The following is a 57,671-nucleotide window of genomic DNA, read 5'->3' on the forward strand; positions in this document are numbered from 1 at the left end:
TATCCAACCAGCTGAATATGCTAAGATCGGGATCATCATTTATTTGGCATCCGTCTTTTCGAAGAAACAGGATTACATATCGGATTTCAAGACTGGTGTAGTCCCGCCATTAATTGTTTTATCACTTGTCTGCTCGCTCGTCTTCATTCAACCGGATCTAGGTGGTATGTTGGTCATTGCGATGTCTGCTGCAGTGATCCTTTTATGTTCCGGAATGAAATGGACACATTTATCGATGATGGCAGGCAGCCTTGGGTTATTAGGGTTTATCGGGTATAAATTTTTATTGACACAAGAACAATTATCACGATTTGCTGCTGCTTACCGGCCCTTTGATGATCCATCAGGTGATGGTATGCAGTTGATCAATGGATACCTGGCATTGGGTACTGGTGGTTTGTTTGGTAAAGGATTGGGTCAAAGCATCCAGAAATATGGCTTCCTGCCCCATCCGCATACTGACTTCATCATTGCCATCATTGCTGAAGAATTAGGCTTTATCGGAGTATTGGTTATCATTTTGATGATCATGTTCCTCGTTTTTAAAGGGATATATGTTGGATTGCATTGTAAAGATGCATTCGGCAGCCTTTTGGCGATCGGGATATCCGGCATGATCGGAATCCAGACCATTGTCAATCTTGGAGCAGCTTCAGGGACACTTCCGCTTACTGGTGTAACATTACCATTCATCAGTTATGGAGGTTCCTCACTTATATTACTTATGATCAGTATGGGAATACTTGTGAACATATCGATGTTTGTAAAATATCGTAAACAGCAAAATCCTCCTGCTGATCAATCCCACCCTATGCCACAGCAACGTACCAAGTTGAAAGTCGTTTCACAGCAACGTTAACCACAAACTAGGGAGGAATATCAAAATGCAAAAGATCAACAAAATTCTTGTCGCGAACCGTGGAGAAATTGCCATTCGAATCTTTCGTGCTTGTACAGAACTGGATATACGTACAGTAGCGGTCTACTCTAAGGAAGACTCTGGGTCTTTCCATCGATACAAAGCAGATGAAGCTTATTTGATCGGAGAAGGTAAAAAGCCGATTGATGCGTACCTTGATATCGAAGGCATTATTGAAGTGGCGAAACGTTATGACGTGGATGCCATCCATCCAGGTTATGGATTCCTTTCAGAAAATACTCATTTCGCCAAAAGATGCGAAGAAGAGGGGATCATCTTCATTGGTCCGAATACTGAACATTTGGATATGTTCGGTGACAAAGTTAAAGCAAGGGAACAAGCGATCAAGGCTGATATTCCTGTTATACCGGGTAGTGATGGTCCGGTCGAAACCCTTGATGATGTAAGAAGTTTTGCGAAAGAGCATGGTTTTCCAATCATCATTAAAGCGACCCTTGGCGGTGGCGGAAGAGGAATGAGAATCGTCCGGAATATGGCTTCACTTGCTGATGCCTATGATCGGGCAAAATCAGAAGCAAAAGCTGCTTTTGGTAAAGACGAAATCTATGTTGAGAAGTTTGTTGAAAATCCGAAGCATATTGAAGTTCAAATCCTGGCTGATAACCACGGGAATGTCGTTCATTTGTATGACCGGGATTGCTCTGTCCAGCGTCGTCACCAGAAAGTCGTTGAAGTAGCACCGAGTGTTTCATTGACTCAGGAACAACGAGATGAGATCTGTGAGGCAGCTGTAAAATTGATGGACAATATCGGTTATGTGAACGCTGGTACAGTCGAATTCCTTGTTTCAGAAAATGGTTCATTCTACTTTATTGAAGTGAATCCACGAGTCCAAGTCGAACACACGATCACTGAAATGATCACTGGTATTGATATTGTACAATCACAAATCATGATTGCTGAGGGGTATCAGTTACATGAGAAACCTCTAGGGATACCGATGCAAGACAAGATTGATTGCCATGGCTTTGCGATACAATGCCGTGTAACGACTGAAGACCCAGCGAATAATTTCATGCCTGATACTGGAAAGATCATGGCTTATCGTACTGGAGGGGGATTTGGGGTTCGTCTTGATGCAGGAAACGGATTCCAGGGTGCTGTGATTACGCCTCACTATGATTCCTTGCTCGTCAAAGTCTCTACATGGGCATTGTCATTTGAACAGGCAGCTTCCAAAATGGTCCGTAACTTAAGAGAGTTCCGAATCCGTGGCATCAAGACGAACATATCGTTCCTTGAAAATGTAATCAAGCATGAGAAGTTCGTTTCTGCTGAATACAATACGTCATTCATTGATACAACACCGGAATTGTTCGTGTTTCCGAAAAGGAAAGACCGCGGGACGAAAATGCTTTCTTATATCGCAAATGTCACAGTCAATGGTTTCCCAGGATTAGGTGTGCAAAAGAAGCCAGCGTTCAGTAAACCGAGAATTCCTTATGTAAACTATTCGAAACCTTTACTTGATGGAACGAAACAAATTTTGGATGTACACGGTGTCGAAGGACTAACGGAATGGATTAAATCCCGTGAGGAAGTGCTGCTGACAGACACAACTTTCAGGGATGCTCATCAATCTCTGCTGGCAACACGAGTAAGAACTCATGATCTGCTTCAAATCGCAGAACCGACTTCCCGCCAAGTTCCAGAGCTCTTTTCTCTGGAAATGTGGGGAGGAGCTACATTTGATGTTTCTTATCGCTTTCTGAATGAAGATCCCTGGGAACGATTGATCCAACTTAGGAAAAAGTCTCCGAATGTTTTATTCCAAATGCTTTTGAGAGCTTCAAATGCCGTTGGTTATAAAAATTATCCGGATAACGTCATACGTGAATTCGTAAGTAAATCTGCAGCAGCAGGGATTGATGTGTTCCGGATTTTTGATAGCTTGAATTGGCTTGATGGAATGAAGGTTGCAATTGATGCGGTAAGGGAAACTGGGAAAGTTGCAGAAGCATCTATTTGTTATACAGGGGATATTCTAGACCCCAAAAGGCCGAAGTATAATTTGGATTATTATGTGAATATGGCAAAAGAGCTTGAGCAAGCAGGCGCACATATCCTTGGTATAAAAGATATGGCTGGTTTGTTGAAACCTCAAGCAGCATACGAGTTGATCTCTGCTTTAAAAGCATCCGTGAACATACCGATCCATCTCCATACTCATGACACGAGCGGAAACGGAATCATGACTTATGCCAAAGCCGTAGATGCTGGCGTCGATATTGTGGATGTGGCAATCAGTTCAATGGCAGGTATGACCTCCCAGCCGAGTGCGAATTCCCTTTATTACGCACTTGAAGGAAGTAGAAGACAGCCGAAAGTATCGATCCATGATCTTGAAGAGCTCTCTCACTATTGGGAAGATGTCCGAAAATATTATCAAGGATTCGAAAGCGGTCTGATCGCACCACATACAGAGGTTTATGACCACGAGATGCCAGGTGGACAATATAGTAACCTACAACAGCAGGCAAAAGCTGTCGGTCTCGGTGATCGTTGGGATGAAGTTAAAAGCATGTACCGCCGGGTGAATGACATGTTCGGAGATATAGTCAAAGTTACACCATCATCAAAGGTGGTTGGTGATATGGCCCTTTATATGGTACAAAATGATCTGACTGAAGATGACATTTTCGAAAAAGGTCAATCACTCGATTTTCCTGATTCAGTTGTCGAAATGTTCCAGGGATATTTGGGACAGCCGTATCAAGGTTTTCCAAGAGAGTTGCAGCAACTCATTCTGAAAGGAAGAGAACCGCTTGACGCTAGACCAGGTGAAATGCTGGAACCAGTAGATTTCAAAGAATTGCAAGATATACTCTACCATAAATTGAATCGACCGGTTACAAGTCATGATCTTATTTCTTATGCTCTTTATCCGAAGGTTTATCTTGATCGAGAGCAAATGATCGCTCAGTTTGGTGATATCAGTGTTCTTGATACACCTACATTCTTATACGGTATGAGGCTTGGTGAAGAAGTCGAAGTTGAAATTGAGCAAGGTAAGACATTGATTTTAAAACTGGTCTCAATTGGAGAGCCACAATTAGATGGTACGAGAACTGTTTATTTCGAGTTAAATGGACAACCTCGTGAAGTAGTTGTAAAAGACGAGAATGTAAAAGCTGAAGTGGTTGCTAAACCGAAAGCAGATAAGAACAACGAGAAACATATAGGGGCCTCGATGCCTGGAACTGTAATAAAAGTACTTGTTGAAAAAGCTGAAAAGGTTAAAAAAGGTGATCATCTGATGATTACAGAAGCGATGAAAATGGAGACCACGATTCAAGCTCCATACGACGCCGAAGTTAAAGACCTGTTCGTATCGAACGGGACGACCATACAACCTGGTGATCTATTGATTGAATTAGCATAATTGTGGCGACGGTTCTCATGCTTCCTGAGCATGAGAACCGTTTTCCATTTTGGCTCTTTTCTAAAAGATTGTTGCTTTTGAGTCATTTAAAAAAAACACCTTGTGCAAGTGGATTGGAGAGCAAGGTGCGAGACTCCTCGAAAATGAAAATCGCATTTTCTTCGTGCGATGTAACGCTCCCGAAGCTTTCCTTGTCCTGCGGGATCAGTGTGCCTACTACCTGAATAATCTCCTCGTAAGGCATAAGGAAGCTCGCTTCGACAGCACTTTCTTGTAGACACTGGAGCACAAATGCTTCCTTGAAAAGGAGACTCCCGAGGTCGCAAGGCGACAAGTGGACTCACCGCACGCCCCGTGGAAAGGGAGCATCCTGGAGCGGAAACCAATGACTTTTAAAGAAAACTTGGCGAGACCAAGCCTTTTGTAGGTCGAGCCTTAGTTGCCCTTATACTTTCTTTAAGTGCAAGAGCAACAAAGTTTCCGAAAACAGCATTTATTTTAGAATTTTATCAAATATTATCGTGTAGGCGAATTCTGTTTTAAAATCACCAAAATAGAGCTGATCCAATTCATCCTTACGATGATCGGAGTCAGCTCTTTCAAATATCTATACATTCATACCGTCAGTCTTTCCGTAACGCCACCATTACCAGATAACTGAGTGTTGCAAACAATAGGGAAACGAACAGTCCGTGCATTAAGCCGATGAAGAGATTCAATTTGGTGAAAATGATCAATGCTCCAGTAGTGACCTGCAAGGATACGAGAATCAACAGCAATAAAAATGTATGGTATAAGATTTTCATGTTTCTATAATAGGATCTGATTTGGATAAAACTCAACAAGATCCAGATAAACAATAGACCTGCCATGAAGCGATGAGTATAATGGATCAGTTCTAATTCATTCGTCGGAGGCATGAGCTGTCCGTTACATAACGGCCAACCTGAGCATGCCAGACTTGCTTTTGTGTGTCTTACTAATGCTCCTGTGTATACAAGTGTATATAGATAGATGAATAGCAGATAAATATTCAACTTGAAATTTTTATTGATCTTCAGAGTTGCTCGGCCGTTTCCGTTCTCAAAGATGACAACGGCCAATAACACAACACTCGCAAAAGATATTAATGAAAAACCGAAGTGAAGTGCCAGTACAAAGGACGATTGTCCCCAAATCACTGCGGCAGCTCCTAATAAACCTTGAAAAACGATGAAAAATACAGATAAAAATGCAAGCCATTTCACTTCTCGGATTTGCTTGAATTTCCACCATGACCAAATTGCTAGTATGACAACCATCAAACCAAGAGTCGCAGAAACAATTCTGTGACTATACTCAATCATTGTTTCTACTTTTGGTTGGGAAGGGAGTACTTCGCCGTAACATAATGGCCATGAGTTTCCGCAGCCTTCACCAGAGCCAGTAGTGGTTACAATGGCACCCATCAATAAGACTAAAAGCATACCTAGACTTGTCAGGATCGCATAGAATTTTAAATATCGATTCATTCCGACACCTTCTCTATAATAATTAAGAAAAAGTAACTATTTGTTCTATAATAATTACAAGTTTGGTGAACCTTACCATTAAGAATAAGTCTAAAGCAATCGACCACCTTCACACAATTCAAAATGAAACAGACAATCTGAATCAACTGGATCAAGGACTACGTGTGTCGATTGAACACTAGGGCAAGTATACAAAACTATTGAATTCGTTTATAATGTTAAAGGACAATTTCAATCGACAATATCGTATCACATGTGTCGGGTAGAAATCATTGTAATTGTGAACAAGCATAGACAATTTACAAAAAGTTATTTTCAGAAACCCTTTTTACTGATAAATTAGAATAGGTGTTTTACTCACACTTATGTTTAAATGTAAGGGTTGGAGTAAAGAGCATTTAGAAGGAGGTGGAAGCATGAGCAAAATGAATACGACAACATATGAAGCATCAAGCAGAGTTATGGAGCCTGGACCATTGTCTGAATCAAAACCTACAGGTACTTGGAAAGATTTCCTGACACTTGCCAAGATGGGGATCGTAATGTCGAACCTCATTACGACGTTCGCAGGATTTTGGATCGCATTGAAAGTTACAGATGCAAGTTTTATTGCGAATATTCCTACGGCATTGCTGACTCTTTTAGGTGCAGCACTAGTCATAGCAGGAGGATGCTCCTTAAACAATTATATCGATCGTGATATCGATCATTTGATGGAAAGAACATATGAAAGACCGACAGTTACAGGGAAAATTGATGCAAACCAAGTACTCTGGGTTGGAATCATACTTTCTGCTCTCGGGACACTGTTGTTGATGTTTGCCTCCTTGATGGCAGCACTTCTAGGTGTGGTTGGACTTTTTGTCTATGTCATTGTCTATACGATGTGGTTGAAAAGGACCCATTCTATCAATACTGTAGTTGGTGGGATTTCAGGTGCGATACCTCCACTCATCGGTTGGGCAGCTGTCGATCCTGATTTGCATATGACAGCATGGCACTTGTTCTTGATTATGTTTTTATGGCAACCGCCTCACTTTTTGGCTTTAGCTATGAAACGATGTGAAGAATACCGAAAAGCAGGAATTCCAATGCTTCCTGTTGTTTCAGGTTTCAATATGACAAAACGACAGATGGTCGTTTATGTTGCCGCATTGCTTCCGGTGAGTTTATACCTTTATCATTTTGGAATGGTATACTTTACTGTTGCGGCTGTACTTGGTTTAGGATGGCTTGCTCTTGGCATAGCCGGATTCTTCATGAAAAACGACATCAAATGGGCAAGGATGATGTTCGTCTACTCATTGAATTATTTGACCATCATGTTCGTTGTAATGATCATCGTCAATCGCTAAAGGGATTTTCGATTTTTCCCTTAAGCGGTTACATATTAAAAATTGTTTTTAGTACAACAGAGAAAGCGGGGTTTGATGTAGTAATGAAACGATGGCTACGACTCGGGCGTCTTGTTCCGTTATTCGGAATTATGATGCTTGGTTTAATCGGATGCGGTAATGAACAAATATCCGCACTTCAACCACAAGGTAAAGGAGCTAGTGCTCTTTTTGATCTCATGGTCTTAAGTCTTGCAATTATGGTTGTCGTACTTGTAGTTGTTTTTATTCTTTTTGGTTATGTATTAGTGAAATTCCGACATCGTAAAGGGGACGATTCAATCCCTGAACAAGTTGAAGGGAACCATATGTTAGAGGTTCTTTGGACTGCGATTCCGATCGTGCTCCTTTTGGTGCTTGCGGTGCCGACAGTAATGACCACGTTCGACCTTGCAGTCAGCGAAAAGAGTGCTGAAGCAACTGAAGATGGTGGAGAGGAAGAAAAGAAAGGTCCGATGACGATTAAAGTCACTGGACACCAATATTGGTGGGAGTTTGAGTATCCTGATCAAGAAGTTGTCACTGCACAAGAACTTTATCTTCCTGTAGATGAAAGAGTGAACATCGAGTTGAGCTCTGCTGATGTTATCCATTCATTCTGGATTCCTAGTATTGCAGGAAAAATGGATACGAATCCTGGAGATAAATTGACGAATAAAATGTGGCTTCATCCTGAGAAAACTGGAACTTTCCAAGGTGCATGTGCCGAACTTTGTGGTGATTCCCATGCCTTGATGTATTTCAAAGTGAAAGTTGTCGAGCGTGATGAGTTTGACGCGTGGATCGAAAGTATGAAAAATACAAAATTCGATGATGCTCCTTCTGAAGTAGCGCAAGGGCAAAAGATTTTTGAACAGAACTGTCTCCAATGTCATGCTGTCGGAGATAAGGGTGGTAATGTAGGTCCTGCGTTGACTGGATTCGCCGACAATGAAAAGGTTGCGGGTATTGCAGACCATAATAAAGAAAACATCAAGGACTGGATCAATGACCCACAAAAAATGAAACCTGGTAACAACATGCCGGATTTCAATTTCAATGAAGAACAATTAGATGCACTAGCAGACTACTTAATGGAACTTGAAACCGCTGAATAAGCAAAGTTTCAATCGCTTTAAAAAGGAGGTACTATCGTGAGTAACGCACATGCAGCGAAAAAAAGCGTGCTATGGGATTGGCTGACTACAGTCGATCATAAGAAAATTGGAATTCTATACCTCGTTTCCGGCGGGTTCTTCTTCTTAGTCGGGGGGTTAGAAGCAGTATTAATCCGTATTCAATTAATGAGTCCTGAAATGGCTTTTTTAACAGGAAATCTATATAACCAAGTACTTACCATGCATGGTACAACAATGATCTTTCTGGCAGCCATGCCGATCATATTCGGCTTTATGAACGCGGTCGTACCATTACAGATAGGAGCCCGTGACGTAGCCTTTCCTTTTGTGAACTCGTTAGGATTCTGGTTATTCTTCTTCGGAGGAGTCCTACTGAACCTTAGTTGGTTCTTAGGAGGAGCTCCTGATGCTGGGTGGACAGCTTACGCACCACTCTCGACCACATCAAGCGGGCACGGCGTCGATTTTTATGTATTAGGTTTACAGATTGCCGGTGCGGGTACGTTGATGGGGGGAATCAACTTCCTCGTAACGATCATCAATATGAGAGCGCCTGGAATGACATTCATGCGTATGCCTTTGTTCACATGGACAGCATTCGTAACATCAGGTCTTATCCTTTTTGCTTTCCCTGCGTTGACAATCGGATTTTTCCTACTTATGTTTGACCGGGTATTTGAAGCTAATTTCTTTGATGCGAATATGGGTGGAAACGCAATCATCTGGGAACATATTTTCTGGATCTTCGGGCACCCTGAAGTATATATTCTGATCTTACCAGCATTCGGTATCATTTCAGAAGTAGTAGCAACATTCTCGAAAAAACGCCTGTTCGGATACAGTGCGATGGTATTTGCGACTGTATTGATCGGATTCTTAGGTTTCATGGTTTGGGCCCACCACATGTTCACAGTTGGACTAGGACCGGTTGCAAACTCGATTTTTGCTGTCGCTACCATGGCAATCGCCATTCCTACTGGGGTAAAGATCTTCAACTGGGTCTTTACAATGTGGGGAGGAAAAATAAGCTTTACCTCAGCTAACCTATTTGCAGTTGGATTCATTCCAACGTTCGTTATGGGTGGGGTAACAGGTGTCATGCTTGCTGCAGCACCTGCCGATTATCAATACCATGACAGTTATTTCGTCGTAGCCCACTTCCACTATGTTATCGTAGGTGGATTGATTCTGGGACTATTTGCTGGATTATACTACTGGTATCCACGTATGTTCGGATTGATGTTGAATGAAGCCCTTGGAAAATGGAATTTTTGGACTTTCTTCATTGGATTCCATTTGACATTCTTCCCTCAACATTTCCTTGGACTGATGGGTATGCCTCGTCGTTACTTTACGTATCCTGAAGAATTCGGACTTGGTTCGATGAACTTCATCAGTACGATCGGTGCGTTTTTGATGGCAGTAGGAACAATCGTTTTCATCATTAATGTAATTGCTACACATGCTAAAGGTAAAAAAGTGAGTGGGGATCCTTGGGATGGACGTACACTAGAATGGGCAATTCCAAACCCGACTCCTCATTATAACTTCTTGCAGACACCTTTAGTTCGTGGATTGGATGCGCTTTGGATTGAGAAGATGGCAGGGAACAAGAAGATGACACCTGCAGAGCCTGTTGGGGATATCCATATGCCTAACAACTCTATTCTTCCACTTGTCATGTCACTAGGATTCTTCATCGCAGGATTTGGATTCATTTATTTCAATTCTGCAGGAACACCAGCATTGATTGCGATCATCGCTGGACTTGGGATCGGTTTGGCATGTATGTTCTTAAGATCTTGGATTGATGATCACGGACATCATCTCCATAAAGAGGATTTACTGAAAGAGGATAAGGGGGTTGACGTATAATGGATGTAGGTGAACGCTTAACCGATCAAAACTTCCCTGAATCCCCTGAAAAAGCTACGCTGGAAGGTAAAAACAAGTTTTTAGGATTCTGGTTGTTTTTAGGTGGAGAAACTGTATTATTCGCAACATTATTCGGAACATATCTCGGATTACGTAATTCTTTTGGAAAAGGACCTGAAGCATCAGAAATTTTCCAACTTCCGATGGTTTTTGCAGCAACCATCATCCTACTAACAAGTAGTTTGACAAGTGTGTACGCTGTCTTGGCTTTAAAAGAAAACAAGGTCAAACAGATGCGCAGATGGTTATTCATAACCTTACTGCTTGGGTTATCATTTTTAGGTTTAGAGATCTATGAGTTCATACATTATGTGCATGAAGGTCATACCTTCACATCCGGAGCATTTGGGTCTGCATTCTATACGCTTGTCGGATTCCACGGAGGTCACGTACTGTTCGGCTGTCTATGGATTACAGTTTTACTTATCCGCAACAGTGGTCGGGGCTTGACATTGTACAATGCTCCTAAGTATTATCTGTTTGCATTATATTGGCACTTTGTTGATGTAGTATGGGTATTCATCTTTACAGTAGTTTATCTTATGGGAAAGGTGGGGTAATCGATGGCTAGTAATGAACAACAAAACTCAGTCCATCACCACTCGTCCTTACAAAAGAAGATCAAATTAAAGCAAGAACGTCGTCAGCATAATGTTTCATTCGTTATGATGATCTTATTGACCATCGTGGCGTTTGCAGCAATTGCAAGTGACGCAGTATCTAATTCCCTGGCGATTCTTTTCATCATAGTTCTAGCATGTGTTCAGGTCTTTTTCCAGCTATATATTTGGATGCACCTTGGACATAAGGGACATGAGTTTCCTATGTGGGGAATTGCAAGCGGGTTACTAATTGCTGTAATCACAGTAGGTACTCTTGTAGGATTGATTTGGTAATTGAATATGGGGACTGACTCTGGTTGAGTCGGTCCTTTTTATTTAAAATTTTTTCAAACCAATACCAATAGCTTGTTTTTGCTGATTTTTCTTAAGACTGACACAAAATTGTTCTACTCCAATACGAAAGCATTATTATTTTTTGATATGATAGGAAGAGAGTACTGAGCAAGGAGTGATTGAGATGCACGGCGAACACCAGACTTCATTAAGTGAACTAAGTTGGACAGCTTTATGGAGCCCATTTGTTTTATTGATATGTATTGCTGTGGTTGGTATCTATTTTTACTATACAAACAATGGCCCTTTAAAGGGGACTGTGACGACAGGACAAAAGGTATGGTTCACAATAGCGATGATCGGTTTTTACATTGCTAAGGGGACACCATTGAGTGCCATTGGACATCATTATTCGTTTTCAGCACATATGCTGCAGATGAGTCTACTCTATTTCATTGTTCCCCCGCTTTTACTGATCGGACTTCCAAAGGTTCTTTTTAGGAAAATCCTTAGTGTAGGCATTATTGACCGGTTATTCCGTTTTTTCACAAAACCATTGATTGCCTTGATTTTATTTAACATTCTAGTCTCTCTGTACCACTTGCCGGTCATCTTTGATACGGTGATGGGAAATCTTCTTTTGCATGAAGTTACACATATCATCTTACTGACGAGTTCATTTATGATGTGGTGGCCAGTAATCGGGCCTTTCCCGGAACATGATACGTTATCGGATCTTCAAAAGGTGGGATATATTTTTGCTGATGGCGTATTATTGACACCAGCATGTGCTTTGATCATTTTTGCTGATGATCTGATTTATCAAACATATATGAATGCCCCACGGATATTTGAATTCCTCCAACCGCTCGATGATCAACAAGCAGGCGGGGTCATCATGAAGATCGCACAGGAGATCATCTATGGTGGAATCCTATTGTACATCTTGATCCGTTGGGTTCGAAAAGAACGTGCACAAGATAAAGAAGACGAATTGAAAATCATGAATGAAGCAAAAGCGAGATTATCGTTAAATGAACAGTGATTTTCTTCAAGGTCGGCTCGAATGGCAGAGTCGATCTTTTTTCTTTTGTTTGTTATACTCTATTGTTGATTTTCGCTTTGGCACAGACTGAGCCTTATTTGCGCTTAAACTAAAGAAATAGTATGATATTTTCTTTAAGGGAAAAATCACCTACAAAGATTAACAAAGCCTTATGAAAAAGCAATTGTAATTGAAGGATTTCGAGTGGTTTATCCAGTATACTTATTAAGCAGTCACAGAAAAGAGGGTGATACATATGGAATTAAGGACGATCAATGAAAATGAGTTCGATGATTTTCTCAAAATGGGCGAATTCGCATTTCAATATGAACTTTCAGAAGAAGATAAAAGAAAAAGACGAGAAATGACAGAACTGGATAACTGCTGGGCTATATTTGAAAATGGGTGTATGGCTTCAAAATTATTGATACACCCGATGGAAATATGGCTGGGTGGCAAAGTGATGCCGATGGGAGGCATAGCTGGAGTTGCAAGTTGGCCGGAATATCGTCGTAAAGGTCATATCAAAGCATTAATGAAAAAATCGTTAGAAGTGATGAAAGACAAGGGTCAATATGTTTCAATGCTGCATCCTTTTTCTGTGTCCTTCTACCGAAAGTATGGGTGGGAACTGACACACTCCATCAAAAAGTATGAAATAAAACCAGAACAATTAGCAACAAAGTATGAACATACAAAAGGAAAAGTGATCCGAATTGCACATGATATTGAAAGATTAGATCAGATTTATGAAAAGTACGCGCAAAAATACGCTGGAATGTTGAAAAGGACAGAAAAGTGGTGGCGGAATTCTGTTCTGAATAATCCTCGTGATATTGTAGCTGTCTATCTCGATGAAAATGGAAAAGATGAAGGATATCTCGTCTATCGTGTCAAAAAGAATGTCATGGAAATTGAAGAATGGGTTTCTTTGAATGAGGAAGCAAAAATGGTTATGTTGGAGTTTGTAAGAAACCACGATTCTATGGTCGATTCTATACAACTGCATCCAGCAATTGATGAGAACTTTGAATTTCTGATGTTCGATCCAAAAATAAAACAGGAAATCAGTTCTTATTTCATGAGTAGAATTGTTGACTTTAGACAATTCATAAAAGAGTATCCGTTTCAGGTGTTTTTGGAAAAACCTTTGATTATCCATCTGGATGATCCATTGGCAGAGTGGAATAGAGGGACATTCATCATTAGGATGAATGGAGATGGAGAAATTCAAGTTGATCATTTTCCTCCAAAAGAAGGCGCGAGTTGTACACATCCTCCTGAAAAAGGGATCCAATGTGATATCAACACACTCAGTACATTATTTTTCAATTATCACACTCCAGGTCAGTTAGCAGCACAAGGTAGATTAGTTGGAAAACCTGAAGAAATTGAATTGCTGGAAAAGATGATTTATAAGCAAATTCCATTCTTATACGACTTTTTTTAAACAAATTCGAAAGGCTGTCCATGAAGAAAAAATAACTTCGTGGACAGCCTGTTTTGTTCTATCATATTTTAAAGTTGGTCTTTACAATTCCTGCTTCCCGAGCAGAATTGAAAATGATCAGAATAAGCGGGCCAGCTATGAAGCCTATCATACCCAATAACTTCAAACCAAGGTACATTGCAATCAGAGTGGAAAGTGCTGATAAACCGATATGGTGGCCCATCACTTTCGGTTCGACTGTACGTCGGATGATCAATAGAATGACTGCTAATACTGCTAGCTTTGTTCCTAATACGACATTACCGATAAGAAGATAATACAGTGCCCACGGTCCAAGAATGACGATTGAACCGATGATCGGAATGAAATCGATCACCCAAATGATGAAGGCCATTAATAAAGCAACTTTAGGAACAATCATGTATAGCCCGATCAATGCTGCGATGAATATGACAATGCTGACTAAAAATTGCGCTTTCATGAAGCCGAAAATAACATAAGATAATCTTGTGCTCATGAAATGCACTTTCTCTGCAGTTTTTTCAGTCATGTGTGAATAGACCCCTTTTTTCAATCGGGGGATATCTAAGAGAAATAAAAATAATGTAAGAAGGTAAACAATAATACTTACTAGAAAACTTGGGATGAAAGATACCAGGGAAGTAAGTGATTCGATATAGTTCTTCTCAAGCAGTTTCGTCCGGATCGACTCTAGAAATTGATCTACCTGGCTATTGATTTCAATGACGATTTCTTCTGGCAGATCTTGTGCTGCTTTTTCAAAATTTTTCTCTATATCATCCCATACATTATTCACTTCTGAAATATAAGTTGGGGAATTTTCCACGAAATTTATAACAGAAGTGACGACTTTAGTTACCAAGAAATAGCTCCCGATCCCCATCAGAACGACGAAAAGTGAAAACACGATTAATACGGATAAGTTACGTTTGAAGGAAAATTTCCTCTGAAACATTTTAACAGCCGGTTCTAAAAGCAATGCGGTCAAAAGTGCAAAAACGATGGGAAGTGCAATCGGCAGGACCCATACAAATGATGCAATGATGATGAGTGCGATTAACGTATAAATGATCAAGCGTTTACGTGTTGAAAATTGGTTCAACTTGGTCCTCCTTTCCCGCTAAAATTGATATGTATCAGGCTTGGACGACGAATAATCAAAATAACGTTTTTTAGTCCTTACTCTATATTATATTGGTTTTGTGAAATTATGAACAGAGCTGCAGTCAGAAATAACACCATTGTTAGAGAAAGTTCAAACAAATAAAACGAAAAAATAGCAGTACAAAAAAAGGGCGACTTTTTAAGTCAGCCCCTTTTACGCTGTATGATGCTTATCAATTTCTTCTTTAAGTCTATTCAAAATCTTCTTACAGGTTGTAACGACATTCTTCGGAAAATCTTCATCGTATTCCACACCGTGAGGGTAGTAATGCTTCCCAAGGTATGGTTCCATAATTTTGATCAATGCGTGTGCGGATTCAACTTCTCCTTCGACTGCATAGCAAGGAATTCTTAAGTAGAATACTTCACCAGTTTCCATGCTTTCAAACTTATAATCATATGTAATTCGTTCGTAATCCCATTGGCCAGCACGGACCAATCCGACATCATGCATCAAATGTTCGAGTATTTCAAAATTAATGACTTTACCAGCTAGTCCGATTTCTTCAAATTTCATGTGTCATCCTCCACATCCTTCGATATGTTCTTCCTTCATAATAATAGTACGAAACAGGTTAAGATGCAATCTTTCAGTTATGATTCCTTACTATTATATATGATTCTTGAAAAGAAATCGAAAATTTGGCAAGACTAGACAATATGGAAAGAATGAAAGCAAGCAATAGTAACGTAATTACGTACCAAAAACAAACACAAAATTCTATTCGAAGGAAGGTTGTTTTTATGAAAAAATTAAGGGATATAATGACCGAAAACGTGGACTTTTGTACAACACTCGATAACGTGTATGAAGCAGCTGTCAAAATGAAGGAAGATAATGTGGGGGCTATTCCAGTATGTGAAGATGATAAACTGGTTGGGATGATTACTGATAGGGATATTGTGATCCGAGGTGTAGCGGAAAAAAAACCGAATGCATCAAAGATTACTGATGTTATGAGTAATGAAATAATAACTGGGACAGCTGATATGGGAATAGAGGAAGCTGTAAAACTCATGTCCAAACATGAAATAAGAAGGTTACCAATTGTTGAGCAGAGTAAACTTGTCGGTATTGTGTCATTAGGAGATCTAGCTATTCATTATGAAAGTAATCAACAAGCAGGAATGGCATTGACTGAAATTTCAGAAGCGGAGCCTGACCAACAAATGCATTGAATAGTAGGGCAATGAGGCTGGGACAAATGAACTTTGTTCAATAGAAAACCCGAACAATTTGTCCGGGTTTTCTTCAGTGGTAATAAATGAAGGTTTCGCTTTGTCAACATCCTTCGCTTTCCGCGGGCACGGCCTCAGCCTCCTCAGAAAGCACAAATCGCTTTCTTGCGGGGTCTTCGATTCGTGCTGTTCCCGCAGGAGTCTACGGATATTGTCTACGCTTTTCGTCTTTCATTTTCTCCAATCTATTTTATTGTTCGTCTTTTCTGTTGGCAGTTATCGTTTTGTCCCAGCCTCTTTTTGCACTTAGAGAAGGTATAAGCCCAACCAAGGCTCAGCCTGCACCAAGGCTTGACTTTACCAAGTTTTCTTCAATATAAGGGCCACTAAAGCTCAGCCTACGCTAAACCTTAGTTGTGCCAAGTTTTCTTTATGTTATCGAGTGGTATTGCCAAGTGATAATTTGAATAAGATGATAATCAATAGATTGAATTCTAAGGATAGACAAGTATAAAGCTATAAGGTAATGTGAAAGTAAGATTCGACAAACTTTTTTACATTATTTTTTTCAATAGGCTATTTTCTAAAAGATTACTGAAGAAAGTATTTTATACTTTCTTTAAGTGCAAGACCAACAAAGTTTGCGAAAATAGCCTTTTAATAAAAGTTTTTGAGCAAGATAAGGGGGAGGGTATATGAGAAGTATTGGATTGATCATCATAATCGCAATCATATTTTATGGATTCAGCATATTCTACGATGATTTAACCGAACTCCCGGATTATTCAGAACCCCCTACTGAACAAACTGAATCGGATTCTTCTGATCAGTCAAGAAGCAAACTCGATTTACCTGAAGAAGGCATCAGCAAATTTTTCCAAATGAATCAGGAAGAATTGATTACCAAAATTGGTGAACCTGATCGGATAGATCCTACTTCTTACGGGTACCAATGGTGGATTTATGATCAGGATCCAGACCAATATATCCAGTTTGGATTGGATAAAGGCAGAGTAGTCACCATGTTTGTCATTGGGAAGAATGTAGATGTCTCTCCCTTGAAAATCGGCCAGAAACGATCTGAGGTTGAAGAACATCTTAAGATCGATAATAAAGCAAAGCTCAAGGTTGATGGAAATGAATATCAATTTGAATTGACACAAGAAGAGATGCAAACCAGACCACTTGTAAAAATCAATGGAATATGGGCGCAGCTTTATATGGATAAATTCGAAAACACCCTGGTCGGCATTCGCTATGTGACTCCAGAGGTACTGGTCATGCAACGTCCCTATTCCCTTGAATATCGGGGTGAGTTGACCGACCAGCCAGAATTGAAACAAAAGGATTGGGAAGAAGTTCAAAATGCTGAAGAGCTTCAAATATTCACATTGACGAATGTCATCCGTGAGCAATACAATGTCCCGGCACTCCAATGGCATGAAGAAACATCACAGGTTGCTTTTGGACATAGCAAGGAAATGAATGAAGAAAATTACTTTTCTCACGAATCACCGAACACAGGGAATTTATCAAATCGCTTGGACAGAAAAGATATCAAATACATCCAAGCTGGGGAAAATATTGCCGCCAATTATATAGATGGCATCGAAGCAGTAGTTGGGTGGTTGAATAGCGAAGGGCACCGGAAAGCGATGTTGAATAAGGATTTCACACACCTGGGTGTAGGTGTATATCAGAGATATTATACGCAGAACTTCATCGTACCCTGGTGACAATGATATATACGCATAGAAGTAGGGAGACTTTTGGAAAGAGTCTCCCATTTCTAATGGTCTTTTCATCTTGTAAGCGAACTTAACTTCTTAGCCATGATACATAACCCTTCACCTAGGCTTTTCTTGGAACTAGATAGAAACTTCCTGTTGATACTGCAACTAGGGTACCGTTTTCGTTGTGAATTTTTGCTTCTGTAACGGAAGTTTTGGTCCCTAGGTGGAGGATTTCTGCTCTGCATACTAGGAATTCTCCAACTCCAGGTGCAGTGTAGTTCATTTTTATTTCGGATGTGACGGCCACTTTATCATCTGGTATCTTCCGGTTGACAAAAGTACCCATTGCTGTATCAGCAAGTGTAGCTGTTAAGCCCCCATGTACGATATCCACAGAATTCGCTAAAAACGGGGTGATTGGGATCGATATGACAAGCTGATCGCCATTTTCTTCGATTTCAGTCTCCATGAACGCTGTTATATATGTATTGTACTTTCCATTCCTCTTTCCATCTATACCATCGAACACTTTCTGTAATACTTTCATATCATCAATCGATCCGTTTTCGATTATACATTTTGCTTTCTCAAGCAGTTGATCCATTGTTTCCATTTGATGTCCTCATTTCATATTTACTTATTCAAGTGTACCAATGAAAAAATAACACTTGCAACAATAAAATAGGCGAACATAATCAACTCTTGCGTTGTACTATATACTGTAGGCTTGAGTTGAACGTATGGGAGGCATTATAGTGAGTAAGCAAGCGAAAAATAATGAAAAGGTCGAACAATTCAAGATGTTTGTACGCTCACACCCTGGATTAATCGATCACGTAAAGAACGGAAACCAGACCTGGCAAGATGTGTTTACAGAGTGGAATCTACTCGGAGAAGATCATGAACAATGGGGTAACTATATAGAGCGGAAGATTGGAGTTTCATCAACGGCAACAGGGAAGACGAAGAAAAAAGGGAAAAACGTCAATGATATCTCTGTCGGGGAAATCCTTACGATGTTCAAGAACATGGATATGGATGAAGTGCGACAATATGCTTCACAACTAAGTTCCGCAATGGCTGGTATCCAGGATATGTTACAGCAATTTCAATCTAAAGGTCCAAGAAGACCACCATATCAAAACAATCCGTTTAATCAATTTTTCAAAGATTAATAAAGGGAGTATGCAGGATGCGTAAAGAAATCATTGATTACTTAGATCAACGACCAGACCTGAAATTCATTGTCCGTGAACATCCTGATTGGTATCGTAAGTTATCACGTAACCCGGCTGCAATACAGGAGCTGGAAAATGAAGCGAAGTTCTTTTATGGTCAGACTTTCGGACAGAAAATCGACCGTTTACATGGACAGATCGAAACACTTTCTAGACTCTTTCAATTGTTTGTAAAACAATAATGAAGGTTGACTCGCAACAGAGTGTGTATAATCTCTAAACTCCGGTGTATGGGAGGTTAGCACAACTTATGAGTCAACCTTTTATTTGGGGTCAGGGACCGTTTTAGGTTTAAGGGATATTTTACAAGATACCTGCAAAACCTATCGGATGAGGAGGTGCATCCGGTATGGTAATTTTACGTGTGGTTGCTTGTATAATATTCTTCAGTATCATATCAGGTTGTCAAATTGACGGTCCGGGAAAGATACAGAAGCTAAGGGTTGAAAAAGACCCGTCAGCCTTTCAGGTTGTTGAAGTGACAAGCCCAGTCAGCACATTATCGTTGACAGTAAGGCATATGGTTTCGGATGATGATGTGTTTGTGGAATGTTATGTGCCAGGATTTCAATTTACCGACAAAAGCACTTCACATACAAACAAAGAAGGGCACCTGAAGATCTCTGTCGATCATCAAAAGCCCTATTCTGTATATAAAGCAGCTTTCATCATAAAAAATTTGAAAAAAGGGACACATGACATTACGGTTTCCCTTGTTGATAGTCAAGGTAAGACGATTGAGGAGCTGAATGAGCAATTTACAGTCACCATCCCATGAAGATCAAGAAGGAACTTTCACGGTTGTTCCAATCGGGTTTGGTGGAAGCAACGGCCTGAATTGCTTTAAAAGATATTGAAAAATCTTTTCTTCAAGATTGATTTTCTTTGCTCGGAGCGCCTCATTTCCAAATAACGTGTTGAACTCCAAAAAGTAGAACCTTCCATCTACTACCGCAAGATCAAATCCTGCATGGTTGATGTTCAATTCTCTCGCTACCTCGATCGTAAGCTTGAGCGCACCCTCGGGAATATCTTGAAACGAAATGCTTCCACCTTTTGCTACATTATTATGAAATTGATTTACACCTGACCGCCAATATGCTGCGATTACTTCTTCCCCGACAACACACACTCTTAAATCCCGATCCATTTCCAAGAATTCCTGGACGTAGAGTGTGGAGTTATTTTCTGCGTATTCCATGAATTCCTCTACTGTATGAATTAAAAAAACACCACGTCCCATCGAATTACGAGGCTCTTTCGCCACGAATGGAAAAGGAAATGTTTCCAGGATATAATCGATGTTCCTTTTAGAATTTCCGAGAATTTCAGTATAAGGAACGTGTTCAGGGCAGATTGTCCAAAGTGCCCTCGTCATTTCTATTTTATCGTGACCTAAATGGATCGATTCTACACTTGGGAATATGGGTTTCTTCAGTCCATACACAAGTGAATTGACCTGCCAATGCTCTGGAAATAAAATTACGTCCGCATTCTTGATCGCAGCTTGTTCCCGGAACATAAGCTCAGGTTTGATATACTGAATCCCAGGAATGCCAATCGTTCGGAATGGGTTGAATGTTACAATTTTCATTTTGCTATCCCCTAAAATATACTAAACGAGAAAATTATATAGCTGGAATGAATAACTGTCAATATAAATTTTTTAGTGTAATAATGTATGATGAAATGTTTGAGATGGAATATCTTAGAATGAAAGATTGGAAAAAAGGGGGCGATTTGTGGCATACTATACATAACCCAGAAATTGCAGGGTGGAGGTGTTTTAATATGTTAGCAACAGTGGAGAGCATTGAAATATTGGACGGTGCTGATGAGCTGGCATCAGTCATCGTCAATTCAGATATAGGACAAGAATATAAAGAAGCTAAAAAGAAGCTTCAAAAAGATAGAGAGGCTCAGAAATTGATTCATGAGTTCTCCAAAATGAAGGAAAGGTACGAAGAGGTTCAACGCTTCGGTAAGTATCATCCTGATTATAAGACTGTGTCCACGGACATCCGAGTCTTGAAACGTGAGATCGATCTCAACGAGACTGTGGCTTCGTTTAAAAAAGCTGAAAAAGAACTTGAAACGCTTTTGAATGAAATCTGCGGTATATTGGCAGGTCAAGTTTCTAAAAATATCAAGGTACCAACGGGCAACCCTTTCTTCGATAACATGTCGTGTGGTGGAGGATGCGGATCTGGAGGAGCTTGTGGCTGCGGTTAAAAGTATAGGTTTAGGAGAGGGTGACCGTTCTAAGGTTATCCTCTTTTTCTTATGCTTTTTATTGATTTTGCAAGGTTACTCCCTTTCCACGGGCAAGCGCAAAGGCGGAAGCCGATTAGTCAAGTAGGTTGGTTACTGGAGAACTGACGAGGGAGCTCAAACCAAACAAAAACTTGGTGCTGAGTGAGCTTACTCATAAGGATGTCAATTACTGTGTCGACCGCGTATGAAAGCTTCATACGACCATTCGAAGAGCAAATCAGGTTTGTATGTCCGTATGAACGCTTCATACGAACATTCGAGGAGCAAAACTGGGTTTGTTTGTCCTAACGCACGCTCCATCAACGAAAGCGAATACAGTCATGACAAAGGTTCCCGCAACAGAACATCTTTTGTTGCGGGACATAAAAACGGCATCTATAAACGATCATCTGATTTTCGGAGCGCACATATATGGATTCGAAGTGCAGCCGTTTTCCCTTCATTGATGCTACAGCAGCCCTTTCGATGATCTTCTCCACTTCTTTCCTATTCATAATAGAATCTGACGTTAAATAAAGGAACGGTATACCTGCCCTTTTCGTAATTGACACTTCTGTAAACTTTGAAGTGTTTAACAGGTTTTTCATAAACATATCCCAAACCGTATCAAGATCCATGGACTACCACCTCAGGTAAGTCATATAAGTAATTGCTAACGGTTTATCTTCATGCTAGACTGAATTAAAACTGGTTAAAAGGAGTCACGCTCATGCTGACGAATCGAACTGGATTGGCCATCTGGCTTCATTCATTAAAATACATAAAACAACTTCGTAAATTCGGCAACATCCATTATGTTTCGAAACGGATGAAATATGCAGTATTGTATTGCGATACTGCCCAGAAAGATCGTGTCATCGAGAAAATTGAAAAACTTCATTTTGTAAAGAAAGTAGAACCTTCTCATAAAGCTTATATCAAGACGGAGTATCAAAATGCACGTCCGGATAAGGCAAAAGAATATGATTATAAAATAGGGCTTTAATCCCGGTTATGCATTTTCACTGCCAGGCAGGAATGACATGCTGCATCCTGAGGATTCCTGTGAGATACTGATAATAAAGGTCTTTATCACTAAATTCATTTGACGGTCTTACCTCCAGGATTGTCAGTGCCTTATTATGGGTTGTAGCTCGATCTTGGAACAAGTCCCAACGTTTTGAATGCTGTGGGACGCCTTCACGGCAAATATAGATAGGTTGGAAGTTTGATTCACCTGCAGCTTGTAAGACGATTGCCAGGGAACAAACTTCCTTTTCATTTATCTTCGTTTTTAAAGCAATGAACTTTGTAAGCCGATGTGTATTTGTTTCAGCAATTTCAATGAGTTCATATAAATCAGAATAACCTTGACCAAGTTCTATAAAACGTTGAATCATAATTTTGACCTCCTTCTTTTTAAGGTGATTTTTTAATATTGACTTAAAAGCAACATTCTTTTAGAAAAGAGCCATTTTTAAAGAGCTTATTCCATTGATAACTTTAGCATGAATGAAGGAGAAGTGCTATTGTAGACCAGATTTACAATCAAAAAAAAGCCCGCAGGTAAATACCTGCGGGCTGTTCTATACCCTTACATGCCTAGAAACATTACGGAAATGTTCATTTGCCGTAGGGACAGAACAATGGGAGAGGAGAAACCGGAGTATAGCTTATGGGGAAATTAAGCTTACTCCGTGGTTCAACTTACAACACCTGATTGAGGTGTTGTAATCCTATTATTGTACAGTTGTAAAGCTTCTATACGCTCTATTTAAGAATTAGCTCCTTTTGTGGTAGGATAGTGAAGGTAAATAATTCTACGGTGAGGTTATACGTAATGAGAATAATATCAGGAGAGTTTAAAGGCCGTAAGTTGAAGGCTGTACCGGGTTCAGGTACACGACCGACATCTGACAAAATACGAGAATCGATCTTCAACATCATTGGTCCGTATTTTGAAGGGGGTACCTCTTTGGATCTGTATGGTGGAAGTGGTGCTCTTACCATTGAAGGTATGAGTAGAGGCATTGAGAAAGCAATCATAATCGATGTCGATCCAAAAGCTGTGGAAACGATAAAAGAAAATTTGCACACCCTTGGCTTGGATGATCGAGTTGAGGTTTTTCGGAATGATTCATACCGCGCATTGAAAGCGCTTCGAAAAAGAGGTGCTAAATTCAGTTACGTGTACTTGGATCCACCTTATAGAAAGCAAAAGATCAAGAAGGAAATCGAATTTTTAAAGGAAAATGAATTGTTAGAACCGAACGCGGTGATTGTCACCGAACATGATGCAATGCTGGAACTTCCAGAGCAAATCGCTGGTTGCGTTTGCTTCAAGCATGAGCAATATAATAGCACTACAGCGGTTACAATATATACAAATGAAACCGAGGGGGAAGAACAACATGAATAAGAAACTTGCTATATGCCCAGGCAGCTTCGATCCGATCACATACGGCCATCTTGACATCATCTCCAGGGGCGCAAGTGTCTTTGATGAAGTGATTGTAGTCGTTGCGCACAATCAAAGTAAACAGTCACTTTTTACAGTCGAAGAACGTATGGATCTTATAAAAGAAACTACAAAAGATATTGCGAACATCAAAGTTGATTGGTGTGACGGTTTGCTCATGGATTATGTACGCACAACCGGTGCAAAAGTCATTTTGAGAGGATTAAGAGCCGTTTCAGACTTTGAATATGAAATGCAGATCACTTCAATCAACCGGAAGTTAGATGAATCAGTTGAGACATTTTTCATGATGACGAATAATCAGTATTCATTCCTAAGTTCAAGCATTGTAAAAGAGGTTGCAAAATATCATTCTCCAGTTACTGATCTTGTTCCTAAAGTGGTAGAGGAGGCTTTGAAGGAGAAGTTTGCAAAATGATCCGTTCTACCTTTTTACATAATCTTGTAGTGTTTGATGGATTTTAAATGTATCAAAATAAAAATGATCAAGCTGGTGAAGGTGATCATCGCTCCAACAGTCAATAGGGATTGCCATGCATCATAAATCCATGAAATTGATGGATGAGTTGCAAAGGTCTCTACCACTCTTCCTTGTGATGACTGCTTTACATATAGTGGCTCCCATAGAATGATGGTCAAAATAGCAGCGATGAACCCATGCATGATCCTTGCGATGAGGAACGGTTTGAATCGTATATCTGTCTCCGCTAAGATACTTGCTACCTGAGCCTGAACGGAAAAACCATTGAAGGCAAGGACGAAACTGACCAGCACTGCTTGTTCCAAAAGCACAGAACCACTGGTTTCGCTGATTAATTTACTACCGAGTGTAATTTCGAACATCCCCGAAAGTAATGGTGGAATAAGAGCTTGAGCAAAGCCAATCAAACCCATAAATGTGGACAAGATAGAAGCCATAAACATAGTAATATGGAACTCTGTCAACATCCTATTCAATACAGAAAAAAGTAAGATGAATCCACCTATCATCAATAGGGTCTGTATAGAGTGTCTGACAGCATCCCCCAGTTGTTGTCCGAATGGACGCGGATCGCTTCTCCTGACTTGATGCATCCTATCAAGTGCAAGGCTCAATCTTTTGTCAGGTCTAGATGAATAGGATCGTCTTGGGCGGAAGTCATCCGGACCGTAAAAGCGCATGATGAAGCCTACGAAGATATTACCAATATAATGGGCCGCAGCAAGAAGCACACCTAACGCTGCATTATTGAAAAAACCGACTGCTACAGCACCAAGGATGAATAACGGATTGGAACAATTGGTGAATGAAACGAGACGTTCTGCTTCGATTCGAGAGATTTCCTTCTCCTGTCTAAGTCTTGCAGTCAGTTTCGCACCTGCAGGAAATCCAGATGAGATTCCCATCGCCCACACGAATCCCCCTGAACCAGGGACCTTGAAAAGCGGGCGCATGATCGGTTCCATCAATACACCTACAAAACGTACGACACCGAAGCAGATTAACAGTTCACTTAAGATGAAAAAAGGGAGTAATGAAGGGAAAACGATTTCCCACCACATTTTCAATCCGGTCAATGATGATTCAAATGCTGCTTTTGGGTATACCATTAAAGATAAAGCAAATAGTGAAGCGACTATTGCAAAAAGTGAATTTTTCATCCGGGAATGGTACAATCCAAAGCCTCCTTATGAATACGCTGAAATAAGGATGGACGTTTGATAAGTTGTCCTCATTCATTTATACGTGAATATACTGAGTTTAGACCTTGTTGGAATGTTCTTAGATGAAAAGAGGAGGTCATCCTGTGAATCAACCAAAGATTGGTTTAGCTCTAGGGTCTGGAGGAGCTAGAGGATTTGCGCATATAGGCGTTTTGAAAGCGTTGGTCGCAGCGGAAATTCCTATACACATGATTGCAGGAAGCAGTATGGGTGCTCTTGTGGGTGCATTTTATTGTACCGGGCATAAGCCTGAAACAATGGTGAAGATGGCAAGGATGTTCCGAAGAAGATATTATATAGATTACACAGTTCCGAAAATGGGATTTGTAGCGGGTGAAAAAGTGAAGCAGTTGATCCATGCTTTGACGAAAGGGAGAAATATTGAAGATTTAGATCTCCCTTTTTCCATCATAGCAACAGACCTTTATAAGGGTGAAAAGGTCGTCATCAGTAAAGGCGCTATATCTGAAGCTGTAAGAGCAAGTATTGCTGTTCCAGGCATCTTTGTCCCATATGAAAAAGATGGCAGACTTTTAATTGATGGAGGGGTCATCGATCGCGTACCTGTCTCTGTAGTTAAAAAGATGGGAGCGGATCTTGTCATTGCGGTTGATATCTCACATATAAAAAAAGACCCCGAAATCAATACAATCTTTGATGTTATCATGCAAAGCATCGACATCATGCAGCGAGAGCTTGTGAAAGCGAACCAAATATCTACAGATGTGCTGATCAGACCTCTGGTGGAAAATTACAGTTCAGCTGCGTTCAAAGATATAGATGAGATCATTGCAATTGGTGAAGAGGAAACCAATAATCGAATAGAAGATATTAAAGCTGCAATACGCGACTGGAGGAAGAAGAATGAAAAGAATTAGAGCCCAATGGCCATGGGTTGTCATTTTATTAGCCATTTTGATCGCCTTCTTACCACTTCCTTATTACTTCACACAACCAGGTGATGCAAAGGTACTGACTCCGATCATCGAGGTTGATGAGAGGAATCAAGCAAAAGGCTCATTTATGCTTACCACCGTCTTGGTAGGGAAAGCAAATGCGGCAGAATATTTATGGGCGAAAGTCAGTGAATATCGAGAAGTGATTCCTGAGGATCAAATACGAGGGTCTGATGAAACAGAAGAAGAATATGAATCCCGACAGCTCCAGTTGATGCAAAGCTCGCAGCATGCAGCCACGATTGTCGCCTACAAGGAAGCAGATAAATCGATTGAAATCCTAAATAAAGGTGTATTCATAACCGGTGTCATATCTGGTATGCCCGCGGCTGATAAACTGAAAGTAGGAGATCTGATCACTGCATTGAACGGAAAAAAAATCAAAACAGCTGAAGAACTGGTCGACCGGTTGAAAAAGTTTGATGCGAATGAAAAGGTTGAACTTACGGTTAACAGAGAATCAAAGGAAAAAAAGATAACGATTCCGTTGAAGCCTTTTCCGAAAGACATTGTCCAAAACAGTGAGGAAGAACGCGCTGGAATCGGGATTACATATCCGGTTACATTTACAGAGATAAAGACTGATCCCGAATTGAAAATCGACACGAATAAAATTGGAGGTCCATCAGCTGGCCTGATGTTCACACTTGAAATCTACAACCAATTGACGGAAGAGGATTGGACGAAAGGTTACCAGATTGCGGGGACAGGGACGATGAATGAAAAAGGAGAGGTCGGTCCTATTGGCGGAATCAAACAAAAAATTGTAGCTGCTGACAATGCAGGTGCCGAAGTCTTCTTTGCTCCGGTTAAAGCAGATAATTACAAACATGCAAAAGAAGCTGCAGAAGACATCAAGACAGAAATGAAAATCGTTCCGGTTGATAAATTCACCGATGCACTTGATTATTTAAAAGATTTGAAGGAAAAGTGATTGAAAATAGTGAAGCTGACCCATCATTTATGATTCGAGTCAGCTTTTTTCTTTTGAACTGAACTTGCTCACTTGATGTTTGACTGAATAACGACAAAAATCAAGGGTGAATTACAAAAAATTAGGAATAACTACAAAAGTAACGATTATAATGCAAAAAACAATAATTTAACTGCAAAAACAAGAAATTAACTACAAAACCATAAAATGCGAAAACCCTCAGGTGCCGATCGGTGGAGTTGCGTATTCCTGTTTCCATAGAGTGGTATGAAAGCGGGATGGATGCCCAAGGATATATGTTTTCGCGGCTCTTATATCCATTTGCAAAAAGTCATCACGATGCTTTGAAAGGGTACTTACGAGCGGGAGTCCGAAGTTCTTTTTCTTCACATTCAAATAGTGCTGTCCCTGAGGACTCATGCCGAGCAGCCGTATATAAGTGGGACCGCCATGTAACGCTTTTGCCATCAATTCCTTTCGTGCATTTGTCAGCAGATGTGTACATAATCTTTGGAGACGGGTCCACGTATATCGTTTTGTTTTGACAGACTCGAGAAAATCAATAAAAGAGTCAGTGTGGGTGATTTGGTTTTGCAGACGGTGTTGAATCCCTTCCACACATTCATAAACTTCTGACAATTCCTCAGGAGTAGAGGTGATGAGTTTATGTTTCAGCAATTGATAATAGCTGTCCCAGTTGATGAACCGCCCGTAAACTTGGTGATGGTGATTCAACCCTTCAAACGTTGATGGGGGGATTAGCTCCTGAATTCCACCTATGTTCCCATCATCACTAAATAGGATTTTCCTGATCCCTGTCGCACTAGCAATTTTATCAGGTCCATGATCATGCTCATGATAACCTGCACCAGTACGTCTGACCGTATTCATTTTGATTTTCGAATCGATTTTCAAGACTGAATTAACATAGTGGAAGCCAAGGATATTATTCGGTTGCGTCAGATCTACGGACTCTTCAGGGCGTCCAGGAAGTGCAGCAAAAGCCATTGAGGCTGCAGTTGGATAGTTCACACCGGTTTGGACATGTTTTTGGATCAAATCATTATATTCATGATCCATCGAATGGATGAAGTCGACAGTCCTTAAAAAGGGTTCGATCTTGCCGGATTCACTTCCAAAAATGACCTCATCGCATTGCATTTTATCCAGTATGGAAACAGCTCCAAACGCAAAACGATCTGCCCGTTGGGTTGCAAAGGCATAAGGAAGTTCAACGACTAGATCGACTCCTGCTTCAAGTGCCATCTTTGCCCGTGTCCATTTTGAAACAAGGGCAGGCTCTCCTCTTTGCAAAAAATTACCGCTCATCACCGCAATGACTACATCAGCTTGTGATTGTTTCTTAGCTTGTTGCAAATGATATAAATGTCCATTATGAAAAGGGTTATATTCAACAATCAATCCTAAAGATTTCATCATTCTGCTCCTTCTGATTTGGTAGTGATAGAGGAAATACGTTAAAATTGAATCATCATGACCTTGTGAAGTAAACCAGGTGAAACGGGAAGACCATTGACTTCATTATTGTACCAAATTGTGGAGGAAGATTAAAAACAACTGTAAAGAAAAAATGTTGACAATTTTTTTGTAGAAAGCTATAATTACTACTGTTGCCTTGAGGTGATGACAAATGAAATGGTCCATACAACAACTGAGAAGTTTTCAACGTAAAGGACTAGAAATTGATGATACGATCGAGTTGGACTCGATTCGTGATTTTGATTCTGAAATCCGCGAAATAACACCAGTCCATGTAAAGGGTTATGCTGAAATCAATCAAAATCGAGCTGTATTTCATTTGACGATTTCTGGACAAATGACATTGCCATGTGCAGTGACTCTTGAAGATGTACCTTTTCCTTTTAAAATCCGATCGACCGAGATTTTCCTTTTCGAGCCGGATTATGGGATGGATGCTGAAGAAGAGGATATCCATGTTGTCGAAGAGAATACGGTTGACCTGATACCTTATATTCGGGAAAACATATTGTTGGAAAAGCCGTTGAAGGTCATCAGCTCTGAACCAACTGATAACCCTCCTGCTCCTCCATCAGGTAAAGGATGGGATGTAGTTGAGGAAGAAGAGGATCGACAAGACAAGGTCGATCCACGGATGGCCGACTTGGCCAAATTTTTTAATGATAGCGATAAAAAGTGAAGAAACGTCAAAACAATTGACATTCTCTAGCTGAACAATTCCTTCAAGGAGGTGGAAAACCATGGCAGTACCTTTTAGAAGAACCTCTACCACTCGTAAAAACAAGCGTCGTACTCACTATAAGTTGAAAGTACCTGGAATGGTGAAATGCCCACAATGTGGCGAATATAAGCTTTCTCACCGCGTATGTCCAGAATGTGGAACATACAAAGGAAAAGAAGTAGTTGAGAAGTAAGCTTGATCAAAAAGTGCCTGTAAGGATCATATCCTTCCAGGCATTTTTTTATGGTTCTGACGGAAAGAAAACCTTTCTTTGTGTCCGTCAATTTACGTTAAAGTGACTAAGCGGGTCGCTTCTGCTATTCTCGAACCCGTAAAAAGCGAGTATATTTCCAAAAAAAAACAGTTTATACGAAAACAACTCAATTCTAATTAGAAATATAAAAAAACAATCATGTTTCAGCTATAATATAGGAAAACTTACATAAACAAGGTGATCATATGGAGAAAGTGAAAGTAGAAGTCGAAGATGGTATCGGTTGGGTGATTTTGAATCAGCCTGAACGTTACAATGCCGTCGATCATGACATGATAGGATTGATTGGAAAAGCTCTGGAAAATTTGAAAAATGATGATGGCGTTAAAATATTGGTGATGACTGGTGCTGGTGAGAAATCATTTTGTTCCGGTGGAGATTTATCCGTCTTCCATCAATTACATACAGAAGATGAAGCCTATGAAATGCTTTCCAAGATGGGAGAGGTTTTGTTCAAGATTTTCACCTTCCCAAAGCCGACAATCGCTCTTTTGAATGGTGTAACGGTTGGAGGAGGTTGTGAAATTGCATCAGCATGTGATTTACGGATAGCCTACCCAAATGTGAAATTCGGTTTCATTCAAGGCACACTTGGAATCACAACAGGTTGGGGGGGATCTACTTTTGTCATGGAAAGAATGAATCCTGAATCTGCGTTTGAGATACTGATCAGTGCTATGAAATATTCCGCACAGGATGGATACGAAAAAGGGTTCGTCCAGAAAGTACTGGATATAGAAGAACCGCTGCATGATTTTAAGGAATGGATCGAACCTCTTACAACGAAAAACCAAGGAGTCCTACAAGCATATAAACAGCGCGGTCTCGACCGATATAACCTTTCTGAAATTAAGCTGCGAGTTGACAAAGAGATAAGGGAATGCGCTCGGTTATGGGCTACAGATGACCATCATCAGGCTGTCAAAACCTTTTTAAACCGAAAATGAGGAGTTTTGAGTCCTCCAATAAAGGGAGCGAATCTTTCACTAGCATTTAAAGGAAGGTATATATACTTTCTTGAATATAAGGGCAACTAGACCCATCCTACGCTCAGGCTTGGCATAGCCCAAGTTTTCTTTAAACGAAAGTCTATCTTTTCTACCATCTGCATATGTTGTAAATAAAGTAGAAATGTTTGGAGGGATGCAGATGGGCTCAACACGCCAGGATGCTTGGAGTCATGATGAAGATCTATTGCTAGCCGAAGTCGTTCTGCGACATATACGTGAGGGAGGCACTCAATTAGCAGCGTTTGAAGAAGTTGGGAAAAAATTATCCCGGACCTCAGCCGCATGTGGATTCAGATGGAATTCATTGATCCGCAAAAAATATGATGCTGCTATAGCGATTGCAAAAAAACAACGAAAACAGATGATGAAAGGAAAGACATCGAAATCACATTCTAGTAATCCTGTACAGTCACATGAAACGACCTCACAAGAAGAGATAAGAGTTATGAACAGATCCCCGGAGGTTAATTCAGGTTTATGTATGGCAGATATAATCGACTACTTGCGAAATATCCAAAATTCAGAACAGGATGTGCATACACTTCAAACGGAAAATGAGCGTCTGAAAGATAACCTTTTGAAAATGGAGAAGGAAAATGAAGTGTTGAACCACAAACTTCAAAAATTGAAGAAGGATTATGATCATGTGTATGAAGACTATAAAATCATGTTGAATTTCATGGAACGGGCACGGAAAATGGCAGTGACAGATGACGATGAGGATTCGCAAGTGAAATTCCAAATGGATTATAATGGAAATCTTGAAAAAGTGGAAAAGTAAGTAAAAAAAGCTGACGAAAAAGTGCCAGGAATCCTGAAAAACAAGGTCCTGACACTTGATTCAAGTCAGCTTTACTGTTTTTATAGGCACGCTGATCCCTTAGGACAAGGAAAGCTTCGGCAGCGTTACATCGCACGAAGAAAATGCGATTTTCATTTTTGAGGAGTCTCGCACATTGCTCTCCAATCAACTTGCATAAGGTGTTTTTTAAAACCAATAATCTTTTAGAAAAGAGCCTTATCGAACAACGTATTTCTTACAAGTCAGATGAGGATACATCCGTTTCCTTGATCGGTCCACCCTCTTTTTCTGCAGGCTCTTGCTCTGCAACCCCCGCTGGATACCATACATAAGGGTTTTCCCCACGGTCACGGCTTGGATTATAAGTTACAGACGAGAAGCCCATCTTTTCCCAAAACTCGCTAGAACGCTGTCGTGCGTTTGTCTTGATAGGGAGATTGTAGGTTTTTGCATAATTGACGAGTGCACGACCGAAACCTTTCCCATGATATGCAGGTAAGACTTCCAGTTTCCATAATTCAAGGTAATCCTGAGGTGGATCGAAATAGCGATCGTAATTCCCATCGATTCTATAAAGGCTCATTCTAGCGACCAGTTTGTCTCCGTAATAAATCCCATAAAATGGAGACTCACTATCGTTATCGATGAAATTTTCCTGTAAATCTTCCAACATCGATAATTCCTGGATACCATATTCCTTGAACTTTTTAAATTCTTCCAACGTTTTATAATTAACGAGAAGCTTTTGAACTTTATACATTATTGGTGTCCCCCTTCATTTTTTCTCCCTTTCTATCTTGTATTATTATATAATAAAGTTACGAAAATTTCTGCAAATGTGAAAAAATTCTGCAGAAATCTACAGGAATCAACCAGATTGTTGTTGAAAGTAGTAGATTGTAGCCTAGAGAAATAGGAGGAGATGGTTTGAAAAAGATACTGATCGCAAACAGAGGAGAAATTGCAGCTAGAATTGTAAAGACTTGCGAGAAATTAGGGATCGAACCTGTAATTGTGTATTCACAGGCAGATAAAGATCTTCCCTATGTGAAAAATGCCAAGATAGCTCATGAAATCGGTGAGCCTCCGGTTGTAAAGTCATATTTGAATAGTGACCGTGTGTTGGAGGTTGCGCTTTCTGAAAAAATTGATGCAATCCACCCTGGTTATGGATTTCTATCTGAAAATGCTGATTTTGTGCGTAAAGTTGAAAACGCTAACATAACGTTCATCGGTCCTTCCGCAGATGTTGTAGAGGCGATGGGGGACAAGGTCAAGGCAAGAAAAACCATGCAGGATGCTGCTGTCCCAGTCGTACCTGGAAGTGATGGTCCGATCAGTGATGTCGACGCGGCTGTCCAGCTTGCTGGTAAAATCGGATATCCGGTAATGATCAAAGCAAGTGCTGGCGGAGGAGGCATCGGGATGCAGCGGTGTGATGATGAAAAAGCTTTACGCACTGCCTTTGTATCTAGCCAGAACCGCGCTAAGGCTTATTTCGGGAATGATGAAATGTTCATGGAAAAATTCATTTCCAACAGCCGTCATATTGAAGTCCAGATCTTCGGTGATGAAGATGGAAATGTCGTGCATTTATTTGAAAGGGACTGCTCGATCCAGCGTAGACATCAGAAAGTCATTGAGGAGTCACCGTCACCATTCTTGAGTGAAGAAGTCCGCCAACAAATTTGTGAAGCGGCAGTACAAGCAGGTAGACATGTCAATTATACTAATGCTGGTACGGTTGAATTCATCGTGGACGAGAACGAAAATTTCTACTTCCTCGAAATGAATACTCGTCTGCAAGTTGAACATCCGGTCACGGAAATGATCACTGGTTTAGACCTTGTTGAATGGCAGATTGACGTTGCTCAATCGAAACCAATCCCATACTCACAAGCAGAACTTGTGAAATCCGGACATAGTATTGAATATAGGATTTATGCGGAAGATCCTGAAACATTCTTGCCTTCTCCTGGAAAAATCGAAACGTTCGAGTATCCAGAATCGGAAGGGCTCCGTGTAGATACCGGCTTCAGTTCTGAGACACAAGTAACACCATTCTATGATCCGATGATTGCAAAAGTCATCATTCATGCAGATGACCGTGAAAAGGTGTTGGAGAAGTCCAGGTATTTCTTTTCTGAGTGGACTTTGAGCGGTATCAAACATAATGGTCCGTTATTCGATCTAGTGTTAAATGAAGAATCGTTCCAAAAGGGACAATATACAACCCAATATTTAAATGAAGTAATCAAAAAAGTAAAAAATTAGGAGTGATACAACATGAAAGAGATTACAGCATCAATGGCAGGTACAGTATTGAACGTATTGGTATCAGAAGGAGAAACAATCACAACTGGACAAGCAGTACTTACATTGGAATCGATGAAGATGGAAATTCCGATTGAAGCAGTAACAGAAGGGGAGGTAGCTTCCGTAAATGTAAATGTCGGAGATTTCGTCAATGAAGGTGACGTCCTCGTTGTCATGAAATAAAAGTGAATGAGCGCTCGTTCTTTTCTACAGCAATGAAGGAGGAATTATATGTTGAAAACAATCAATGAAACTTTGCACGAGACGAAAGCAAGGATTGAGGCGGGTGGTGCTGAAAAGTATCATGAGAAGCTGAAGACACAAAATAAAATGTTCGTCCGTAAACGTCTTGACTTATTATTCGACGATGATTCATATAAGATTGAAGACGGAAAATTCGCTAATAACCAGGCAGAAGGGTTACCTGCTGACGGTGTGATTACTGCAATCGGGAAAGTAAACGGTCAAAAAGTTTGTGTGATGGCCAATGATTCGACAGTTAAAGCCGGGTCATGGGGAGCGAGAACAGTAGAAAAGATCATCCGCATCCAGGAAACGGCTATGAGGCTCAAGTTGCCGCTCTTTTATCTAGTCGATTCAGCTGGCGCCAGAATTACGGATCAGATTGATATGTTCCCGAACCGACGTGGTGCAGGTAGAATCTTTTATAATCAAGTTAAAATGTCTGGAATGGTGCCGCAGATCTGTATCCTGTTCGGACCATCAGCTGCAGGCGGGGCATATATCCCTGCATTTTGTGACACTGTCATAATGGTGGATCAGAATGCATCTATGTACCTGGGGTCACCGAGGATGGCAGAAAAGGTGATCGGAGAAAAGGTCACACTTGAAGAAATGGGAGGTGCAAGAATGCATTGCAGCATTAGTGGATGCGGTGATGTACTTGCATCTTCAGAAGAAGAAGCCATCCAATCAGGCCGCAATTATTTTTCATATTTTCCTGCCAACTATAAAGAAAAACCTTTGAAATTAGAGGGGAAACATCCTGTACAAGGCAGAAGCTTATCCGAAATTGTACCGGAAAACCAAAACGTTCCTTTCGATATGTATGAGTTCATTGCTGGACTAATCGATGAAGGCTCATTTTATGAAATGAAAAAGTTGTTTGCGCCAGAAATGGTGACTGGTTTTGCCCGAATTGATGGTAAGACGGTTGGAATCGTTGCAAATCAGCCGAAGGTTAAAGGCGGCGTGTTGTTTGTCGACTCTGCTGACAAAGCAGCGAAGTTCATTACGCTTTGTGACGCGTTCTCGATTCCTTTGTTGTTCCTTGCCGATGTACCAGGATTCATGATCGGTACTAAAGTGGAAAAAGCAGGAATCATCCGCCATGGAGCGAAGTTGATTGCAGCAATGAGTGATGTGACTGTTCCGAAAATATCGGTTGTTGTCCGTAAAGCATATGGTGCAGGATTATATGCTATGGCAGGTCCTGCTTTCGAACCCGATTGCTGCATCGCGTTGCCAACAGCACAGATTGCAGTCATGGGCCCTGAAGCAGCGGTAAATGCTGTTTACTCCAATAAGATCAATGAAATTGAAGACCCGAAAGAGCGTATGAAGTACGTGCAAGAAAAGCATCAAGAATACAAAGAACATATTGATATCTATAAGCTTGCATCTGAAATGATTGTCGATCAAATTGTATCTGCGGATGACCTGCGGGAAGAGTTGATTGATCGATTCGAAGCATATGAGTCTAAAGAAATGATATTCAGCGAACGTAAGCACCCAGTATATCCTGTATAGGTAATCGTTGTCTTATAAAGTTGATCCATAGACCATCGATAGATGGCTCTATGGGTCTTTTTGTATTGGCTGTCCCGCAAACTTTGTTGTTCTTGCACTTAAAGAAAGTATAAAATACTTTCTTAAAAGGCTTGGTCTCGCCAAGTTTTCTTTAAAAGTCGTTGATTTCCGCTCCAGGATGCTCGCTTTCCTCGGGGCGTGCGGTAAGCCAACTCGTCGCCTTGCGACATAGTATGGGCTCATCTGTCCCGATGATTCAACAGGAAGCCAGCACCTTGCTCTCCAATCAACTTTTAAAATGAGTCAAAAGCAATAATCTTTTAGAAAAGAGCCTTTGTATTTAAAGAAAGTATATATGGATTATGCAGGTCGCTTCCTCTTTCCGTTTGCCCTCGGAAAGGGGGGGATTTTGCAGAGTTCACTTTTTAGAATCCTTAATATAATGGAAAGTAGAATCCTAAATATATTGGAAAGATTTATCAGCCTAGTTAATTGTGCTACTATAATCTTACAAATCTCATTGAAAGTTGGGGGTTTCATGAAAATCGGGATTATCGGCGGAGGTTCAATAGGATTATTATTTACTGCTTATCTAGCAAAAAGCGCTCATGAAGTCACACTTTTTGTTAGGAGAGAAGCTCAGCAACAAGCGATTCATACGATGGGATTGACTGTAAAAGCGGGGAGTTCAACATACACGTGCCAACCAAAGGTTTGTTTATTATCCGAAACTGATAGAAATGACATTGATGTGCTGATCGTTGCAGTCAAATCCTATGATGTTGAACAAATCATGCCTGAAATAATAAAAAAGTTCAGAAATACACGTTCCATTTTATTTGTCCAAAATGGAATGCAACACCTTCGATTTTTGCCTCATTTAAAGATGCACTCGATTTACATGGGAGTGGTTGAACATGGTGCCATAAAAGAGACTGATCATTTAATCAATCATACAGGTGTCGGACGGACTAAAATCGCCCCCTATCTCGACGGTCATTCAGGGATCAACTGGGAGAAGCTCTCAAAAGAAAACTTTCCATTCTTCTACCAAAATGATTGGTATGCAATGTTAAGTGAAAAGTTACATATCAATGCCGTCATCAATCCTCTCACTGCGATATTGAGGGTCCCAAATGGAGATCTTCTGTCGAATCCTCATTGGCTCGATTTGATGGAACAACTCAGTAAAGAAGCATGCAAGGTTCTGAATATCAAATATCATGAAGGCTGGAAGGATTTAGTGGCTGTCTGCGAGAATACTTCTTTAAACAAATCTTCCATGTTGAGGGATATCGAGAATAAGCGGAGAACCGAAATTGAAGCGATAAACGGCTTCATCTTGAATTCAGCTAAAGGTAAAAACATTGAAGTTCCAAATAACCGGTTTGTCTATCAAATCATTAAAGGGATGGAAGAGGAAAGAAAGTAGGGGGAACGATGATTGATTTTTTATTGGGTTCCTTGGGTATATTGGTTACAGTACCTTTGCTTGCCTGGATCATGGTTTATTGGATTACAAGGAAGATAACAAGGCAACAGAAGCGGTCGTTCATGGTTGCGACGGATGTGACAACTTTTTTCCTGATCATCTCTGTCATGGTCATACTATATACGATATGGGAAAATACTTTTTTATGGCCAATTGTCATTTTGATTTTGCTCATCGTAATCAGTATTACCGTTTTATATTGGAAGCGAGATGAGGATATCGGACTTTCTAAAATCATGAAAACAGCGTGGCGCTTGAATTTTTTACTGTTTTCTTCGGGGTATTTGGTGCTTTGTTTGTATGGGTTGGTTATACGTGTGATGGCTCTTAATTAAAAGTATGGATTTATTCGAAATTCACTCCCTCTCCACGGCAAACGAAAAACGGAAGCGATCTAGTTAGCACCTAGGTCATTGGAGAACTGACGAGGAAGCTCGAACCAAACAACTTGGTTCTGAAGGGGCTTACACCGAAGATGTCAATCAGAAGTAATCCAAGTGACTGGCCGTTGAACTGGACAACCCTTCCTGCAATAACGAACTCTATCCTCGCTGAAAACGGGTTGTACTAACCCGTTAACGGACACAGGAGACGTTATTTGGCCAATATGATGGAAATTTACAAACTTAACGGACATCAGGGATCTTATTTCGCAAATATCGTAGGAAATCAACTGCTTTGTTCACAAATAACGGCTGTGGTGTCCGTTAGAGTTTCAGAAACAGCGGTTTTGTCACAAAGAACGGCTCTGATGTCCGTTAACGTTAATCATGGCTCTTTGTTTCTTTCCTGGGTTCACCTATTTCGCTGGAGGGTGACGTATTTCGTGTACGCTTAAAGAAAAATACTTTCTTCAGTAAAAGCGCGACAAAAGCCCAGCCTCCGCCAAAGGTTTGGCTTTACCAAGTTTTCTTTTAAGATCAGGATAGCCAAACTTTAACAATGATTTATAACGATGTCCTCCTAGTAGCACCTTAGGCAGAATTGTTGGGTGAGTAGTAATTAATTTGCTATACTCATATTCGCAAAGTGTCTGTTGTGTATTATAAGAAAGGAAGAAATGTATGAACGTGCTTGAGCTACCTTTTCGAAATAAAGAAGACCTATATTCTGCCTACTTGATGGGGAATTCAGATGTAAGTTCCTTATTTGACTATAATGCGTTTGAGGACCAAAGCTATATTGATCGATGGAAGGAACTTCAGGAAACGAGATTTCCGAGATTGGATCTTGTTGATCATCTGCTCTCCTATCATCAATCATTTCCAACTAAACCTTCCACATATGAAAATATTGAAAAATTAAAGGATCCAAAATCCACCGTGGTTGTGACGGGCCAGCAAGCGGGTTTATTGACTGGACCTTTATATACAATACATAAATGTCTGTCTACCATCCTGTTTGCACAGGAGAAAGAGAGACAACTTGGTACGCCAGTCGTCCCCGTTTTTTGGATCGCTGGTGAGGATCATGATTTTGATGAGATCAATCATATACACATTCCAGATGGTGATCAACTAAATAAACACAAGTTGAGTATGTATGAAGGTATGAGGTCGGTTTCTCACATAAAATGCGAAAACGATCGTTTGCTACCATGGGCTGAAGAAGTGATCCGCTCTTTCGGAGAAACAGAACATACTCAACCAGTGAAAGATCTGCTTCACGCTGCTATAAAAGAAAGTGATACGTTGACTGATTTTTTCGCTTATCTGATGATTACCTTATTCAGTGAGTTCGGTCTTGTCATTCTAGACTCCCATCATCCTGACTTACGGAAGATTGAAAGCCCCTTTTTTGAAAACATGATTGGCAACAATGCAGAAATCGATGGTTCATTTCAGCAAGGCTTGGCAGCGATAAAGAGACTAGGGTTTGAATCGCCAATCGACTCTGAAACGAATAATGCTCATCTTTTTATCGAAGAACGTGATGCTAGAGTATTGTTAATCCGTGAAAATGACTCTTTCAGGGGGAAGAACAATGAATGCATTTACTCTGAGCAAGAACTTTCAGAAATGGCTCGTTCAACACCCTCAAGATTGAGTAATAATGTAATCACAAGGCCTCTTATGCAGGAATTTATTTTACCTACACTTGCATTCGTAGCTGGTCCTGGGGAAATAAATTACTGGAGCGCATTGAAACCGGTCTTTCATAGTTTCGATAGGAAAATGCCGCCGATCCTACCGAGGTTGTCACTTGTCATATTGGACCACTATTCGCAAAAGACGATTGAAGAAAAAGCGCTGGATACACATCGCATCGTTTTCGATGGGGTGGAAAAAGAAAAGAAACAATGGCTGGATGATAATACAGATCACGAGCTGGATCGAGAAATTGAACGTGCTTTGAATGTGATGAAGAAAGAACATAGCCAGCTGAGAAATACCGCTGTTGAAATTGATAAGGGCCTGGATGGTTTAACTGAAAAGAACTGGATGATTATCGAGGATCAACTCCTATACTTGAAAAAAAGGATGGAAAAGTCCATTTTACAAAAACATGAAGTCGATCTGAAAAAATTCGATCATATCCAAATGCACCTCCTTCCAGAGGACCAGCCTCAAGAGAGAGTGTTGAATGTTTTTTACTACATCAATCATTTTGGATTTGGATTCATTTCAGAATTGGCAAAACAGAATTATTTATGGAACGGAAATCCGAAGGCGATAAAACTCTAAACTACAGGATGTGGTTTTATCCAATTCCTGTAACTTAGATTTATTTCGCCGAAAATCCACAGCATTAACAAAAATACAGACGGAATCAAGAGAAAACTCTTCTTTTAAATTGTCGTAAAAAAGCTGACATTACTGTAAAAATATAGCGATGAAAACTTCTGAAAATCCTGCATTTATAAGCAGGATTTTTTTTTGTTCAAAAGAATATTTAAACAAGTGGTGCAAAGTGGGGAGTTGTGGTAGACTTAGGGAAGAAAGTGGGAGGGGGCCCGTATATGTTTATGGGAGAGCATTTACATACCATTGACGATAAGGGAAGAATGATTATCCCCTCTAAGTTCCGGGATGAATTAGGAACCACTTTCGTACTTACAAGAGGACTAGATCAATGTATTTTTGGTTACCCTCTTGAAGAATGGAAGCAGCTTGAAGAAAAGCTGAAAGCACTCCCATTCACTAAAAAAGATGCACGTGCCTTCACTCGGTTTTTCTTTTCTGGAGCCGCAGAATGTCAGCTTGATAAACAGGGACGTGTGAACATCGCATCTACACTACGTCAATATGCAAAGTTGGAAAAGGACTGTGTCATCATCGGGGTAAGTAATCGAATCGAGATCTGGAATAAAGAGATCTGGGAAGATTACTTCAACAAATCAGAAGACTCATTTGGTGAAATTGCAGAAAGTCTGATGGATTTTGACCTCTAGAACACAATCGTAGTTAGAGCAGGAAATTGAGGGACAATTATGTTTGAGCATGAAACAGTATTGAAACAGGAAGCAATCGATGGACTTAACATTAAGGAAGATGGCATCTACGTGGATTGTACCCTTGGTGGAGCGGGCCATACAGAAGAAATCTTGAAAAGGCTCACTTCAGGACATGTTTATGCATTTGATCAGGATCTTCACGCAATCAATCATGCTAAAGAAAGATTGGCAGAGCACGAAGGTAAGTTCAGTATCATCAGATCTAATTTCAGAAATCTCAAGCATGAACTCATTGAAAAAGGGATAAGTGGTGTTGACGGTATTTTGTTTGACCTTGGTGTTTCATCTCCGCAACTTGACGAGGCAGATCGAGGTTTCAGCTATCACCAAGACGCCCCATTAGACATGAGGATGGATCAGACTAGTGAACTAACCGCGTTTCATGTAGTGAATGAATGGTCTTATGAACAAATTGTCTCGATATTGTTCAAATATGGAGAAGAAAAATTCGCGAAATCAATCGCACGAAAAATCGAAGCCCACCGGGAACGAGAGACAATTCAAACAACGGGTGAATTGGTAGAAATCATTAAAGAGGCAATCCCGGCCAGAGCACGTCGAAAAGGTGGACACCCTGCCAAAAGAACCTTCCAAGCCATACGTATAGCTGTAAATGATGAATTGAATGCATTTGAAGAGGCTTTACGAGATGGGATTGAAATGTTGAACGTTGAGGGAAGAATCTGTGTCATTACCTTCCATTCTCTTGAAGACCGTTTATGTAAGAAAGTTTTCAAGGAAGTAAGTAGTGAACCAGATTTACCACCAGGAATGCCAGTCGTTCCAGAGGAATACCAACCGGACATGAAATTGATCACCCGGAAGCCGATTACTCCAGATAGTGGAGAACAAGAGAAAAATAGAAGAGCGAGATCGTCCAAATTACGGATCGCCGAGAAGAGAAAATAGAAAGGGGAACTGGGAGTATGAGCAATCTTGCCCATCAAGTAGAAAGAAAAACCAATCATGTTCAAAATCCACAACCGCAACCGAATGTGGTTAGAAGAAAAAGATCGAAAATCACAAAGGGGGAGAAGGTTCTCTGGACAATCGCTGCAATGATGCTAGCTGCAGCTTCGATTTTCATCGTTTCAAATTATGCTGAAATGTATACTGTGAACAAAGAAATTCAGGTGATGGAACAAAATATTGATAAGCAAAGCAAGCAAGTGGATGATCTAACCCTTAAAAAATCAGAGCTTAGCGAGCCTTTGCGCATTATCAATTTCGCAGAACAAAAATTAGGAATGAAGTTCGACGATAAAAATATCAAAGTAGTAAACAATTAGTTTAGGTGTGGTTTGAATGATAGAGAAAAAGAATTCGAATATTAATAAAGGAGCAGTGATTTTATCTTTGATATTTGTCCTGCTCTTTTTCCTGTTGATTGGACGCTATTTTTATTTAGGTTGGACGGGTCAAGCTGAGGGTGTCAATTTAGAAGAAATGGCTGAGAAACAATGGACGCGGGAAGCGGCTCTTGATGCAGACCGGGGTACAATTTTCGATCGTAACGGAAAAGCGATTGCCGAAGATATCCCTTCTTACAACGTAATTGCAATTCTCGATGAAGATTATGCGAACCACATCAAGGATCCTTCAGAGGCAGCTGGTAAACTTGCTCCATTGCTTGGCATGTCTGAATCAAGATTGACAGAATTGATGAGCAAGGAAGGTCCTTTTCAGGTTGAACTGGGACCAGGTGGGAAAAAGATCAGTCATTCGAAAATGGAAGAAATAAAAGCGTTGGATATCAGCGGAATTGATTTCAAACGGCTTACAAAACGATACTACCCGAACCAGGACTTTGCTTCTCACATTCTTGGATTCACTACGAATAATGATGAAGGCGTAAGAGCTGGGGCAATGGGTCTCGAAAAAGCGCTTGATGAATATCTACAAGAAGAAGATGGTTCCCTGAAGTATCAAAGTGACCGTTATGGTTATAAATTACCTGATCCGAATGAAGTGATTAAAGAACCAAAACATGGAGCAAGTGTCCATTTGACTCTTGATGAAAAAATTCAATTGTTCCTCGAACAAGCGATGAATAATGTTCAAGAAGAATATGAACCTAAAAGGATGATGGCGATTGTCGCAGATCCAAAGACCGGAAAGATTCTGGCGATGTCAAACCGTCCAAGCTTCAATCCGAATGTAAGGGACATTACGAATTATACGAACTTTTCTATCGGGTCAGCATTTGAACCAGGATCTACGATGAAGGTTTTCACGCTTGCAGCAGCCATAGAAGAAGGGGTCTATGACGGAAGTGCAGAATATCAATCAGGCGTATACAAAACAAAGCACAGTAGAGTAAGCGACCACAACAATGGCCGAGGATGGGGTAAGATCACTTATGATGAGGGTGTACAACATTCTTCAAACGTAGCATTTTCGAAGATCGCCAAAGAGCAACTTGGTTTTGATAAGCTTCATGAATACTTGACTGAACGATGGGAATTCGATGAAAAAACGGGGATCAATATTCCTGGGGAAGCTGATTCGAAAATTCAATACGACTGGGAAATTGAAAAGCTGGCAACTGCTTTCGGACAAGGAACATCGATCACTCCGATCCAGCAAATCAAGGCTGCGACAGCGATCGCAAATGGTGGAAAAATGATGAAACCGTATGTCGTCGATAAGATCGTTGATAAGAACAATGATGATGTGATCAAGAGTTTTCAGCCAGAAGTTGTAGGAGAACCAATTTCTCCTGATACGTCCAAGCAAGTCCGTAAATTATTAAGATCAGTTGTAACTGATGGAACAGGGAAAAATTATAATATTGAAGGTTATGATGTTGCTGGTAAGACTGGAACTGCACAATTATATGGCATGGATGGGAAAATAATGAAAGGTCATGACAACTATATCTTCTCTTTCTTAGGAATGGCACCAGCAGACGATCCGAAGTTATTGGTGTATGTCGCTATCGATCGTCCGGACCTTGATGACGACGCCTATGAATCAGGTTCCGTGCCTGTATCCAAAGTATTCAATCCCGTCATGCAGGGTGGCTTGCAATACTTGAATATCACACCTGATGAAGCAAGTGAAGATAAATCGGAAGAGCAGTCTTCAGGTGGAGTCAAACTAGAGGATTTTGAAGGTGAATCGTCGATTTCAGTTAAAAAGCAATTAGAGGAAAAAGGGTTGAAGGTCGAAGTTTTTGGTGAAGGTGACCGAATCGTCAATCAAGCCCCTTATGCTGATACCACAGTGCTTCAAGGCGAAGAGGTCTTCCTTAGAACAGAAGGAAATGTGAAAATGCCTGATCTGACAGGGATGTCACGTTCAGAAGTTCTCCGGCTTTCACAAGTGCTTGGATTGAAGACACCAGAATTTACAGGAAAGGGATTCGTTTCATTGCAAAGCATCAAGAAAGGATCGGTTGTGAAGGCGAATTCACCCCTTGTGGTAGAATTGAAGACACCACAAGAATCAATGCAGCAACGAGAGAACGAACAAGAGAACGAACAAGAGAATGAACAAGAGAATAATAGTGAAGAAGAATAACTGATTTGTTCTAGCTGTTTCTGTACAGGCATATAAATGAAACGAGCTCATCTGCCGAGGAGGTTGGACAAGTGCGTGTTTCTAATGTGACTGTACGGAGGCGGCTAGTTTTTGTGTTTGTAGCCGGTCTCTTATTTCTAATAGTGATCATGGGTCGTTTAGGTTATGTTCAGTTTGTGAAAGGGGAATGGTTGACAGGTTTGGCTCTCGATTCATGGAGCCGTAATGTACCATTTGAACCGAAACGCGGAGAGATCCTCGACCGAAATGGAGTAGGAATTGCGAAAAATATAAGCGCTCCCACAGTTTATGTCGTACCCAAGCAAGTGAGGGACCCTGCCGGGACTGCACAGAAACTGGCAGCGGCGTTGAATATCAGTGAAAAAGAAGTATATAAGACCATTACTAAGAAAGAATCGATCGTCAACATTTATCCGGGAGGCAGGAAAATCAGTAATAAGAAAGCGAATGAAATACGAGCTTATGATCTGCCCGGTGTATTCATAGCGGAGGACAGCAAACGCCATTATCCTTTTGGAAACTACTTATCTCACGTCTTAGGGTTCGTCGGAATTGACAACCAGGGTTTGACTGGGTTGGAGCTTCAATATGATGATTATTTGAGTGGAGATGAGGGACATGTATCCTTTTATACAGATGTCCGGGGAAATCGGATGCCCTCATTATCGGATGAATATGAACCTCCGACTGATGGTCTTGACCTGAAACTTACCATCGATTCCAAAGTACAATCGATCATCGAACGTGAATTGGATATAGCAGAAGCAACCTATAATCCAGATGGAGTCGTCGCGATCGCCATGGATCCGAAAACAGGTGAAATTCTTGGAATGTCCTCTAGGCCAGATTATAATCCATCCAATTACCGGGAAGTTCCTCAAGAGATATACAATCGTAATAAACCGGTGTGGAGCACATATGAACCAGGGTCAACTTTCAAGATCATCACGCTAGCTGCTGCACTCGAAGAAAATAAGGTGGATCTTCAAAGAGACTCGATCCATGATCCAGGTTCGATAGAAGTGGCGGGGCGAAAATTAAGATGTTGGAAAAAAGGCGGGCATGGAAGTGAAACCTTTTTAGAAGTGGTTCAAAATTCATGTAACCCGGGGTTTGTCGTATTAGGACAGCGGTTAGGTAAAGAGAAGTTGTTTTCATATATCAAGGACTTTGGTTTCGGTGAAAAGACCGGAATCGATCTTCAAGGAGAAAGCACGGGAATCCTTTTCAATCTTGATAGAGTTGGTCCGCTTGAACTAGCAACTACAGCATTCGGACAGGGTGTCTCCGTAACACCGATCCAGCAGGTTTCCGCAGTTGCTGCGGCTGTGAATGGAGGTTACCTGTACACTCCATACGTAGCGAAAGAATGGTTGGATCCTGAAACAGGAGAAACCGTAAGTAGAACAACTCCAGATATGAAGCGACGTGTCATTTCAGAGGAGACTTCAAAACAAGTTAGAGAAGCACTTGAAACTGTTGTAGCTCAAGGCACTGGTAAAGGCGCTTTTGTAGATGGCTACCGTGTGGGAGGAAAAACAGGGACTGCACAGAAAGCTGTAAATGGTCAATATTTAAAAGACAATCATATCGTATCTTTTATTGGATTCGCTCCTGCTGATGACCCTCAAATCGTGGTGTATGTAGCTGTGGATAATCCGAAAGGTACATTGCAATTCGGAGGAATTGTAGCGGCCCCGATTGTTGGGAATATCATTGAGGATAGTCTGCCAGCAATGGGTGTACCTAAACGGAAGAATCAAGTAGAAAAAGAATTGACCTGGCTTGATCAGCCTTTGATTCATATTCCAGATCTTAAAGGAAAAACAAGGCAGGATATCCATAAAGCCTTCTATGAATTAAAAATCGAAACTGTTGGTTCAGGAGATGTTGTCATTGACCAGGCCCCTGATCCTGGCCTTAAAATGACAGTAGGGTCGACGATTCGTCTTTATATGGGTGACAAAACAACTTCAGAGGATTAGAATGGAAGCAAGAGTACTACTTCTGGAACAAGCATAGGAGTCATGGATTTGAAAATGGTGTCAGACATTCTCTTGTTCAATCAACAGATCTGAGTAGAGTGCTCTTATAAAGACTGTTGATCTTCGAGAGTGTTTGGCACTTTCTTTTGAAGGTATAGTAATATAGAGATGGACGATAAGCATAAAGGATGGAATGTCAGAAATGAAGAAATTAAATGAATTACTTGATAAGCTTTTTGTGTATCAATTGAAGAACGATGGGAATCCGGAAATCACGGGGATTGAGATGGATTCTCGTAATGTAGAAAGCGGTAACCTCTTTGTTTGTATTAAAGGGGCGAATTTTGATGGACATGAATATGTCGAGGATGTTGTCAAAAAAGGAGCTGCTGCGATTGTAGCTGAAGAAATGGTTGAAACAACAGTACCAGTTATACTCGTTAGAGACAGCCGCCACGCGCTAGCGGTACTTTCAGACCAATTCTATGATCACCCTACACATCAACTACAGTTGATTGGTGTTACAGGGACGAATGGAAAGACTACAATTACACACATCCTGGATGAAATGTTCCAGGATCAGGGGAATCGGACTGGCGTAATCGGAACGATTGAGATGAGAATCAACAATCAAAAGTACCCCGTAGCCAATACAACACCAGAGTCACCATTCCTTCAGAAAGCTTTTGCAAAAATGGTCGATGAAAACGTGGATGGCGCATTCATGGAGGTATCTTCCCATGCCCTGGAAATGGGGAGGGTACGTGGCTGTGATTTTGATATTGCCATATTTACAAATCTTTCACAGGACCATCTTGATTATCATAAAACGATGGACCAGTACCTCCAGGCAAAAGGGCTTCTTTTTTCCCAACTTGGAAATACATATGGTAACAGGAAGGAAAAACTCGCTGTCTTGAATGAAGATGATCCAGCAACAGCAAAATACAAGAAAGTCACTGCAGCTCAAATCATGACATATGGAATTGAAAACGATAGCGATGTCATGGCGAAAGAAATATCCATCACAGGAAAAGGGACAACGTTTCAATTGCATACATTGAGGGGTATTTATAAGGTTCAGATGAAGCTGATTGGTAAATTCAGTGTATATAATGTCCTGGCTGCTGTAACAGCTGGAATAGCTGCAGGTCTTGATGAACAAAAAATGGTGGAATCTGTCGAAAGACTAGAAGGGGTTCCGGGTCGATTTGAAGTTGTAGATGGAGGACAACCATACACAGTCATTGTCGATTATGCCCATACACCCGACAGTTTGGAAAATGTGTTGACCACAATCAGAGAGTTTGCTGAAGGTAAGATATCCGTCATCGTCGGGTGTGGAGGAGACCGCGACCGGACAAAAAGGCCATTGATGGCTCGTATTGCAGTCGACAACTCCGATCATGCCATTTTTACATCCGATAATCCTCGCTCGGAAGATCCGGAACAAATCCTTAAAGATATGGAAGCCGGCATTAAGGATGGTTCATATACGTCGATTTCCGATCGGAAATCCGCTATACGGTACGCCGTTGAGAATGCAAAAGAGAACGACATCATATTGATAGCCGGGAAAGGACATGAAACCTACCAGACCATCGGGGACAGGACGATCGATTTCGATGATCGAAAAGTCGCCCGGGAAGCTATGCAAGGGAAGGTTCAATGAATTTTTCCAATTAAGCTTGTGCTATTCATTTTAATTTTGCGGCTTATGGACATTATTCGATACAATCATGCTTGGAGAAGCGCGCCATTGATTTCAAGGTCTTCTATTTTTAGCTAACGGACACCAGAGCCGTTATTTGTAAAAAAGCAACTGATTTTTAATGATTCTTGCGAAATAAGGTCCCTGGTGTCCGTTAGGTTTATAAAACCTTGTTGTTTTGGCCAAATAAGGTCTTCTGTGTCCGTTAACGGATGGCAAGGACCGGATGAGATCGCTAGCGGAAGAACAGATAAGTCAATCGTCAATACCACGTCAAGGGGGGGCGCTTCCGCATTGTGGATCTCCGGCGTAGAGAGAGTGAATTTCGTGAACATAACAATAAATAACCAAGTAAATTATTTAGAGAACCATTACTGGGAGGGGTTAAAAGAATGGATACAGCATTAATTGTTACCCTTCTGGCTTCATTTTTTGTAGCTGTCGTCCTTTCGCCGATTTTCATACCATTTTTAAAACGTTTAAAATTCGGCCAAAGCATACGTGAAGAAGGGCCCAAATCACATCTGAAGAAATCTGGGACACCTACTATGGGTGGTATAGTCATCATCGTTTCATTAATTATAACGACTTTAGTTATTTCCTGGTATTCTGGATTACTTACATTAGAAACGATGATTTTGTTGTTTGTCACGTTAGGGTATGGAATCATTGGATTCATTGACGATTTCATCAAGGTGGTCATGAAGCGGAATCTGGGCCTGACTTCTAAACAGAAGCTGCTGGGACAACTCGTAATAGCAATCATTTTCTATTTTGGTATGAAAGTAGCTGGTATATCGACAGCATTGGCAGTACCTGGTACTGAGTGGTCGATTGAATTAGGCTGGTTTTATTTCATTCTTATCATCGTGATGCTTGTCGGTGCATCCAATGCGGTAAATTTGACAGATGGCCTTGATGGCCTTTTGGCCGGAACCGCTGCCATTGCTTTCGGCGCTTTTGCTGTGGTCGCTACAAGTAATTTTGAACTTAGTATTGCTTTATTTTGTCTTGCTGTCGTAGGGTCCCTTCTAGGCTTTCTGGTCTTCAATGCACATCCGGCTAAAGTATTCATGGGTGACACCGGATCATTAGCCTTAGGAGGAGCGATTGCTGCGGTAGCGATTCTGACGAAAATGGAACTGCTGCTTGTCCTCATCGGGGGAGTATTCGTCATGGAGACTTTGTCAGTCATGATTCAAGTCGTATCATTCAAAGCCACAGGAAGACGTATATTCAAGATGAGCCCATTACATCATCATTATGAGTTGAGTGGTTGGAGTGAATGGCGGATCGTTGTAACCTTCTGGGCTGCAGGATTGTTGCTGGCAGCAATTGGTGTTTATATCGAGGTGTTGATCTAAAGTGGAGCGCAAACATGAACTCAACAATAAGAATGTGCTGGTAGTTGGACTTGCGAAGAGCGGTTTTGCTGCAGCCAAAGTGTTAATCAAGTATGGTGCGAATGTTGTTGTTAACGATATGAAAGAGCTTGAAAAGAATCAGGAAGCAAAAAAACTGATCAACCAGGGTGTAGAAGTCCACTGCGGGAGCCATCCGCTGACTTTGTTGGACAAGCCGATCGATTTCATAGTGAAGAATCCAGGTATCCCGTATACTAACCCATTGATTGACGCAGCACTGGAAAAGGAGATTCCGGTATTTACTGAAGTAGAACTCGTTTCCTATCTGACTGATGCTGAAATCATTGGTATTACGGGTTCCAACGGAAAAACAACGACTACCACATTAGTAGGACTGATGATGGAGAACAGTCCGAAAAAACCAATAGTCGCAGGAAATATCGGTACAGTCCTATGTGAGGTAGCTGATCAGACAGATGTGGATGATATCCTTGTTGCGGAGCTTTCAAGTTTTCAATTGATGGGTGTCCAAACTTTCAAACCCTACATTGGTGTACTTCTGAATATATTTGATGCCCACCTGGATTATCATGGGACACGTGAAGCATATGGGAAAGCGAAAGCACGATTATTCATGAATCAAACTGAAGAAGACTTTTGTATCTTCAATGCCGACGATCAAGAAGTCATGGCGTTGGTTGAAAATGTGAAGAGCAAAAAGGTGCCATTCAGTACAAAGCAGACGTTATCAAATGGTGCTTGTCTGAAAGAGGGTTTTGTGACATTCAATGATGAAAGGATCATTGCAATTGATGAAATCGTCCTTCCAGGTGAACACAGCCTTGAAAACATCTTGGCTGCGACTTCTGCTGCCAAAATTGCAGGAGCAGATAACAATCAAATCATCAACATTTTAAAAACTTTCAGCGGGGTAGAGCATCGACTGCAATATGTAGATACTGTTGAAGGTGTGAAATTTTATAATGATTCGAAGGCAACCAATATCCTCGCTACGCAAAAAGCGATTTCAGCCTTTAACCAACCATTGGTTCTACTTGCTGGTGGATTGGATCGAGGAAACGATTTTGATGCATTGATTCCTTATTTAAACAATACAAAAGCACTGATTACATTCGGAGAAACAGCACCGAAACTGATAAAAACCGCAAAAGAAGCAGGAATAAAGGTGATTGAACATGTTGATAATGTTGAAAAGGCGGTTCCTGTTGCTTATGAGTGCTCCGTTTCAGGTGATGTCGTATTATTATCTCCGGCATGTGCAAGTTGGGATCAGTATCCTTCTTTCGAGCAAAGAGGGGACATGTTTATCGAAGCGGTGCATAAACTTAGGTAATAGAGGTTGTTCGAAAGTGATAGCCCACTTCTGATACCGGTGAATGGGAATGTCTACTTTCTGGACACCACCATAACAGGACGTTTTAAACCTATGGATTAGGGGTGTCTTGATTGCCTAAGGCTAAAAAAACACCAGATTTCGTTTTGGTTATTGTGACGATGACATTGCTTGCGATTGGAATCATAACTGTATATAGTGCCAGTGCCCAATGGGCAGAGATCCGTTTCGAAGATTCCTTCTTCTTCGCTAAGCGACAATTATTATTTGCAGGGTTAGGTATCATTGCGATGTTCTTGATCATGCAAGTGGATTATTGGAGCTGGTCGAATTGGTCGAAACTTCTCCTTATTGCCTGCTTTGTCCTTCTTGTCGCTGTTTTGATCCCTGGTATAGGGATGGTCCGTGGTGGGGCCAGAAGCTGGATCGGTGTTGGTGCTTTCTCCATCCAGCCCTCTGAATTTACGAAGCTTGCGATGATTGCATTTCTGGCAAGGTACTTATCTCTGAATCAAAAGCGAATCACTTCTTTTAAAAAAGGGCTGGTTCCTTCACTCGGAGTTGTACTATTTGCCTTTGGCATGATCATGCTTCAGCCAGACCTAGGTACGGGAGCTGTCTTAGTAGGGACATGCATCGTGATGATCTATGTAGCTGGAGCGAGGGTAAGCCACTTCGTCGGATTGGGCTTCATCGGACTGGTTGGATTTGTTGTCTTGATCATTTCAGCGCCATACCGGATCAAGAGGATTACATCATTTCTGGATCCATGGAGTGACCCTCTTGGCAGCGGGTTTCAAATCATCCAGTCTCTTTATGCAATCGGACCAGGTGGTTTGCTAGGGCTGGGTCTTGGACAAAGCCGACAGAAGTTCGGGTATCTGCCAGAGCCACAAACTGATTTCATCTTTGCAATACTTGCAGAGGAACTGGGTTTCATTGGTGGTTCGTTAGTTCTGTTGTTATTCGGCCTCCTGTTATGGAGAGGCGTACGTATTGCACTGGGAGCACCTGATTTATTCGGAAGCCTTCTTGCAATCGGTATTATCGGTATGATCGCGATCCAGGTCATGATCAATATAGGAGTAGTGACTGGGTTGATGCCTGTCACGGGGATCACCCTCCCATTTTTAAGCTATGGCGGATCTTCTTTAACCCTGATGCTGATGGCGCTAGGTGTTTTATTGAACATAAGCCGATATGCACGGTATTAATGCTAGACAATCAACCCGCGTTCTATTAGACTTTAAAATGAGGTATCATTCATTTTATGGGCAAGGACGGATCAGCTTGGCAGATGCCAAGTTTCTTTTTTTGCAACTTAAGAAAGTTCACGTACGAAACATTTTGAAACGCTCTTTTCTAAGAGATTGTTGCTTTTGAGTCATTTATAAAAAATCATTGAAAAAACAATGATTATCCAGTAGTGTGCACATGTTTAGCTATGTACATGTTTGGTGCATATCATAAAATAGAGATATTTAAGGTGGTGTAAGTGAAGTGGATTATATTATTGAACAATTAGAACAAGCTGATGTAGGAAAAGTAGTAAGAGATGAACCACTTTCCAAACATACAACGATAAAAATCGGAGGCCCTGCCGATGTCTTTGTGGAACCTGATTCTGTTGAAGCATTGAAGAAGGTCATCGATATCGTCAAAACAAACGAGGTACCATGGACCACGATTGGACGCGGATCGAATTTATTGGTTTCTGATGAGGGGATTGAGGGAGTTGTCATCAAACTAGGGAAGGGTACAGATCATCTAGAAGAAAATGGTGAAGAAATACTCGTAGGTGGGGGCTATTCCTTAGTGAAACTTTCAACGATCATGAGTCGTAAAGGTATGGCTGGATTAGAATTCGCAAGTGGAATTCCTGGATCACTTGGTGGAGCGGTTTATATGAATGCGGGTGCTCACGGTTCAGATATGTCCAAAATTTTGACGAAAGCTCATATTCTATTTGAAGATGGATCGATAGAATGGTTGTCTGCTGATGAGATGGGGTTTTCATACCGTACCTCGATTCTTCAGAAAAAACCAGGGATTTGTATAGAAGCTGTCTTACAATTGAAACAAGGTGATCGAGAAAGCATTACGGATGTCATGCAAAAAAATAAAGATTATCGAAAAGAAACCCAGCCGTGGAATCATCCTTGTTGCGGGAGTGTCTTCCGTAATCCATTACCGAATTATGCTGGTCAATTGATTGAAAGTTCAGGGTTAAAAGGAAAGATGATCGGTGGTGCCCAGATTTCTGAAATGCACGCCAATTTCATCGTCAATACTGGAGATGCGAAAGCAAAGGATGTCCTAGAGTTAATTGATTTGGTGAAAAGTACGATAAAAGAGGCACATGATATCGATATGGAGACGGAAGTTGAAATGATTGGACGATGATGGATTGTAAATAGTCAGATGACCTTTTGAACCATCAAAATATACGAAAACAACGCATTGAAAAAATCTTTTCAGAAGTAGAAAAGATGGATTAATGTACCATTTTAGTGTGCTATAATACAACTAAATAGATGTGTTCTGAAAGAGTGGACATATGGAACGGGGTTGACTCGAAATGTTGGTCAGAGCAGCAGTTCAGACACACATTGGTTAGCCCCTTAACTCTTTCTAAGTCCTCATCAAATGGGGGAAGCCTTGATGAAGAATGAAAAGGTAACAACGATAGAAGACCGTATACCGAAACTGAAACAACAACGAAAACAAAAAGCGAATCGAAGAATGATATTCTACATTTCTTTTTTCTTTTTACTCATCCTGATCATCGTCTACTTCCAATCACCATTAAGTGATGTGAGAACGATAGATATTAAGGGAAACCAATTGATTCCGGAAAATATCATATTGGAACAGCTTGATTTTTCAACAGATACGAGCTATTGGTCTGTCAATCCCAAGGCTGCTGAATCTGATGTCCAAAAGATTGTACAAGTCGAGTCCGTGAATGTGGAGAAAGTCTTTCCAAATAAAGTCGTTATTACTATAACTGAATTCGAAAAGGTGGCATTTTTGACATCAGATGGAAAATACTTGCCATTGCTGCAAAATGGAGAGTCGCTTCCACAAGTTTCTGAAGCTACTGTGCCCTCGAATGCGCCTATTTTAGTAAACTGGGAAAAAGAAGATTTGATTAAAGAGATGGCTGCAGAATTAACAAAACTATCAGAAAGTGTACGGTTAAGAATATCGGAAATCCACCTTACTCCAACTGATAAGGACGCCAAGCATATAACGCTGTACATGAATGACGGTTTTGAAGTCCAATCCAGAATCACTGATTTTGCAGCCTATATGCAATACTATCCTTCTATCGTGGACAAGCTTGATGGAAATACAAATGGTGTAATCCATATGTCAGAGTCACCTAGATTCGAAGCATTTGATATCGAAGAGGAAGAAGGAGAGGAACAAACAGAGAATGAAGGTTAGAGGAAAGTATGCAATCTACTCATTAGTCTTGCTTGTCACTGGATTCATGATTGCCTTTTCCTATCAATATACGAAGGAAGAAAGAATACAACCTACCAATGATCAATGGAAGCGGGAAGATCAATTGCGTTCTAGCATCCTTTCCATTCAAAGGGAAAACCGTAATTTGCAAAGCGAGCTTGAAGAGGCTCAGAAAAAGGTAAGTGAAATGGAAGATGATATTGCAGAACAAGAAAAAAGATCGTTCAACTTTGTAGAAGAGATCAAGAAACTGAGGAAAGTAGTCGGACAAGTCCCCGTTGTAGGGCAAGGGATATCTGTTTCTCTTGAAGACAGTTCTTACATACCTGATGCGGAAAATCCGAACGACTATATCGTTCATGAAGAACATATCCGGATGGTCATCCATGAGTTGTATGTGACGGGAGCTGAGGCGGTTGCCATCAATGGGCAACGTATCTCTCATACGAGTAATATCGCTTGTGTAGGACCTGTCGTAAGTGTAGACGGAGTAAAACACCCTGCTCCATTTGTGATAACTGCCATAGGAGATCCAGATATCTTTTCAAACTCCTTGAATTTGACAGGAAATATCACCGATCAGTTAGTGGATGATGGAGTACAGGTTCGTATCCAAAAAGAATCCTCGATTGAAATACCTCCTTTTATTGCTCGGGAAGGATGACAAACGACCATGAAAAGACGTCTTAAATTCTTTATCATGACCATGATTGTCGGTTTTATGCTTGCAGTTCAATTTCATACGAATCAAGAGCCAGTCGTACGTGATACGAGGGATATATGGGAACTGAGAAATGATTTGGAAAGCCAAAAACAGGTGCAGCAGGAGCTTTATGCCGAAATTTATAAATATGAACAACTGATTGACGAGTATTCTGGCTCTGATAAAAAAGGACAGCTGGAAACTTTGGAACTGACTCTTGCCGATCTGAAAAAAGATGCCGGTCTAACGGAAGTTAGCGGTCAAGGAATCGAATTAACGATCGAACCATTATTAAATGATGAGGATTTGGTAGGAAAACCTGCTTTTTCCATTCATCCCGAGCTATTAAGACGTTTGATCAATGAACTCAACAGTTATGGGGCAGAGGAAATAGCAATTGATGGTGAAAGGATTATCAATACCACCCCGATTCGAGAAGTCAATGGCAAGACCTACATAAATGACAAGCCAATTTCTCCTATACCTATCAAGATTAAAGTCCTTTCCAGAGATCCAGGAAAACTGCACACAGAAATGCTGACTTCTCAATCAGGAGAAGATTTTGCCCGTGAAAACCTTCTGTTATCATCAGAATTGGTTGATGAAGTTTCTTTACCACCATACAATCAACAACTGCGCGTCAAATTTATGAAAGAGAAGGAGGATACGTAATATGTGGCTTCCTGTATTAGGGTTATTGATCGGCCTCCTTCTTGGGTTCATGTCCGATTTGCGGGTGCCTCCAGAGTATACAAGCTATCTGTCCATAGCGGTTTTAGCAGCATTAGACACCTTGTTTGGTGGAATACGTGCTCAATTGCAAAAAACCTTTGACGACAGAGTGTTTGTCTCAGGTTTTTTCTTTAATATTCTACTTGCAGCAGGTTTAGCTTTTCTAGGTGTCCATCTTGGTGTAGACTTGTATTTAGCTGCGATTTTTGCTTTTGGAGTGAGACTATTCAACAATATTGCGGTGATCCGTAGATTACTTCTCTCTAAAAGCTCTAAGATTCAGCAAACAGAAAGAAATTAACGTAAAAAACTTTTAAAAAATAAAGGGAATGCTTGCTTGATGTTGAATACATTCCTTAATTACGGATTTTATCAGGTATCTTCGTTTTTTTTATCCAGCTTTTTAAATCCAAAACTGTCGGATTCAATGAATAAGGAAAAGCATATTAATGAAATCCTGTAAAACTTGAAGATCACTCAGCTTCAAGGAAAGCGGAACAGATTTTATGAAAAAATGAAATGAATAGCCTGAAATGAAAACAAACAAACAATCAAGCAAGAGTCGATATTTTGAAGGAGGTGCCAAAGAATGAACAGCAGCGAAGTTATGATTAGCTTAGACATCGGTACATCCAATATTAAAGTAATCATTGGAGAAATGTCTGATGAGTCCTTTAATGTCATTGGAGTAGGGAATGCAAAATCAGAAGGAATCAAAAAAGGTTCTATAGTTGATATTGATGAAACTGTTCGTTCGATAAAAAAAGCTGTTGAACAAGCCGAAAGAATGGTTGGAGTACAGATAAATTCAGTTATTGTCGGTATCACTGGCAATCATGTGCAACTGCAACCATGCCACGGGGTCGTAGCAGTATCAAGTGAAGACCGGGAAATACGCGATGAAGATATTACAAGAGTCATAGATGCAGCCCAAGTAATGTCCATACCTCCAGAACGGGAAATCATTGATGTGATTCCACGTGAGTTTGTTGTTGATGGGCTTGGTGAAATCAATGATCCTAGAGGTATGATCGGTGTCAGATTGGAAATGGAAGGAATTCTGATAACAGGATCGAAAACGATATTACATAATGTTCTCCGTTGTGTTGAACGTGCCGGTCTGGATGTTGCAGATATCTGCCTTCAGCCATTAGCAGCTGGAACAGTATCCTTGAATAAAGATGAGCGTAATCTTGGAGTCGCACTTGTAGATATGGGAGCGGGTTCCACGACTCTTACAGTTTTCGATCAAGGTACGATCCAGTTTACAAAAGTACTGCCTATTGGCGGAGACTTTGTTACTAAAGATATCTCGATTGGTCTTAGGACCACGACAGAAGATGCTGAACGTGTTAAGGTTAAACATGGACATGCTTTTATTGACCATGCATCTGACGAAGAATCATTCGAAGTGGCAAGGATTGGTTCATCTAATGAACAGCAATTTTCACAATATGAACTTGCACATATCATCGAACCACGGATGGAAGAAATCTTCGGTCTAGTCATGGAAGAGCTTCATCGAAATGGATACAATGAACTCCCAGGAGGATTTGTACTGACTGGCGGAGTGGTAGCCATGCCGGGTGTATTGGAATTGGCAAGGGAAGTTCTAGATCAGAATGTACGTATTTCCATGCCTGATTATATTGGTGTGCGAGAAGCACAATACACCACAGGAGTCGGATTGATACAATTCACATTCAAAAACGTCAAAATCCAGGGAAAAGAAGTGGCTGCTTCCATTTCTGAGGAGCATCACGTTGAAGAGCAGCCGGCGAAGAAGCGTAGGAATTCCGAACAACGGGTAGAGAAAGATAAACCTGGTGTCAAAAACAAGATGAAGGAATGGTTCGGAACCTTCTTTGAATAATCCCTCGTGAAGAGAAAAATCAGTAGATTAGGAGGATCGCAAATGCTAGAGTTTGATATGAATATGGATGGACTCGCAAAAATTAAAGTAATCGGTGTAGGCGGTGGTGGTAGTAACGCTGTCAACCGAATGATCGAAAACAACGTTCAAGGTGTTGAGTTCATAGCAGTCAACACGGATGCACAAGCCTTGAATCTTTCAAGAGCAGAAAAGAAAATGCAGATCGGTGCCAAGCTGACAAGAGGTCTCGGTGCGGGTGCTAAT

At 40.8% G+C, this 57,671-nt stretch carries 56 protein-coding genes (2 of these 56 cut by a window edge); 46 read left to right on the forward strand and 10 right to left on the reverse strand.

Annotation, left to right across the window (positions count from 1 at the left end; translation table 11 throughout):
* A protein-coding gene (ftsW, locus tag N8M93_RS17235) for a putative lipid II flippase FtsW (RefSeq protein WP_261133853.1) crosses the window boundary here: on the forward strand, nucleotides 1–859 show its 3' portion. The gene continues 332 nt to the left of window position 1, outside the view; only the last 859 of its 1,191 coding nucleotides appear in the window; its start codon lies off the left edge, out of view; the stop codon is at nucleotides 857–859.
* A gap of 25 nt (nucleotides 860–884) precedes the next feature.
* Nucleotides 885–4,322 (forward strand): pyruvate carboxylase, encoded by a 3,438-nt coding sequence (pyc, locus tag N8M93_RS17240; RefSeq protein WP_261133854.1) that lies wholly within the window; start codon nucleotides 885–887, stop codon nucleotides 4,320–4,322.
* Between the two features lie 623 nt (nucleotides 4,323–4,945).
* On the opposite strand, the gene N8M93_RS17245 is transcribed toward pyc, so the two are convergent.
* Nucleotides 4,946–5,833 carry a heme A synthase gene (locus N8M93_RS17245; RefSeq protein WP_261133855.1) on the reverse strand — a complete coding sequence of 296 codons (888 nt, stop codon included), beginning with the start codon at nucleotides 5,831–5,833 and terminating at the stop codon, nucleotides 4,946–4,948.
* Nucleotides 5,834–6,249: 416 nt separating this feature from the next.
* On the opposite strand from N8M93_RS17245, the gene cyoE reads away from it, so the two are divergent.
* From cyoE to eis, 7 genes are all read left to right on the forward strand, one after another.
* Complete coding sequence (gene cyoE / locus N8M93_RS17250; protein WP_396125661.1) at nucleotides 6,250–7,188, forward strand: heme o synthase; 939 nt, start codon at nucleotides 6,250–6,252, stop codon at nucleotides 7,186–7,188.
* A gap of 83 nt (nucleotides 7,189–7,271) precedes the next feature.
* Complete coding sequence (gene coxB, locus N8M93_RS17255; RefSeq protein WP_261133856.1) at nucleotides 7,272–8,324, forward strand: cytochrome c oxidase subunit II; 1,053 nt, start codon at nucleotides 7,272–7,274, stop codon at nucleotides 8,322–8,324.
* Nucleotides 8,325–8,360: 36 nt separating this feature from the next.
* Entirely contained in the window at nucleotides 8,361–10,220 is a 1,860-nt protein-coding gene (gene ctaD, locus N8M93_RS17260) for a cytochrome c oxidase subunit I (RefSeq protein ID WP_261133857.1), read from the forward strand.
* Complete coding sequence (locus N8M93_RS17265) at nucleotides 10,220–10,840, forward strand: cytochrome (ubi)quinol oxidase subunit III (protein ID WP_261133859.1); 621 nt, start codon at nucleotides 10,220–10,222, stop codon at nucleotides 10,838–10,840. Before ctaD ends, N8M93_RS17265 begins: the two co-directional genes overlap by 1 nt.
* A gap of 3 nt (nucleotides 10,841–10,843) precedes the next feature.
* Complete coding sequence (locus N8M93_RS17270) at nucleotides 10,844–11,176, forward strand: cytochrome C oxidase subunit IV family protein (RefSeq protein ID WP_221564035.1); 333 nt, start codon at nucleotides 10,844–10,846, stop codon at nucleotides 11,174–11,176.
* Between the two features lie 184 nt (nucleotides 11,177–11,360).
* Nucleotides 11,361–12,221: a cytochrome c oxidase assembly protein gene (locus N8M93_RS17275; protein WP_261133860.1), complete on the forward strand. Its 861-nt coding sequence runs from the start codon at nucleotides 11,361–11,363 to the stop codon at nucleotides 12,219–12,221.
* A gap of 256 nt (nucleotides 12,222–12,477) precedes the next feature.
* Nucleotides 12,478–13,671 (forward strand): enhanced intracellular survival protein Eis, encoded by a 1,194-nt coding sequence (eis, locus tag N8M93_RS17280; RefSeq protein WP_261133861.1) that lies wholly within the window; start codon nucleotides 12,478–12,480, stop codon nucleotides 13,669–13,671.
* A gap of 61 nt (nucleotides 13,672–13,732) precedes the next feature.
* On the opposite strand, the gene ytvI is transcribed toward eis, so the two are convergent.
* Together ytvI and N8M93_RS17290 are read right to left on the reverse strand one after the other, a co-directional pair.
* The gene (ytvI, locus tag N8M93_RS17285; protein WP_261133862.1) at nucleotides 13,733–14,794 is read right to left on the reverse strand and encodes a sporulation integral membrane protein YtvI; all 1,062 of its coding nucleotides are present in this window, start codon (nucleotides 14,792–14,794) and stop codon (nucleotides 13,733–13,735) included.
* A gap of 216 nt (nucleotides 14,795–15,010) precedes the next feature.
* Nucleotides 15,011–15,373 carry a YugN-like family protein gene (locus N8M93_RS17290; protein ID WP_261133863.1) on the reverse strand — a complete coding sequence of 121 codons (363 nt, stop codon included), beginning with the start codon at nucleotides 15,371–15,373 and terminating at the stop codon, nucleotides 15,011–15,013.
* 227 nt (nucleotides 15,374–15,600) lie between these two features.
* On the opposite strand from N8M93_RS17290, the gene N8M93_RS17295 reads away from it, so the two are divergent.
* Nucleotides 15,601–16,035: a CBS domain-containing protein gene (locus N8M93_RS17295; RefSeq protein ID WP_261133864.1), complete on the forward strand. Its 435-nt coding sequence runs from the start codon at nucleotides 15,601–15,603 to the stop codon at nucleotides 16,033–16,035.
* Nucleotides 16,036–16,730: 695 nt separating this feature from the next.
* The gene (locus N8M93_RS17300; RefSeq protein ID WP_261133865.1) at nucleotides 16,731–17,771 is read left to right on the forward strand and encodes a CAP domain-containing protein; all 1,041 of its coding nucleotides are present in this window, start codon (nucleotides 16,731–16,733) and stop codon (nucleotides 17,769–17,771) included.
* Nucleotides 17,772–17,886: 115 nt separating this feature from the next.
* On the opposite strand, the gene N8M93_RS17305 is transcribed toward N8M93_RS17300, so the two are convergent.
* Entirely contained in the window at nucleotides 17,887–18,381 is a 495-nt protein-coding gene (locus tag N8M93_RS17305; RefSeq protein WP_261133866.1) for a PaaI family thioesterase, read from the reverse strand.
* Nucleotides 18,382–18,523: 142 nt separating this feature from the next.
* On the opposite strand from N8M93_RS17305, the gene N8M93_RS17310 reads away from it, so the two are divergent.
* The 3 genes from N8M93_RS17310 to N8M93_RS17320 all read left to right on the forward strand — a co-directional run bounded on the left by N8M93_RS17310 (nucleotide 18,524) and on the right by N8M93_RS17320 (nucleotide 19,784).
* Nucleotides 18,524–18,943, forward strand: a complete 420-nt coding sequence (locus N8M93_RS17310) for a YlbD family protein (protein ID WP_221564051.1) — start codon at nucleotides 18,524–18,526, stop codon at nucleotides 18,941–18,943.
* A gap of 17 nt (nucleotides 18,944–18,960) precedes the next feature.
* Nucleotides 18,961–19,188 carry a YlbE-like family protein gene (locus N8M93_RS17315; RefSeq protein ID WP_261133867.1) on the forward strand — a complete coding sequence of 76 codons (228 nt, stop codon included), beginning with the start codon at nucleotides 18,961–18,963 and terminating at the stop codon, nucleotides 19,186–19,188.
* Nucleotides 19,189–19,355: 167 nt separating this feature from the next.
* Entirely contained in the window at nucleotides 19,356–19,784 is a 429-nt protein-coding gene (locus tag N8M93_RS17320) for a hypothetical protein (RefSeq protein WP_261133869.1), read from the forward strand.
* A 3-nt stretch (nucleotides 19,785–19,787) separates the two neighbouring features.
* Here N8M93_RS17320 and N8M93_RS17325 read toward each other — a convergent pair whose 3' ends face one another.
* A complete protein-coding gene (locus N8M93_RS17325) occupies nucleotides 19,788–20,600 on the reverse strand; it encodes a RimK family alpha-L-glutamate ligase (RefSeq protein ID WP_261133870.1) in 813 nt (270 codons plus the stop codon).
* Nucleotides 20,601–20,797: 197 nt separating this feature from the next.
* Between N8M93_RS17325 and N8M93_RS17330 the strand changes: the two genes are divergently transcribed.
* Complete coding sequence (locus N8M93_RS17330; protein ID WP_261133871.1) at nucleotides 20,798–21,238, forward strand: YlbF family regulator; 441 nt, start codon at nucleotides 20,798–20,800, stop codon at nucleotides 21,236–21,238.
* Nucleotides 21,239–21,579: 341 nt separating this feature from the next.
* On the opposite strand, the gene N8M93_RS17335 is transcribed toward N8M93_RS17330, so the two are convergent.
* The gene (locus N8M93_RS17335) at nucleotides 21,580–21,897 is read right to left on the reverse strand and encodes a hypothetical protein (RefSeq protein WP_261133873.1); all 318 of its coding nucleotides are present in this window, start codon (nucleotides 21,895–21,897) and stop codon (nucleotides 21,580–21,582) included.
* A 92-nt stretch (nucleotides 21,898–21,989) separates the two neighbouring features.
* Here N8M93_RS17335 and N8M93_RS17340 point away from each other — a divergent pair, with 92 nt between their 5' ends.
* A complete protein-coding gene (locus N8M93_RS17340; protein ID WP_261133875.1) occupies nucleotides 21,990–22,265 on the forward strand; it encodes a YlbG family protein in 276 nt (91 codons plus the stop codon).
* Nucleotides 22,266–22,281: 16 nt separating this feature from the next.
* Here N8M93_RS17340 and N8M93_RS17345 read toward each other — a convergent pair whose 3' ends face one another.
* Nucleotides 22,282–22,659: a methylthioribose kinase gene (locus N8M93_RS17345; RefSeq protein WP_261133877.1), complete on the reverse strand. Its 378-nt coding sequence runs from the start codon at nucleotides 22,657–22,659 to the stop codon at nucleotides 22,282–22,284.
* Nucleotides 22,660–23,099: 440 nt separating this feature from the next.
* Between N8M93_RS17345 and rsmD the strand changes: the two genes are divergently transcribed.
* Both rsmD and coaD read left to right on the forward strand, forming a co-directional pair.
* On the forward strand, nucleotides 23,100–23,678 hold the full coding sequence (rsmD, locus tag N8M93_RS17350) for a 16S rRNA (guanine(966)-N(2))-methyltransferase RsmD (RefSeq protein ID WP_261133878.1): 579 nt from the start codon (nucleotides 23,100–23,102) through the stop codon (nucleotides 23,676–23,678).
* Nucleotides 23,671–24,156 carry a pantetheine-phosphate adenylyltransferase gene (gene coaD, locus N8M93_RS17355; protein WP_261133879.1) on the forward strand — a complete coding sequence of 162 codons (486 nt, stop codon included), beginning with the start codon at nucleotides 23,671–23,673 and terminating at the stop codon, nucleotides 24,154–24,156. The genes rsmD and coaD overlap by 8 nt, the downstream gene beginning before the upstream one ends.
* A gap of 14 nt (nucleotides 24,157–24,170) precedes the next feature.
* On the opposite strand, the gene ylbJ is transcribed toward coaD, so the two are convergent.
* Nucleotides 24,171–25,379 (reverse strand): sporulation integral membrane protein YlbJ, encoded by a 1,209-nt coding sequence (gene ylbJ / locus N8M93_RS17360; RefSeq protein ID WP_261133922.1) that lies wholly within the window; start codon nucleotides 25,377–25,379, stop codon nucleotides 24,171–24,173.
* Nucleotides 25,380–25,525: 146 nt separating this feature from the next.
* On the opposite strand from ylbJ, the gene N8M93_RS17365 reads away from it, so the two are divergent.
* Nucleotides 25,526–26,320 carry a patatin-like phospholipase family protein gene (locus N8M93_RS17365; RefSeq protein ID WP_261133880.1) on the forward strand — a complete coding sequence of 265 codons (795 nt, stop codon included), beginning with the start codon at nucleotides 25,526–25,528 and terminating at the stop codon, nucleotides 26,318–26,320.
* A complete protein-coding gene (locus N8M93_RS17370) occupies nucleotides 26,307–27,332 on the forward strand; it encodes a SepM family pheromone-processing serine protease (protein ID WP_261133881.1) in 1,026 nt (341 codons plus the stop codon). Before N8M93_RS17365 ends, N8M93_RS17370 begins: the two co-directional genes overlap by 14 nt.
* A gap of 219 nt (nucleotides 27,333–27,551) precedes the next feature.
* Here N8M93_RS17370 and N8M93_RS17375 read toward each other — a convergent pair whose 3' ends face one another.
* Nucleotides 27,552–28,772, reverse strand: a complete 1,221-nt coding sequence (locus N8M93_RS17375) for a nucleotidyltransferase (RefSeq protein WP_261133882.1) — start codon at nucleotides 28,770–28,772, stop codon at nucleotides 27,552–27,554.
* Between the two features lie 211 nt (nucleotides 28,773–28,983).
* On the opposite strand from N8M93_RS17375, the gene N8M93_RS17380 reads away from it, so the two are divergent.
* From N8M93_RS17380 to N8M93_RS17395, 4 genes are all read left to right on the forward strand, one after another.
* Nucleotides 28,984–29,511 (forward strand): DUF177 domain-containing protein, encoded by a 528-nt coding sequence (locus N8M93_RS17380; protein ID WP_261133883.1) that lies wholly within the window; start codon nucleotides 28,984–28,986, stop codon nucleotides 29,509–29,511.
* Nucleotides 29,512–29,572: 61 nt separating this feature from the next.
* The gene (gene rpmF / locus N8M93_RS17385) at nucleotides 29,573–29,746 is read left to right on the forward strand and encodes a 50S ribosomal protein L32 (RefSeq protein WP_221564071.1); all 174 of its coding nucleotides are present in this window, start codon (nucleotides 29,573–29,575) and stop codon (nucleotides 29,744–29,746) included.
* A gap of 266 nt (nucleotides 29,747–30,012) precedes the next feature.
* Nucleotides 30,013–30,774, forward strand: a complete 762-nt coding sequence (locus N8M93_RS17390; RefSeq protein ID WP_261133884.1) for an enoyl-CoA hydratase/isomerase family protein — start codon at nucleotides 30,013–30,015, stop codon at nucleotides 30,772–30,774.
* A gap of 202 nt (nucleotides 30,775–30,976) precedes the next feature.
* Nucleotides 30,977–31,618, forward strand: a complete 642-nt coding sequence (locus N8M93_RS17395; RefSeq protein WP_261133885.1) for an RsfA family transcriptional regulator — start codon at nucleotides 30,977–30,979, stop codon at nucleotides 31,616–31,618.
* Between the two features lie 256 nt (nucleotides 31,619–31,874).
* On the opposite strand, the gene N8M93_RS17400 is transcribed toward N8M93_RS17395, so the two are convergent.
* Nucleotides 31,875–32,399: an N-acetyltransferase gene (locus tag N8M93_RS17400; RefSeq protein WP_261133887.1), complete on the reverse strand. Its 525-nt coding sequence runs from the start codon at nucleotides 32,397–32,399 to the stop codon at nucleotides 31,875–31,877.
* A gap of 167 nt (nucleotides 32,400–32,566) precedes the next feature.
* On the opposite strand from N8M93_RS17400, the gene N8M93_RS17405 reads away from it, so the two are divergent.
* From N8M93_RS17405 to ftsZ, 22 genes are all read left to right on the forward strand, one after another.
* Entirely contained in the window at nucleotides 32,567–33,913 is a 1,347-nt protein-coding gene (locus N8M93_RS17405) for an acetyl/propionyl/methylcrotonyl-CoA carboxylase subunit alpha (protein ID WP_261133889.1), read from the forward strand.
* A gap of 12 nt (nucleotides 33,914–33,925) precedes the next feature.
* Complete coding sequence (locus N8M93_RS17410) at nucleotides 33,926–34,138, forward strand: biotin/lipoyl-containing protein (protein WP_261133890.1); 213 nt, start codon at nucleotides 33,926–33,928, stop codon at nucleotides 34,136–34,138.
* Between the two features lie 48 nt (nucleotides 34,139–34,186).
* A complete protein-coding gene (locus N8M93_RS17415; RefSeq protein WP_261133891.1) occupies nucleotides 34,187–35,725 on the forward strand; it encodes an acyl-CoA carboxylase subunit beta in 1,539 nt (512 codons plus the stop codon).
* Nucleotides 35,726–36,263: 538 nt separating this feature from the next.
* Nucleotides 36,264–37,157 (forward strand): 2-dehydropantoate 2-reductase, encoded by an 894-nt coding sequence (locus N8M93_RS17420; RefSeq protein ID WP_261133892.1) that lies wholly within the window; start codon nucleotides 36,264–36,266, stop codon nucleotides 37,155–37,157.
* 8 nt (nucleotides 37,158–37,165) lie between these two features.
* Nucleotides 37,166–37,552, forward strand: coding sequence for a DUF3397 domain-containing protein (locus N8M93_RS17425; protein ID WP_261133893.1), 387 nt, complete (start codon nucleotides 37,166–37,168; stop codon nucleotides 37,550–37,552).
* Between the two features lie 729 nt (nucleotides 37,553–38,281).
* Nucleotides 38,282–39,901: a bacillithiol biosynthesis cysteine-adding enzyme BshC gene (gene bshC, locus N8M93_RS17430; protein ID WP_261133894.1), complete on the forward strand. Its 1,620-nt coding sequence runs from the start codon at nucleotides 38,282–38,284 to the stop codon at nucleotides 39,899–39,901.
* A 275-nt stretch (nucleotides 39,902–40,176) separates the two neighbouring features.
* Entirely contained in the window at nucleotides 40,177–40,608 is a 432-nt protein-coding gene (mraZ, locus tag N8M93_RS17435) for a division/cell wall cluster transcriptional repressor MraZ (RefSeq protein WP_261133895.1), read from the forward strand.
* A gap of 39 nt (nucleotides 40,609–40,647) precedes the next feature.
* Entirely contained in the window at nucleotides 40,648–41,580 is a 933-nt protein-coding gene (rsmH, locus tag N8M93_RS17440; RefSeq protein ID WP_261133896.1) for a 16S rRNA (cytosine(1402)-N(4))-methyltransferase RsmH, read from the forward strand.
* Nucleotides 41,581–41,597: 17 nt separating this feature from the next.
* Nucleotides 41,598–41,960, forward strand: a complete 363-nt coding sequence (gene ftsL / locus N8M93_RS17445; protein ID WP_261133897.1) for a cell division protein FtsL — start codon at nucleotides 41,598–41,600, stop codon at nucleotides 41,958–41,960.
* A 16-nt stretch (nucleotides 41,961–41,976) separates the two neighbouring features.
* Nucleotides 41,977–44,193, forward strand: a complete 2,217-nt coding sequence (locus N8M93_RS17450; protein ID WP_261133899.1) for a penicillin-binding protein — start codon at nucleotides 41,977–41,979, stop codon at nucleotides 44,191–44,193.
* Nucleotides 44,194–44,264: 71 nt separating this feature from the next.
* Nucleotides 44,265–46,199, forward strand: a complete 1,935-nt coding sequence (locus tag N8M93_RS17455; protein ID WP_261133901.1) for a stage V sporulation protein D — start codon at nucleotides 44,265–44,267, stop codon at nucleotides 46,197–46,199.
* Nucleotides 46,200–46,401: 202 nt separating this feature from the next.
* A complete protein-coding gene (locus N8M93_RS17460; RefSeq protein WP_261133903.1) occupies nucleotides 46,402–47,871 on the forward strand; it encodes a UDP-N-acetylmuramoyl-L-alanyl-D-glutamate--2,6-diaminopimelate ligase in 1,470 nt (489 codons plus the stop codon).
* Between the two features lie 431 nt (nucleotides 47,872–48,302).
* Nucleotides 48,303–49,274 carry a phospho-N-acetylmuramoyl-pentapeptide-transferase gene (gene mraY, locus N8M93_RS17465; protein ID WP_261133904.1) on the forward strand — a complete coding sequence of 324 codons (972 nt, stop codon included), beginning with the start codon at nucleotides 48,303–48,305 and terminating at the stop codon, nucleotides 49,272–49,274.
* A 1-nt stretch (nucleotide 49,275) separates the two neighbouring features.
* Complete coding sequence (gene murD, locus N8M93_RS17470; RefSeq protein WP_261133905.1) at nucleotides 49,276–50,628, forward strand: UDP-N-acetylmuramoyl-L-alanine--D-glutamate ligase; 1,353 nt, start codon at nucleotides 49,276–49,278, stop codon at nucleotides 50,626–50,628.
* 113 nt (nucleotides 50,629–50,741) lie between these two features.
* On the forward strand, nucleotides 50,742–51,842 hold the full coding sequence (gene spoVE, locus N8M93_RS17475) for a stage V sporulation protein E (RefSeq protein ID WP_261133906.1): 1,101 nt from the start codon (nucleotides 50,742–50,744) through the stop codon (nucleotides 51,840–51,842).
* Between the two features lie 286 nt (nucleotides 51,843–52,128).
* Nucleotides 52,129–53,031: a UDP-N-acetylmuramate dehydrogenase gene (murB, locus tag N8M93_RS17480; protein ID WP_261133907.1), complete on the forward strand. Its 903-nt coding sequence runs from the start codon at nucleotides 52,129–52,131 to the stop codon at nucleotides 53,029–53,031.
* Nucleotides 53,032–53,289: 258 nt separating this feature from the next.
* Nucleotides 53,290–54,078 carry a cell division protein FtsQ/DivIB gene (locus N8M93_RS17485; RefSeq protein ID WP_261133908.1) on the forward strand — a complete coding sequence of 263 codons (789 nt, stop codon included), beginning with the start codon at nucleotides 53,290–53,292 and terminating at the stop codon, nucleotides 54,076–54,078.
* The gene (locus tag N8M93_RS17490) at nucleotides 54,068–54,763 is read left to right on the forward strand and encodes a DUF881 domain-containing protein (RefSeq protein WP_261133909.1); all 696 of its coding nucleotides are present in this window, start codon (nucleotides 54,068–54,070) and stop codon (nucleotides 54,761–54,763) included. Before N8M93_RS17485 ends, N8M93_RS17490 begins: the two co-directional genes overlap by 11 nt.
* A gap of 9 nt (nucleotides 54,764–54,772) precedes the next feature.
* Complete coding sequence (locus N8M93_RS17495; RefSeq protein WP_261133910.1) at nucleotides 54,773–55,474, forward strand: DUF881 domain-containing protein; 702 nt, start codon at nucleotides 54,773–54,775, stop codon at nucleotides 55,472–55,474.
* Nucleotide 55,475: 1 nt separating this feature from the next.
* On the forward strand, nucleotides 55,476–55,835 hold the full coding sequence (locus N8M93_RS17500) for a small basic family protein (protein ID WP_261133911.1): 360 nt from the start codon (nucleotides 55,476–55,478) through the stop codon (nucleotides 55,833–55,835).
* A gap of 288 nt (nucleotides 55,836–56,123) precedes the next feature.
* Nucleotides 56,124–57,407 carry a cell division protein FtsA gene (ftsA, locus tag N8M93_RS17505; protein WP_261133912.1) on the forward strand — a complete coding sequence of 428 codons (1,284 nt, stop codon included), beginning with the start codon at nucleotides 56,124–56,126 and terminating at the stop codon, nucleotides 57,405–57,407.
* Nucleotides 57,408–57,449: 42 nt separating this feature from the next.
* Nucleotides 57,450–57,671: the 5' end (the start) of a cell division protein FtsZ gene (gene ftsZ / locus N8M93_RS17510; RefSeq protein WP_261133913.1), read on the forward strand. The gene runs 948 nt beyond the window's last position; only the first 222 of its 1,170 coding nucleotides appear in the window; the start codon lies at nucleotides 57,450–57,452; its stop codon lies beyond the right edge, outside the window.

Source organism: Bacillus sp. Marseille-Q3570 (assembly GCF_946151055.1).
Classification (GTDB): Bacteria; Bacillota; Bacilli; order Bacillales; family Fictibacillaceae; genus Pseudalkalibacillus.

Coding starts and splice junctions, on each gene's coding strand:
- N8M93_RS17485 (WP_261133908.1), top strand. CDS start 53,290: ATGAAGAATGAAAAGGTAACAACGATAGAAGACCGTATACCGAAACTG.
- N8M93_RS17320 (WP_261133869.1), top strand. CDS start 19,356: ATGGTAATTTTACGTGTGGTTGCTTGTATAATATTCTTCAGTATCATA.
- N8M93_RS17275 (WP_261133860.1), top strand. CDS start 11,361: ATGCACGGCGAACACCAGACTTCATTAAGTGAACTAAGTTGGACAGCT.
- ftsA (WP_261133912.1), top strand. CDS start 56,124: ATGAACAGCAGCGAAGTTATGATTAGCTTAGACATCGGTACATCCAAT.
- coaD (WP_261133879.1), top strand. CDS start 23,671: ATGAATAAGAAACTTGCTATATGCCCAGGCAGCTTCGATCCGATCACA.
- N8M93_RS17325 (WP_261133870.1), bottom strand. CDS start 20,600: ATGAAAATTGTAACATTCAACCCATTCCGAACGATTGGCATTCCTGGG.
- N8M93_RS17315 (WP_261133867.1), top strand. CDS start 18,961: ATGCGTAAAGAAATCATTGATTACTTAGATCAACGACCAGACCTGAAA.
- N8M93_RS17380 (WP_261133883.1), top strand. CDS start 28,984: ATGAAATGGTCCATACAACAACTGAGAAGTTTTCAACGTAAAGGACTA.
- N8M93_RS17265 (WP_261133859.1), top strand. CDS start 10,220: ATGGATGTAGGTGAACGCTTAACCGATCAAAACTTCCCTGAATCCCCT.
- N8M93_RS17450 (WP_261133899.1), top strand. CDS start 41,977: ATGATAGAGAAAAAGAATTCGAATATTAATAAAGGAGCAGTGATTTTA.
- N8M93_RS17370 (WP_261133881.1), top strand. CDS start 26,307: ATGAAAAGAATTAGAGCCCAATGGCCATGGGTTGTCATTTTATTAGCC.
- N8M93_RS17395 (WP_261133885.1), top strand. CDS start 30,977: ATGGGCTCAACACGCCAGGATGCTTGGAGTCATGATGAAGATCTATTG.
- N8M93_RS17420 (WP_261133892.1), top strand. CDS start 36,264: ATGAAAATCGGGATTATCGGCGGAGGTTCAATAGGATTATTATTTACT.
- N8M93_RS17490 (WP_261133909.1), top strand. CDS start 54,068: ATGAAGGTTAGAGGAAAGTATGCAATCTACTCATTAGTCTTGCTTGTC.
- N8M93_RS17330 (WP_261133871.1), top strand. CDS start 20,798: ATGTTAGCAACAGTGGAGAGCATTGAAATATTGGACGGTGCTGATGAG.
- rsmH (WP_261133896.1), top strand. CDS start 40,648: ATGTTTGAGCATGAAACAGTATTGAAACAGGAAGCAATCGATGGACTT.
- N8M93_RS17245 (WP_261133855.1), bottom strand. CDS start 5,833: ATGAATCGATATTTAAAATTCTATGCGATCCTGACAAGTCTAGGTATG.
- ftsL (WP_261133897.1), top strand. CDS start 41,598: ATGAGCAATCTTGCCCATCAAGTAGAAAGAAAAACCAATCATGTTCAA.
- rpmF (WP_221564071.1), top strand. CDS start 29,573: ATGGCAGTACCTTTTAGAAGAACCTCTACCACTCGTAAAAACAAGCGT.
- N8M93_RS17340 (WP_261133875.1), top strand. CDS start 21,990: ATGCTGACGAATCGAACTGGATTGGCCATCTGGCTTCATTCATTAAAA.
- pyc (WP_261133854.1), top strand. CDS start 885: ATGCAAAAGATCAACAAAATTCTTGTCGCGAACCGTGGAGAAATTGCC.
- N8M93_RS17410 (WP_261133890.1), top strand. CDS start 33,926: ATGAAAGAGATTACAGCATCAATGGCAGGTACAGTATTGAACGTATTG.
- N8M93_RS17270 (WP_221564035.1), top strand. CDS start 10,844: ATGGCTAGTAATGAACAACAAAACTCAGTCCATCACCACTCGTCCTTA.
- N8M93_RS17305 (WP_261133866.1), bottom strand. CDS start 18,381: ATGGAAACAATGGATCAACTGCTTGAGAAAGCAAAATGTATAATCGAA.
- mraZ (WP_261133895.1), top strand. CDS start 40,177: ATGTTTATGGGAGAGCATTTACATACCATTGACGATAAGGGAAGAATG.
- N8M93_RS17290 (WP_261133863.1), bottom strand. CDS start 15,373: ATGAAATTTGAAGAAATCGGACTAGCTGGTAAAGTCATTAATTTTGAA.
- N8M93_RS17390 (WP_261133884.1), top strand. CDS start 30,013: ATGGAGAAAGTGAAAGTAGAAGTCGAAGATGGTATCGGTTGGGTGATT.
- mraY (WP_261133904.1), top strand. CDS start 48,303: ATGGATACAGCATTAATTGTTACCCTTCTGGCTTCATTTTTTGTAGCT.
- N8M93_RS17345 (WP_261133877.1), bottom strand. CDS start 22,659: ATGATTCAACGTTTTATAGAACTTGGTCAAGGTTATTCTGATTTATAT.
- N8M93_RS17335 (WP_261133873.1), bottom strand. CDS start 21,897: ATGGATCTTGATACGGTTTGGGATATGTTTATGAAAAACCTGTTAAAC.
- N8M93_RS17500 (WP_261133911.1), top strand. CDS start 55,476: ATGTGGCTTCCTGTATTAGGGTTATTGATCGGCCTCCTTCTTGGGTTC.
- bshC (WP_261133894.1), top strand. CDS start 38,282: ATGAACGTGCTTGAGCTACCTTTTCGAAATAAAGAAGACCTATATTCT.
- N8M93_RS17460 (WP_261133903.1), top strand. CDS start 46,402: ATGAAGAAATTAAATGAATTACTTGATAAGCTTTTTGTGTATCAATTG.
- N8M93_RS17375 (WP_261133882.1), bottom strand. CDS start 28,772: ATGATGAAATCTTTAGGATTGATTGTTGAATATAACCCTTTTCATAAT.
- ylbJ (WP_261133922.1), bottom strand. CDS start 25,379: ATGAAAAATTCACTTTTTGCAATAGTCGCTTCACTATTTGCTTTATCT.
- coxB (WP_261133856.1), top strand. CDS start 7,272: ATGAAACGATGGCTACGACTCGGGCGTCTTGTTCCGTTATTCGGAATT.
- N8M93_RS17415 (WP_261133891.1), top strand. CDS start 34,187: ATGTTGAAAACAATCAATGAAACTTTGCACGAGACGAAAGCAAGGATT.
- N8M93_RS17425 (WP_261133893.1), top strand. CDS start 37,166: ATGATTGATTTTTTATTGGGTTCCTTGGGTATATTGGTTACAGTACCT.
- N8M93_RS17400 (WP_261133887.1), bottom strand. CDS start 32,399: ATGTATAAAGTTCAAAAGCTTCTCGTTAATTATAAAACGTTGGAAGAA.
- cyoE (WP_396125661.1), top strand. CDS start 6,250: ATGAGCAAAATGAATACGACAACATATGAAGCATCAAGCAGAGTTATG.
- N8M93_RS17300 (WP_261133865.1), top strand. CDS start 16,731: ATGAGAAGTATTGGATTGATCATCATAATCGCAATCATATTTTATGGA.
- N8M93_RS17295 (WP_261133864.1), top strand. CDS start 15,601: ATGAAAAAATTAAGGGATATAATGACCGAAAACGTGGACTTTTGTACA.
- rsmD (WP_261133878.1), top strand. CDS start 23,100: ATGAGAATAATATCAGGAGAGTTTAAAGGCCGTAAGTTGAAGGCTGTA.
- eis (WP_261133861.1), top strand. CDS start 12,478: ATGGAATTAAGGACGATCAATGAAAATGAGTTCGATGATTTTCTCAAA.
- N8M93_RS17495 (WP_261133910.1), top strand. CDS start 54,773: ATGAAAAGACGTCTTAAATTCTTTATCATGACCATGATTGTCGGTTTT.